The sequence below is a fragment of the Streptomyces sp. Root1310 genome (assembly GCF_001426425.1).
In the GTDB taxonomy this organism is placed as follows: Bacteria; Actinomycetota; Actinomycetes; order Streptomycetales; family Streptomycetaceae; genus Streptomyces.
The window spans coordinates 171,411-228,147 of the sequence record NZ_LMEQ01000003.1 but is presented as its reverse complement, the minus strand read 5'-3'; the positions used below and the strand labels follow the sequence as shown (position 1 = coordinate 228,147).

At 71.0% G+C, this 56,737-nt stretch carries 51 protein-coding genes, 5 tRNA genes and 3 pseudogenes (2 of these 59 only partly in view); 35 read left to right on the top strand and 24 right to left on the bottom strand.

From position 1 onward, the window contains the following. The 3 genes from ASD48_RS12105 to ASD48_RS12095 all read right to left on the bottom strand — a co-directional run. A protein-coding gene (locus ASD48_RS12105) for a serine protease (protein WP_057601550.1) crosses the window boundary here: on the bottom strand, positions 1–207 show its 5' end (the start). 579 nt of this gene lie to the left of the window's left edge; 207 of the gene's 786 nt are visible here — the first part of the coding sequence; the start codon lies at positions 205–207; its stop codon lies off the left edge, out of view. A 314-nt stretch (positions 208–521) separates the two neighbouring features. Then, entirely contained in the window at positions 522–1,160 is a 639-nt protein-coding gene (locus ASD48_RS12100) for a hypothetical protein (protein WP_057601549.1), read from the bottom strand. Positions 1,161–1,253: 93 nt separating this feature from the next. Next, positions 1,254–1,865 carry a YceI family protein gene (locus ASD48_RS12095; RefSeq protein ID WP_057601548.1) on the bottom strand — a complete coding sequence of 204 codons (612 nt, stop codon included), beginning with the start codon at positions 1,863–1,865 and terminating at the stop codon, positions 1,254–1,256. Between the two features lie 446 nt (positions 1,866–2,311). On the opposite strand from ASD48_RS12095, the gene ASD48_RS12090 reads away from it, so the two are divergent. Further along, entirely contained in the window at positions 2,312–3,916 is a 1,605-nt protein-coding gene (locus tag ASD48_RS12090; RefSeq protein WP_057601547.1) for an acyl-CoA carboxylase subunit beta, read from the top strand. Positions 3,917–3,983: 67 nt separating this feature from the next. After that, positions 3,984–4,175 carry an acyl-CoA carboxylase subunit epsilon gene (locus ASD48_RS12085; RefSeq protein ID WP_057601546.1) on the top strand — a complete coding sequence of 64 codons (192 nt, stop codon included), beginning with the start codon at positions 3,984–3,986 and terminating at the stop codon, positions 4,173–4,175. Positions 4,176–4,378: 203 nt separating this feature from the next. Here ASD48_RS12085 and ASD48_RS12080 read toward each other — a convergent pair whose 3' ends face one another. The 8 genes and pseudogenes from ASD48_RS12080 to ASD48_RS12045 form a co-directional block, all read right to left on the bottom strand. After that, a complete protein-coding gene (locus ASD48_RS12080; protein ID WP_057601545.1) occupies positions 4,379–4,909 on the bottom strand; it encodes an ATP/GTP-binding protein in 531 nt (176 codons plus the stop codon). Further along, on the bottom strand, positions 4,890–5,477 hold the full coding sequence (locus ASD48_RS12075) for a DUF742 domain-containing protein (protein ID WP_028807404.1): 588 nt from the start codon (positions 5,475–5,477) through the stop codon (positions 4,890–4,892). The genes ASD48_RS12080 and ASD48_RS12075 overlap by 20 nt, the downstream gene beginning before the upstream one ends. 95 nt (positions 5,478–5,572) lie before the next feature. Beyond that, a complete protein-coding gene (locus ASD48_RS12070; RefSeq protein WP_037737006.1) occupies positions 5,573–5,986 on the bottom strand; it encodes a roadblock/LC7 domain-containing protein in 414 nt (137 codons plus the stop codon). A gap of 10 nt (positions 5,987–5,996) precedes the next feature. Beyond that, on the bottom strand, positions 5,997–9,296 hold the full coding sequence (locus tag ASD48_RS12065) for a nitrate- and nitrite sensing domain-containing protein (RefSeq protein WP_199875761.1): 3,300 nt from the start codon (positions 9,294–9,296) through the stop codon (positions 5,997–5,999). Positions 9,297–9,672: 376 nt separating this feature from the next. Continuing rightward, a pseudogene (locus ASD48_RS12060) lies at positions 9,673–10,186 on the bottom strand (ATP/GTP-binding protein). Then, positions 10,167–10,565 carry a DUF742 domain-containing protein gene (locus ASD48_RS12055; protein WP_009190816.1) on the bottom strand — a complete coding sequence of 133 codons (399 nt, stop codon included), beginning with the start codon at positions 10,563–10,565 and terminating at the stop codon, positions 10,167–10,169. Before ASD48_RS12055 ends, ASD48_RS12060 begins: the two are co-directional and overlap by 20 nt. 112 nt (positions 10,566–10,677) lie before the next feature. Continuing rightward, positions 10,678–11,091, bottom strand: a complete 414-nt coding sequence (locus tag ASD48_RS12050) for a roadblock/LC7 domain-containing protein (RefSeq protein ID WP_020128762.1) — start codon at positions 11,089–11,091, stop codon at positions 10,678–10,680. Between the two features lie 9 nt (positions 11,092–11,100). Beyond that, positions 11,101–14,868, bottom strand: coding sequence for a nitrate- and nitrite sensing domain-containing protein (locus tag ASD48_RS12045; RefSeq protein ID WP_057601544.1), 3,768 nt, complete (start codon positions 14,866–14,868; stop codon positions 11,101–11,103). 602 nt (positions 14,869–15,470) lie between these two features. Here ASD48_RS12045 and ASD48_RS12040 point away from each other — a divergent pair. The 9 genes from ASD48_RS12040 to ASD48_RS12000 all read left to right on the top strand — a co-directional run bounded on the left by ASD48_RS12040 (position 15,471) and on the right by ASD48_RS12000 (position 19,502). After that, on the top strand, positions 15,471–15,659 hold the full coding sequence (locus tag ASD48_RS12040; RefSeq protein WP_057601543.1) for a hypothetical protein: 189 nt from the start codon (positions 15,471–15,473) through the stop codon (positions 15,657–15,659). 147 nt (positions 15,660–15,806) lie between these two features. Beyond that, a complete protein-coding gene (locus ASD48_RS12035; protein ID WP_057601542.1) occupies positions 15,807–16,592 on the top strand; it encodes a fumarylacetoacetate hydrolase family protein in 786 nt (261 codons plus the stop codon). Beyond that, complete coding sequence (gltX, locus tag ASD48_RS12030) at positions 16,585–18,069, top strand: glutamate--tRNA ligase (protein WP_079073732.1); 1,485 nt, start codon at positions 16,585–16,587, stop codon at positions 18,067–18,069. Before ASD48_RS12035 ends, gltX begins: the two co-directional genes overlap by 8 nt. A gap of 98 nt (positions 18,070–18,167) precedes the next feature. Continuing rightward, positions 18,168–18,896, top strand: coding sequence for an HAD family hydrolase (locus ASD48_RS12025; RefSeq protein WP_057601540.1), 729 nt, complete (start codon positions 18,168–18,170; stop codon positions 18,894–18,896). 91 nt (positions 18,897–18,987) lie between these two features. After that, positions 18,988–19,059, top strand: a tRNA-Gln gene (locus ASD48_RS12020). Positions 19,060–19,101: 42 nt separating this feature from the next. Further along, a tRNA-Glu gene (locus ASD48_RS12015) sits at positions 19,102–19,174 on the top strand. A 62-nt stretch (positions 19,175–19,236) separates the two neighbouring features. Then, positions 19,237–19,309 (top strand) — tRNA-Glu (locus ASD48_RS12010). Between the two features lie 20 nt (positions 19,310–19,329). Continuing rightward, positions 19,330–19,401: transfer RNA gene (locus ASD48_RS12005), tRNA-Gln, on the top strand. A 28-nt stretch (positions 19,402–19,429) separates the two neighbouring features. Next, positions 19,430–19,502: transfer RNA gene (locus tag ASD48_RS12000), tRNA-Glu, on the top strand. Positions 19,503–19,572: 70 nt separating this feature from the next. Here ASD48_RS12000 and ASD48_RS11995 read toward each other — a convergent pair. Continuing rightward, a complete protein-coding gene (locus ASD48_RS11995; protein WP_057601539.1) occupies positions 19,573–20,217 on the bottom strand; it encodes a MerR family transcriptional regulator in 645 nt (214 codons plus the stop codon). A 38-nt stretch (positions 20,218–20,255) separates the two neighbouring features. On the opposite strand from ASD48_RS11995, the gene ASD48_RS11990 reads away from it, so the two are divergent. Further along, positions 20,256–20,750 (top strand): DUF4188 domain-containing protein, encoded by a 495-nt coding sequence (locus ASD48_RS11990; protein ID WP_057601538.1) that lies wholly within the window; start codon positions 20,256–20,258, stop codon positions 20,748–20,750. Positions 20,751–20,834: 84 nt separating this feature from the next. On the opposite strand, the gene ndgR is transcribed toward ASD48_RS11990, so the two are convergent. Further along, the gene (gene ndgR / locus ASD48_RS11985; RefSeq protein WP_007384919.1) at positions 20,835–21,551 is read right to left on the bottom strand and encodes an IclR family transcriptional regulator NdgR; all 717 of its coding nucleotides are present in this window, start codon (positions 21,549–21,551) and stop codon (positions 20,835–20,837) included. 189 nt (positions 21,552–21,740) lie between these two features. On the opposite strand from ndgR, the gene leuC reads away from it, so the two are divergent. The 4 genes from leuC (at position 21,741) to ASD48_RS11965 (ending at position 25,086) form a co-directional block, all read left to right on the top strand. Continuing rightward, a complete protein-coding gene (gene leuC / locus ASD48_RS11980) occupies positions 21,741–23,171 on the top strand; it encodes a 3-isopropylmalate dehydratase large subunit (RefSeq protein ID WP_057601537.1) in 1,431 nt (476 codons plus the stop codon). Between the two features lie 6 nt (positions 23,172–23,177). Next, the gene (gene leuD, locus ASD48_RS11975; protein ID WP_057601536.1) at positions 23,178–23,771 is read left to right on the top strand and encodes a 3-isopropylmalate dehydratase small subunit; all 594 of its coding nucleotides are present in this window, start codon (positions 23,178–23,180) and stop codon (positions 23,769–23,771) included. Between the two features lie 274 nt (positions 23,772–24,045). Continuing rightward, positions 24,046–24,276, top strand: a complete 231-nt coding sequence (locus ASD48_RS11970; RefSeq protein ID WP_028806672.1) for a hypothetical protein — start codon at positions 24,046–24,048, stop codon at positions 24,274–24,276. Between the two features lie 138 nt (positions 24,277–24,414). Then, positions 24,415–25,086, top strand: coding sequence for an HU family DNA-binding protein (locus tag ASD48_RS11965; protein ID WP_057601535.1), 672 nt, complete (start codon positions 24,415–24,417; stop codon positions 25,084–25,086). Between the two features lie 105 nt (positions 25,087–25,191). Here the strand turns inward: ASD48_RS11965 and ASD48_RS11960 are convergent, their stop codons facing one another. After that, a complete protein-coding gene (locus ASD48_RS11960) occupies positions 25,192–25,395 on the bottom strand; it encodes a hypothetical protein (RefSeq protein WP_057601534.1) in 204 nt (67 codons plus the stop codon). Between the two features lie 9 nt (positions 25,396–25,404). Beyond that, positions 25,405–26,043 carry a 2-phospho-L-lactate guanylyltransferase gene (gene cofC / locus ASD48_RS11955; RefSeq protein ID WP_057601533.1) on the bottom strand — a complete coding sequence of 213 codons (639 nt, stop codon included), beginning with the start codon at positions 26,041–26,043 and terminating at the stop codon, positions 25,405–25,407. A 164-nt stretch (positions 26,044–26,207) separates the two neighbouring features. Here cofC and ASD48_RS11950 point away from each other — a divergent pair, with 164 nt between their 5' ends. The 3 genes from ASD48_RS11950 to ASD48_RS11940 are packed head-to-tail and all read left to right on the top strand — an operon-like array spanning position 26,208 to position 29,331. Further along, positions 26,208–27,107: a lysophospholipid acyltransferase family protein gene (locus ASD48_RS11950; RefSeq protein ID WP_057601532.1), complete on the top strand. Its 900-nt coding sequence runs from the start codon at positions 26,208–26,210 to the stop codon at positions 27,105–27,107. Further along, the gene (locus ASD48_RS11945; protein WP_057601531.1) at positions 27,104–28,114 is read left to right on the top strand and encodes an NAD(P)H-dependent glycerol-3-phosphate dehydrogenase; all 1,011 of its coding nucleotides are present in this window, start codon (positions 27,104–27,106) and stop codon (positions 28,112–28,114) included. Before ASD48_RS11950 ends, ASD48_RS11945 begins: the two co-directional genes overlap by 4 nt. Before the next feature lie 59 nt (positions 28,115–28,173). Next, complete coding sequence (locus ASD48_RS11940) at positions 28,174–29,331, top strand: D-alanine--D-alanine ligase family protein (RefSeq protein WP_057601530.1); 1,158 nt, start codon at positions 28,174–28,176, stop codon at positions 29,329–29,331. A gap of 24 nt (positions 29,332–29,355) precedes the next feature. On the opposite strand, the gene ASD48_RS11935 is transcribed toward ASD48_RS11940, so the two are convergent. Both ASD48_RS11935 and ASD48_RS11930 read right to left on the bottom strand, forming a co-directional pair. Further along, positions 29,356–29,838 (bottom strand): DUF3515 domain-containing protein, encoded by a 483-nt coding sequence (locus ASD48_RS11935; RefSeq protein WP_057601529.1) that lies wholly within the window; start codon positions 29,836–29,838, stop codon positions 29,356–29,358. Between the two features lie 20 nt (positions 29,839–29,858). Then, positions 29,859–30,092 (bottom strand): Lrp/AsnC ligand binding domain-containing protein, encoded by a 234-nt coding sequence (locus ASD48_RS11930; protein ID WP_020128743.1) that lies wholly within the window; start codon positions 30,090–30,092, stop codon positions 29,859–29,861. Positions 30,093–30,298: 206 nt separating this feature from the next. Here ASD48_RS11930 and ASD48_RS11925 point away from each other — a divergent pair, with 206 nt between their 5' ends. Continuing rightward, on the top strand, positions 30,299–31,264 hold the full coding sequence (locus ASD48_RS11925; RefSeq protein WP_057601528.1) for a thiamine-phosphate kinase: 966 nt from the start codon (positions 30,299–30,301) through the stop codon (positions 31,262–31,264). Beyond that, complete coding sequence (thiD, locus tag ASD48_RS11920; RefSeq protein WP_057601527.1) at positions 31,261–32,076, top strand: bifunctional hydroxymethylpyrimidine kinase/phosphomethylpyrimidine kinase; 816 nt, start codon at positions 31,261–31,263, stop codon at positions 32,074–32,076. Before ASD48_RS11925 ends, thiD begins: the two co-directional genes overlap by 4 nt. Here the strand turns inward: thiD and ASD48_RS11915 are convergent. The 3 genes and pseudogenes from ASD48_RS11915 to rpmB form a co-directional block, all read right to left on the bottom strand. After that, a pseudogene (locus tag ASD48_RS11915) lies at positions 32,051–32,643 on the bottom strand (FAD-dependent oxidoreductase); the annotation flags it as partial. The gene thiD and the pseudogene ASD48_RS11915 sit on opposite strands and share 26 nt — an antisense overlap. Positions 32,644–32,849: 206 nt before the next feature. Then, a pseudogene (locus tag ASD48_RS41755) lies at positions 32,850–33,344 on the bottom strand (BTAD domain-containing putative transcriptional regulator); the annotation flags it as partial. A gap of 148 nt (positions 33,345–33,492) precedes the next feature. Beyond that, complete coding sequence (gene rpmB, locus ASD48_RS41750) at positions 33,493–33,678, bottom strand: 50S ribosomal protein L28 (protein WP_013000438.1); 186 nt, start codon at positions 33,676–33,678, stop codon at positions 33,493–33,495. Positions 33,679–33,957: 279 nt separating this feature from the next. Here rpmB and ASD48_RS11900 point away from each other — a divergent pair, with 279 nt between their 5' ends. Then, positions 33,958–35,721, top strand: coding sequence for a DAK2 domain-containing protein (locus ASD48_RS11900; protein ID WP_057601525.1), 1,764 nt, complete (start codon positions 33,958–33,960; stop codon positions 35,719–35,721). Between the two features lie 134 nt (positions 35,722–35,855). Here the strand turns inward: ASD48_RS11900 and ASD48_RS11895 are convergent, their stop codons facing one another. Beyond that, complete coding sequence (locus ASD48_RS11895) at positions 35,856–38,858, bottom strand: hypothetical protein (RefSeq protein ID WP_057601524.1); 3,003 nt, start codon at positions 38,856–38,858, stop codon at positions 35,856–35,858. After that, a complete protein-coding gene (locus tag ASD48_RS11890) occupies positions 38,858–40,714 on the bottom strand; it encodes an HSP90 family protein (RefSeq protein ID WP_079073731.1) in 1,857 nt (618 codons plus the stop codon). The genes ASD48_RS11895 and ASD48_RS11890 overlap by 1 nt, the downstream gene beginning before the upstream one ends. A gap of 167 nt (positions 40,715–40,881) precedes the next feature. Here ASD48_RS11890 and recG point away from each other — a divergent pair, with 167 nt between their 5' ends. From recG to mutM, 8 genes are all read left to right on the top strand, one after another. Further along, complete coding sequence (gene recG / locus ASD48_RS11885) at positions 40,882–43,113, top strand: ATP-dependent DNA helicase RecG (RefSeq protein WP_057601522.1); 2,232 nt, start codon at positions 40,882–40,884, stop codon at positions 43,111–43,113. A gap of 156 nt (positions 43,114–43,269) precedes the next feature. Next, positions 43,270–43,854 carry a 16S rRNA (guanine(966)-N(2))-methyltransferase RsmD gene (rsmD, locus tag ASD48_RS11880; protein WP_057601521.1) on the top strand — a complete coding sequence of 195 codons (585 nt, stop codon included), beginning with the start codon at positions 43,270–43,272 and terminating at the stop codon, positions 43,852–43,854. 26 nt (positions 43,855–43,880) lie between these two features. Continuing rightward, a complete protein-coding gene (coaD, locus tag ASD48_RS11875; RefSeq protein ID WP_057601520.1) occupies positions 43,881–44,360 on the top strand; it encodes a pantetheine-phosphate adenylyltransferase in 480 nt (159 codons plus the stop codon). 110 nt (positions 44,361–44,470) lie between these two features. Then, complete coding sequence (locus ASD48_RS11870) at positions 44,471–45,562, top strand: hypothetical protein (protein WP_057601519.1); 1,092 nt, start codon at positions 44,471–44,473, stop codon at positions 45,560–45,562. Between the two features lie 152 nt (positions 45,563–45,714). Further along, complete coding sequence (locus ASD48_RS11865; protein WP_054239748.1) at positions 45,715–46,368, top strand: YceD family protein; 654 nt, start codon at positions 45,715–45,717, stop codon at positions 46,366–46,368. A 2-nt stretch (positions 46,369–46,370) separates the two neighbouring features. Then, positions 46,371–46,544, top strand: coding sequence for a 50S ribosomal protein L32 (rpmF, locus tag ASD48_RS11860; RefSeq protein WP_007493396.1), 174 nt, complete (start codon positions 46,371–46,373; stop codon positions 46,542–46,544). 7 nt (positions 46,545–46,551) lie between these two features. After that, positions 46,552–47,379, top strand: a complete 828-nt coding sequence (gene rnc / locus ASD48_RS11855) for a ribonuclease III (protein WP_242432576.1) — start codon at positions 46,552–46,554, stop codon at positions 47,377–47,379. A gap of 88 nt (positions 47,380–47,467) precedes the next feature. Further along, positions 47,468–48,328 (top strand): bifunctional DNA-formamidopyrimidine glycosylase/DNA-(apurinic or apyrimidinic site) lyase, encoded by an 861-nt coding sequence (gene mutM, locus ASD48_RS11850; protein WP_057601517.1) that lies wholly within the window; start codon positions 47,468–47,470, stop codon positions 48,326–48,328. Here the strand turns inward: mutM and ASD48_RS11845 are convergent. Then, positions 48,301–48,702, bottom strand: coding sequence for a helix-turn-helix domain-containing protein (locus tag ASD48_RS11845; protein ID WP_057601516.1), 402 nt, complete (start codon positions 48,700–48,702; stop codon positions 48,301–48,303). The two genes, mutM and ASD48_RS11845, sit on opposite strands and share 28 nt — an antisense overlap. Positions 48,703–48,809: 107 nt before the next feature. Here ASD48_RS11845 and ASD48_RS11840 point away from each other — a divergent pair, with 107 nt between their 5' ends. Then, a complete protein-coding gene (locus ASD48_RS11840; protein WP_057601515.1) occupies positions 48,810–49,397 on the top strand; it encodes a flavodoxin family protein in 588 nt (195 codons plus the stop codon). A gap of 46 nt (positions 49,398–49,443) precedes the next feature. Here the strand turns inward: ASD48_RS11840 and ASD48_RS11835 are convergent, their stop codons facing one another. Further along, entirely contained in the window at positions 49,444–50,577 is a 1,134-nt protein-coding gene (locus ASD48_RS11835; RefSeq protein WP_057601514.1) for a CAP domain-containing protein, read from the bottom strand. A 196-nt stretch (positions 50,578–50,773) separates the two neighbouring features. Between ASD48_RS11835 and ASD48_RS11830 the strand changes: the two genes are divergently transcribed. The 4 genes from ASD48_RS11830 to ASD48_RS11815 form a co-directional block, all read left to right on the top strand. Further along, entirely contained in the window at positions 50,774–51,055 is a 282-nt protein-coding gene (locus ASD48_RS11830; RefSeq protein WP_057601513.1) for an acylphosphatase, read from the top strand. Positions 51,056–51,434: 379 nt separating this feature from the next. Further along, entirely contained in the window at positions 51,435–51,638 is a 204-nt protein-coding gene (locus ASD48_RS11825) for a hypothetical protein (RefSeq protein WP_020128723.1), read from the top strand. 267 nt (positions 51,639–51,905) lie between these two features. Then, a complete protein-coding gene (gene smc, locus ASD48_RS11820) occupies positions 51,906–55,481 on the top strand; it encodes a chromosome segregation protein SMC (RefSeq protein WP_057601512.1) in 3,576 nt (1,191 codons plus the stop codon). 216 nt (positions 55,482–55,697) lie between these two features. Next, positions 55,698–56,737: the 5' portion of a sugar porter family MFS transporter gene (locus tag ASD48_RS11815; protein ID WP_057601511.1), read on the top strand. The gene runs 379 nt beyond the window's last position; only the first 1,040 of its 1,419 coding nucleotides appear in the window; its start codon is at positions 55,698–55,700; the stop codon falls past the right edge of the window.

Here is a 56,737-nt window from a genome sequence, read left to right as displayed (position 1 = left end):
GAGCACGATCTGCTGGGTGTAGAGCGCCCCGCCGCAGCCCATGGAGAGCCGGACCATGAACGGGAACTCGCCCTGTGCGGCCCGGGTTCCGCCGACGACGGGGGCGGGGGCGGCCTGTGCGGACGAGAGGGGCTGAAGGCTGGCGATCGCGAGGGCTGCCGCGCCGACGGCCGCGAATCTCTTGAGCGCTGTGAGGAGCTTCTTCAAGGTGCTGCCTTCCGTGGGGGGTTGGCTTTGACGAGAGCATGTCAACGCAAAAAGGGCACCGCGGGGTTGTGCACAGCGAGGTCGCGCACCGCAAAGAAACGTCCATGCGCTGGCATGGTCAGGTCAAATCTGTTGCTGGATTATGGGAACCCCGCAAGCCCTCACACAAGGGGGCTGATTCAGCCACATCCACCCGCCGGCCACCTCGCGTCCCCACGAGCCGCCCCGCCGCCCCACCGGCGGCCCCGTCTGTGCGGGACTGGCGGCCGCGCTCGCCGGTGCGCAGCCGGCCGCCAGTGCGCCGTCGGCCGGTCTCAGTCCTGGACGGCCGCCTTGGCGAAGTCGAGCAGCGCCTCGAAGTCGAGCGCCCCCGGATCGCCGTGCGCGTTCTCGGGCACGTGCATGTGCCCGCACACCCCCTTGAACGCGTTCCACCGCTCCCCGCTCATCCGCTGACCGCCCCCGTTCCCGGCGGACTTCGGGTACGCGGGCCAGAGCGCCGGACCGCGCAGGGGTACGTGGTGGTGGATGTGCATCCACGCCAGGTACTCGGCGACGGCGCGCAAGGCCCACTCCGGCGCCTTCGGCCAGTAGACGTGGGCCTGGCCGCGTGCCTTCCACTTGGCGTGCAGGTCGGGGTCGCAGGTGCCGACGAGTTCCGCCTGGCAGACGTTCAGGGTGTTCGTCTCGACGCCGCCGCGCTTGTTGACCAGCGCGCGCGAGGAGACGTCGATCTCGAAGTGCTGGTACCACTTCAGCTTCCTGGCGGCGAAGTCCGGCACGGCCGTCAGGTTGGGCGCGGCGGAGCCGCCCTGGTAGTCGGGCAGTGAACGCCCTTCGGTGGTGTGCAGGACGACGACGTTGACCTCCATGCGGTCACCGCCGAAGTCGTCCTGGTACCAGTGGTCGCGGTTCGCGCCGGGGTAGTGCTGGGGTCCGGTCCTGGTGCTCATGTCTCGCGACTGTGACACGGAACACGGAAAGGGGCCGGGAGCTCTTCGCTTCCGACCCCTATTCGCCGTTTTCCACCGTATTCAGCCGAGCGCTTACGCGTTCTTGATCGCCGAGATGTCGAAGTTCAGCTTGATCTTGTCCGAGACCAGAACGCCGCCCGTCTCCAGCGCCGCGTTCCAGGTCAGGCCCCACGCCGAGCGAAGGATCTCCGCCTTGCCCTCGAAGCCGACGCGCTCGTTGCCGAACGGGTCCTTGGCGGCGCCGTTGAACTCCAGGTCGATGCTGAGCGGCTTGGTGACACCGAGGATGGTCAGGTCACCGGTGATCCGGTAGTCGTCGCCGCCCAGCGCCTCCGCCGAGGTGGAGCGGAAGGTCATCGTCGGGAACTCGTCGGTCTTGAAGAAGTCGGCGCTCTTCAGGTGGCCGTCGCGGTCGGCGGACCCGGTGTCGATGCTTTCCATCGTGATGTCGATGGTGGCGCTGGACTTCGACGGCTCGGTGCCGTCCAGGTGTAGCGAGCCGGTGAAGTCGTTGAACTTGCCCTTGACGTTCGTGACCATCGCGTGGCGCGCCACGAAGCCGAACGTCGAGTGGGCGGGGTCGATCGTGTAGTCGCCGGTCAGGGCGGCCGGCTCGGGGGTCACCGCGGTGTCGGCGGCGGCGGTGGCGGTCTCGTCGGTGTTCTTGCGGCCGAGGATGCCCATGACGTGCTCCTTGGGGACGGGAAGATCGATGATGTTTAATCTTCAACGAGGTCAACAGGAACGACCGTAGACCTATTCCGTTCAATGTTCAACATCTTCGGCTCGGTAGTGTCGTCGTGTCGGTCGGTGGCCGCCGGTGCCGGTCGGTGGCTGTCGGCGTACGTCGCGTCGGCCGGAGCCCGTCGGCGTCGGCCCCGCAGGAGTCCGGTTGCCGGGACCCGCCGTCCGGACGCTCCGTTTCACTCCGGCGGGGGCAGGTGCGCGCGGGAAATGTGAGGCGGGTCTCAACCCCCGGCTTTGTGTGACCCCTACAAGCCCCAGCCCCTCTGAGCAGTCGGAACGGCTGCATGTCCGCCCGGTTCTGTTCAGGGCTACCAGGAAAACGCGCCGGAGACTGTACGGAGTCGACGTCCCTCTTTCCTTGGTGGGCTTCGTAAGGTCACTACATGACCGTTTTGGAAGAGACGACGGGCGAGCCGATCGCAGAGCCTTCGGAACCCACGGATGCGCGTGGCCGCGTGGCCGAGCTGCACGAGATCCGTGCCCAGGCGCTGGCCGGCCCGAGCGAGAAGGCGACCCAGGCGCAGCACGCCAAGGGCAAGCTGACCGCCCGGGAGCGGATCGAGCTGCTCCTCGACCCGGGGTCCTTCCAGGAGGTCGAGCAGCTGCGCCGGCACCGGGCGACCGGCTTCGGCCTGGAGGCCAAGAAGCCGTTCACCGACGGTGTGATCACCGGCTGGGGCACGGTGGAGGGCCGTACGGTCTTCGTCTACGCCCATGACTTCCGCATCTTCGGCGGCGCGCTGGGCGAGGCCCACGCCACGAAGATCCACAAGATCATGGACATGGCCATCGCGGCCGGCGCCCCGCTGGTCTCTCTCAACGACGGCGCCGGGGCCCGTATCCAGGAGGGCGTCTCCGCGCTCGCCGGCTACGGCGGCATCTTCCAGCGCAACACCCGGGCGAGCGGGGTGATCCCGCAGATCTCGGTCATGCTGGGCCCCTGCGCGGGCGGCGCGGCCTACAGCCCCGCCCTCACCGACTTCGTCTTCATGGTCCGCGAGACCTCGCAGATGTTCATCACCGGTCCGGACGTGGTCAAGGCCGTCACCGGTGAGGAGATCACCCAGAACGGCCTGGGCGGCGCCGACGTGCACGCCGAGACCTCCGGCGTGTGCCACTTCGCGTACGACGACGAGGAGACCTGCATCGCGGAGGTCCGCTACCTCCTGTCGCTGCTGCCGCAGAACAACCGCGAGAACCCCCCGCGCCACGAGTCCACCGACCCGGCCGACCGCCGCGGCGACGTCCTGCTCGACCTGGTCCCGGCGGACGGCAACCGTCCGTACGACATGACCAAGGTCATCGAGGAGATCGTCGACGACGGCGAGTACGTGGAGATCCACGAGCGCTGGGCCCGCAACATCATCTGTGCCCTGGCCCGGCTCGACGGCCAGGTCGTCGGCATCGTCGCCAACCAGCCGCAGGCCCTCGCCGGCGTACTGGACATCGAGGCGTCGGAAAAAGCTGCACGCTTTGTCCAGATGTGTGACGCTTTCAATATCCCGATCGTCACCTTCCTGGACGTCCCTGGATTCCTCCCGGGTGTCGACCAGGAGCACGGCGGCATCATCCGGCACGGAGCGAAGCTGCTCTACGCCTACTGCAACGCCACCGTGCCGCGGATCTCCCTCATCCTCCGCAAGGCCTACGGAGGTGCCTACATCGTCATGGACAGCCAGTCCATCGGCGCCGACCTCACCTACGCCTGGCCGACGAACGAGATCGCCGTGATGGGCGCCGAAGGTGCCGCCAACGTCATCTTCCGGCGTCAGATCGCCGAGGCCGAGGACCCCGAGGCCATGCGGGCCCGCATGGTCAAGGAGTACAAGTCCGAGCTGATGCACCCGTACTACGCGGCGGAACGCGGACTGGTCGACGACGTCATCGACCCCGCCGAGACCCGTGAGGTCCTCATCAGGTCGCTGGCCATGCTCCAGTCGAAGCACGCGGACCTGCCCTCGCGCAAGCACGGCAACCCCCCGCAGTAACCCGGCAGATCCCACGGGTAACCCACTGGATCCCCTGCGGAAACCTCACCCACGGAGACTTGCACCCATGAACGCTCCCGACATCCGCGTCGAGAAGGGCCACGCCGAGCCCGAGGAAGTCGCCGCCATCACGGCGATCCTCCTGGCCCGCGCGGCCGCCCAGCCGACCCCCTCCGAGACCCACCGGGGCCGCCCCAAGGCCGGCTGGCGCCGCCTGGAGCGCGAGGGCGGCTTCCGCGCCCCGCACAGCTGGCACTAGGCGCCGCGCCGCTCCAGCCGCTTTCCCCGCACGAAGAAGGGCCCCTCCGCCGAGAGGGGCCCTTCTTCGTGCGTGTGCCGGGGGTTCGGCCGGTCCGGCACCGGAAGCGAACCCCGTCCCGGTGTCCCGCCGTCGCGGCGCAAACAGGTGGGCGGCCCCTCCCGGACCGGGAGGGGCCGCCCACTTTCACTCCGTCGGCCTACCTACCGCAGGCGGGCCATCAACGCGTGCTCCACGAGCGTGATCAGCGCCGACTTGGCGTCCGCGCGGTGTCGGGCGTCCGTCGTGATGATCGGGGTGTCGGGACCGATCTGCAGGGCCTCGCGGACCTCGTCCGGCTGGTACGGCTGCGAGCCGTCGAAGCCGTTGAGGGCGACGACGAACGGCCGGGTGTCCACGAGCACGATCGCGCCGATGGCGCCGCGCACCAGGTCGTCCCACATGAACCAGAACCGGTCCTGACCGGGCGTACCGAACAGGTACAGGATCAGGTCCTGGTCCAGGGTGATACGGCCGAAGTCCATGGCCACCGTCGTGGTGGTCTTGTCCCCGGTGTGGGTGAGGTCGTCGATCCCCGCCGACGCGGACGTCATGACGGCCTCGGTGCGCAGCGGGTTGATCTCCGAGACAGCCCCGACGAACGTGGTCTTGCCCACGCCGAAGCCGCCCGCCACCACGATCTTCGCGGAAGTGGTGGAGCGGGACGGACCCCCGCTAGAGCTTGCGAAGTCCACTGAGCACCCTTTCGAGCAGTGTCACGTCTGGCTGGCCGCCGGCGCTCTCGTCGCCGCCGGGCTGATGGATGGCGACCAGTCCCGCCTCCGCCAAGTCGGCGACGAGGATCCTGGCCACGCCGAGAGGGATGGTCAGCAGTGCCGAGATCTCGGCGACCGACTTGATCTCTCGGCAGAGGTTGCAGATCCGCTGATGCTCGGGCAGTTGGCCCTGCATCTGGTGCGGCTGCGCAGTGGTGTGCACCAGCGCCTCGATGGCGAGCTGGTAACGCGGGCGGGTCCGCCCACCGGTCATGGCGTACGGACGCACCAGCGGGTTGTTCGACGCCCCTGCGGGCGCCGGCTCCGGGGTGCGGCGGTGCGGCTGTACGGGCTGGATGCGCGGGGCCGACGGCTGGTCGTACGGTGACGGCCCGGGACCCTGCGGACCCTGGGGCGTGTACGGCCGCTGCTGGCTGGGCGCGGAGGGGAAGTTGTAACGGTTCGGGTTCTGGGAACCGTCGCCCTGGCCCTGGGCAGGGCCGTACGACCAGTTGCCCGAATTCGATCCGCCTGGGGGTGTTGCCACTCTCTCTCCTCCTCCGATGTGCCTGGCACCCATCACGTGGAAGCCGCGTCCCGAAACCCTACGGCCTCGGGACGCCAAAACGCACCGTCCGTTTGTTAGTTGAGAAGGCTCCCTTGGAGCTCCGCACGAAGGTCAGGGGTCAGGACCGAACCCGCTCGGTCCACCAGAAGGGCCATCTCGTACCCAATGAGGCCGATGTCCGCCTCGGGATGAGCGAGAACCGCGAGCGACGAACCGTCGGAAATGGACATGAGGAAGAGGAATCCCCGCTCCATCTCCACAACCGTCTGGTTCACGCTGCCCCCCTCGAAGATCCGGGAGGCGCCTGCCGTCAGGGACGTCAGACCGGAGGCGACGGCCGCGAGCTGGTCGGCCCGGTCGCGGGGGAAGCCTTCGGACATCGCCAGAAGGAGTCCGTCGGCGGAGACCACCACGGTGTGGGACACCCCCGGGGTGTTGTCCACGAAGTTGGTGATCACCCAGTTCAGGTTCTGTGCCGCCTGGCTCATCGGGCTCACACTAACGCTCCTGGTTGTAGGTGCTGTCAGGACCGAGGCCCTGGCCGTTCGTTTCACTGCTGCCTGCGTTGCGTCCGCGCTGGACGCCCCGACGCAGGTTGCTCAACCTGCCACGGACGTCCTCCGGGGCGCGGGAGACCTGAGGGCCTCCCTGGGGGGTGGTCTCGGCGGCGCCCTCGATCAGATTGGCCTTGGGCACCCGCCGCGGCAGGCCGGAGGAGGTGACCCCACCCGCCTTGGGCTTCTTCAGAGCGGAGGCCTGCTGCCAGCGCTCGTCGTTCGCCGAACGCCAGGAGTCGCCGCCGCCGTTGCTCTCCGCGGGGGAGGCCGCCGGCTCCTGCTTCGCGGGCCGGGCGCCGTTCGCACCGCTTGCGGCGGAGCCGCGGCGGGGGAGACCGGCGTCGGTCAGCGCGTGGGAGGCGGAGGAGGAGGGTCCCGGACGGTCGAAGCCTACGCGGTTCTGCTCACCCGCGTCAGCGGCCTGCGTGGATTCCGGTTCCGGAGCGTACTGGTCCTGGTAGCCGTTCTGGTAACCGTTCGTGTGGCCGTTCTGCTGGGGCCAGTCGTCCTGGTAGGACTGCTGCTCCTGGTACGGCTGGAAGCCCTCGGACGCGGCGGCGGGGGCCGCCGGACGCTCCTCGCGGCCGGGCTCCGCATACGCGGGGTCCGGGTAGCCGCCGTTCGACGCGAAGCCGTCGTTCTGCGGGAGGCCGCCGTTGCCGGAGAACGACTCGCCCTGCGGCATGCCACCGTTCGGCGCGAAGTACTGGTCGTCGTACGCCGGACGCTGCTGCTCCTCGTACGACGTCTGCTGGTCGAACGCCGCCGGCTGCTCGGCGTACCCGGTCGCACCGTTGTCGTAGCCGGCTCCGGCACCCTGCTGGGCGGGGTCGAAGCCGTTCTGGCCGGCGTCGTACGACTGCTGCTGACGGGACGCGTCGAAGCCCTCGGCGGACTGCTGCTGGCCCGTCGGCTGGCCCGGCTGGGTCTCCAGGGCCGCACGGCGCTCCTCGCGCATCAGCGAGCGGCCCACCGGGTCCAGGTCGCGGATGTCGTCGGGGACCTCGTACTGGCTGTCGTCGAAGCCGAGCTCCGCCGCGGTGCGCATCGGCAGACCGTTGTTGAAGTCCTCGCCGCCACCGCCGTAGTTCTGCTCCGGGATGATCTGCGAGACGGTGAACTCGTCGCGCGGCTGCTGCTCGCCACCGCCACCGTGGGTGATGGCGTCCGGCAGCATGACCAGCGAGGTGGTGCCGGCCTGCTCGCCCGAGGGGCGCAGCTGGACGCGGATACCGTGCCGGTCGGACAGCCGGCCGACCACGAACAGGCCCATGCGCTGCGAGATCGCGGCGTCCACCGTCGGCGGATTGGCCAGCTTGTGGTTGATGTCCGCGAAGTCCTCGGCGGTGAGGCCGATGCCCTTGTCGTGGATCTCGATCATGACCCGGCCGTCGGGGAGACGGGTGGCCGTGACGCGGACCTTGGTCTGCGGGGAGGAGAACGTGGTCGCGTTCTCCAGAAGCTCGGCGAGCAGGTGCACGAGGTCGGTCACGGCACGGCCGTGGATCTCGGCCTCGGGTACGCCGGACAGCTCGATGCGCTCGTACTGCTCCACCTCGGAGGAGGCGGCGCGCAGCACGTCGACCAGCGGGACCGGCTGGTCCCAGCGGCGGCCCGGCTCCTCGCCGGCGAGGACCAGGAGGTTCTCGCCGTTGCGGCGCATACGGGTGGCGAGGTGGTCCAGGCGGAAGAGGTTCTCCAGCTGGTCCGGGTCGGCCTCGTTGTTCTCCAGGTCGGTGATCAGGGTCAGCTGGCCCTCGATCAGGGACTGGTTGCGGCGCGAGAGGTTGGTGAAGATCGCGTTGATGTTGCCCCGGAGCAGAGCCTGCTCGGCGGCCAGCCGGACGGCCTCGCGGTGGACCTGGTCGAAGGCGCGGGCGACTTCGCCGATCTCGTCCCTGGTGTTGATGGGGATCGGCTGGACACGGGTGTCCACCCGGCCCGGGTCGGTACGCGAGAGCTGGTCGACCAGCATCGGCAGCCGCTGCTCGGCGATGCCGAAGGCGGCGTTGCGCAGCTGGCGCATGGCCTGGCTCATCTGGCGGGCCATGAGACTGGCGACGATGAACGCGGCGAGCAGGGCGATGATGACGATCGCGCCGTTGATGATGGCGTCGCGCTGCGCGTCGGAGGCGATCTCACCGGCGTCGGTGACCGCACGGTCGATGAGCTCGCTCTCGACCTGGCTGTAGCCCTCGAACTTCAGCGTCGCGGCGTTCATCCAGGCCTTGGCGGTGACCCCCTGCTCGGCGAGCTTCGACGGGTCCTGCCCGCTGGCGATCGCCTGGATCATCTTGTCCATGCTCGGCGGAGCGGTGAACTCCTCGCCCGCCGCTTCGGCCTTGGCCTTCGCGTCGGCGGCCTGCTGCGCGCCCTCCTCGGTCTTCTCCTTCATGACCTCGGTGAGCCGCGCGGCGTCCTCGGTGGTACCGCCGGAGACGTACTCCTGCTGGGCGATGCCCTCGAGGTAGGCGTACGACGTGAAGGCGGTGAGCTGCTGCCGGAAGACCGTCTCGTCGGGGCTCGGCCGGACCAGCAGGTGCATGCCGATGGCGCGCTGGAGGGACTCGGCGCCCTTGGCCAGGGCGACCGCGTAGACGGTGCGGCCGTAGGCGGTGATGTTGCCGGTGCCGAGGCCGAGTTCGTTGGAGAACTCCATCAGCAGGTGCTCGACCGCGACGTAGCCCTCTTCGGTCTTCACCGGGTCCAGGGCCTTGGTGTAGGCGGCGGCGCGAATCTTCGTCAGAGTCGGCTCGGCCTCCTCCACCAGCTTCAGACGGCGCTTGAGGCCTTCCTTGTCCGGCATCCCGACGACCTCGTCGTGGAAGGCGGTGGCCTTGGCGTCGGTGGTGGCGCGGGCCGCCTTGACGTTCGAGTCGTCCTTCTTGGACTGGAGCAGCGGCTGGGCGCTGATGTCCCGCTCGTTGAGCAGGGCCTCGGCGTACTCGCCGGCGGCGGCCACGATCTTCGCCGTCTTCTCGGCGTCGCGGGCCTCCTGCCAGGTGTCGATCGAGTTCTTCACCTGGAAGCCGCCCATGACCAGGCCGACCACCACGGGTATGAGCAGGATCGCGTTCAGCCGGGTGGGCACCCGCCAGTTCCGCGGGGAGAGGCGGCCGCCGCTCTTCGCGGGTGCGGACGCCGGCTCCGAACCGGGCACAGGGGCGGGCGCCGCTCCGCGCGGCGGCGGGGTGAAGTTGCCCCGGGCCGCCGGCTCGGGACTTTGCTTGCTTCGCCTCACTCGACCAACAACCTCTCGGCGGTCGGCACCTTCGTCGTGCCGCAGTGTCTCAGAGCCCGGTCAGCCATCGACCATGAGTACGTCATTGACTATTGGGCAGTTCAGGCATTCCAGCACGACGACCAGCGCTCTTCCAAACATGGGAAAGCCCTGGTTCGACGTGATGTAAGCCCCAGATAAAACGGTCAAAAAGAACGAGCCCCGCCAAAAGGCGGGGCTTTCGTGCGCGCAGTGAGACCAAGCGACCGCGACGCGTGTCGGTACCTGTGGATTCCACTGCCGAAACGTTATGAACGCCGGAGCCGACCGTGTCAAAGGCCACAGTCGGCTCCAGAGCGTCTACGACAACCGCCGTACGGCACCGGGTGCTTGAAAATTACCGCAGTCGCGCCATGAGCGCGTGCTCGACCAGCGTGATCAGCGCGCTCTTGGCATCGGAACGGTGTCGGGCGTCGGTCGTGATGATCGGGGTGTCCGGTCCGATCTGGAGCGCCTCGCGCACCTCTTCGGGCTGGTACGGCTGCGAGCCGTCGAAGCCGTTGAGGGCGCCGGGTGTCCACGAGCACGATCGCGCCGATGGCGCCGCGCACCAGGTCGTCCCACATGAACCAGAACCGGTCCTGACCGGGCGTACCGAACAGGTAGAGGATCAGGTCCTGGTCGAGCGTGATACGGCCGAAGTCCATGGCCACCGTGGTGGTGGTCTTGTCCCCGGTGTGGGTGAGGTCGTCGATGCCCGCGCTCGCGGACGTCATCACGGCCTCCGTGCGCAGCGGGTTGATCTCGGAGACGGCGCCCACGAACGTGGTCTTGCCCACGCCGAAGCCGCCCGCCACCACGATCTTCGCGGAGGTGGTGGCCCGCCCTCCGTCAGAGCTTGCGAAGTCCACTGAGCACCCTTTCGAGCAGCGTCACGTCCGGAGCGCCACCGTTGTTCTCGTCGCCGCCCGGCTGGTGGATGGCCACCAGTCCGGCCTCGGCGAGGTCCGCGACCAGGATCCGCGCCACCCCGAGCGGCATGGCCAGGAGAGCCGAGACCTCCGCGACCGACTTCACCTCACGGCACAGATGGCAGATGCGCTGGTGCTCCGGGAGCAGCCCCATGAGCGCTGCCGGATCGGCCGTGGTGCTGATCAGCGCCTCGATGGCGAGCTGATAGCGCGGCCGCGTCCGACCGCCGGTCATCGCGTACGGACGCACCAGCGGCTGGTCGCCCTCATCCCCGTACGGCTCCGCGTACGGATCATGATGGGCGGTGGGCGGGGTCATGGATCCTCCGGGCGGGACAGCATTCGCGGTCAGTCGTGCCGTCCGTCGAGGCCGGTGGGGGGATTGTGTCGGCCGGACGGTGATTTCGTGAGGTGGGTAGTGCCGGGGCGGGTCAGTGGAGCAGACTGCCCTGGAGCTCGGCGCGCAGGTCGGGCGTGAGGACCGCGCCCGCGCGGTCGACAAGGAGCGTCATCTCGTAGCCGACGAGGCCGATGTCGCACTCGGGGTGCGCCAGAACGGCGAGCGACGAGCCGTCCGAGACGGACATGAGGAAGAGGAACCCTCGTTCCATCTCGACGACGGTCTGCGCGACGCTGCCGCCTTCGAAGATCCGGGAGGCGCCGGCCGTCAGCGAGGTCAGCCCCGACGCGACCGCCGCCAGCTGGTCGGCCCTGTCGCGCGGGAAGCCCTCGGACATCGCGAGCAGGAGCCCGTCGGCGGACACGACAACGGTGTGGGACACCCCAGGGGTGTTGTCCACGAAGTTGGTGATCAACCAGTTCAGGTTCTGTGCCGCCTGGCTCATCTGACTCAACTAACGCTCCTGCTGGTGAGTGGGGCTCGGGAAACTGCCGGTCTGACCGTTGCCGGCCTGACGACCCTGCGCGATGCCCCGACGGAGATTGGTCAGCCGTCCGCGTACGTCGTCAGGCGCACGCGAGACCTGCGGACCGGGTTGGTGCTGTTGCTGCTGAGCCGTGCCCGGGACGAGGTTCGCCCTGGGCACCCGGCGCGGCAGGCCGGACGTGGTGACGCCGCCCGCGGCCGGTTGCCTGACCCGCTCTGCCTGCCGGACGAGTTCGTCGTTCGGCGAGGTGCGCCAGGAGGCGTTGGCGGCGGGACGCTGGGGTGCAGCCGGAGCCTGCGGCTCCTGGTGCTGCTGTTGCTGCGGAGCCTGGGCCGCACCGCCCGCCTGCTGACCGTGGAACCAGTTGGTCTCCAGCGTGTCGTAGAGCGGGGTGCGCCCGTCACCGGGACCCGAGGCCGGCGGCAGTGCCTCCGGCTCCGGACGCCCGACGGCGCGCTGCGGGCCGGTCGGCTGCACCGGGGTGCCGTAGCCACCCGACTGCGGAGCGCCGAACTGGCCCGTGGACGAGGGGTCCTGGCGGCCGGGCAGCGAGTGCTGACCGGTCGAGGAGGCGTCGTAGCCCGGGGTGGCGAACTGGCCGGTGGAGCCGTTGTCGTACGCCTGCGGAGCGTACTGGTTCGGTGCCGCCGAGCCGTTCTGGCCGCCGGGCGTACCGAAGACGTCGGACCGGGTGAAACCGTTCTCGTCCTGCTGGCCGCCGGTACCGGGGCGCTGGAACTGCGCCGGGTCCGGTCGGCCGTTCGTGCCCGGACGCTGGAACTGGCCGGTGTCCTGCCGTCCGCCCGGACCCGTCTGGGGGTTGCCCACGACCGGGAACTGGCCGGTGCTCTGGAGACCGTTCGCGAGGGGGCGGCCGAAGTCCGCGGGGCCCGCCGGGCCCTGGCGGTCGTCGGTGCGCGGGATCGCCGGTATCTCGGCGGTGGCGCCGGGACCCTGCCGGTCGTCGATGCGCGGCATCCGCGACGTCTGGGCGACGTCCGGCTCCTCGTGACCGCGCGGGGCGTCCAGCGGGCTGCGCGGGACCGGCGGCTGGGCGTTCTCGTCGCCCCAGCTGGTCACCCGCGGCTGCGGGTTGCCGCCCGGCAGCTCGGCGCGCGGACCACCGCGCGGCGGCAGCTGCGGCTGACGGCCGCGGCCGCCCTGATCGGCCTTGTTGTTCCGCGGCTGGGCCGGACGTCCGCCGAACATGTCCACACCCTGGGAGGCCGTACCGGCCGCCTGGAGACCCTGCGGCGTGCCCGGCGCCTGGCCGCCGAAGCCGGAACCCGCACCGGCCGGAGCCGGTCGGCCCTGCTGGGGGGAGGCCGGAGGCTGCTGCGGTCCGCGCGGCGGCTGACCACCGGGGCGGCCACCGCCGTCACGGCCGGGCAGCGCGGCCCGGGGACCCTGTCCGGCGGCGAGCCGGCCGCCGGTGCCGGGACCGGAGCCGAGGGCACCGCCCTGCGAACCGTTCTGGGAGCCGTTCTGGCGACGCGCGGCGGCGACGCCCGCGGCGGCCTGCGCGGCGGCGGGACCACCCGCGACGCTGCCCTGGCCGGGCTTGGGCTGAGGCTTCTTGCCGCCCTGGGCGACGTCCACGGGCAGCATGACCAGCGCGGTCGTGCCACCGGAGTCGGAGGGACGCAGCTGGATGCGGATGCCGTGTCGCTGGGACAGCCGGCCGACCACGAACAGACCCATGCGTCGGGAGACCGACACGTCCACGGTGGGCGGCGAGGCGAGCCGCTCGTTGATCGCGGCGAGGTCCTCGGGGGAGAGGCCGATACCGGTGTCGTGGATCTCGATCAGGACGCGGCCGTCGGGCAGCGCGTGACCGGTGACCTTGACCTTGGTCTGCGGGGAGGAGAACGAGGTGGCGTTCTCGAGCAGCTCGGCGAGGAGGTGCACGAGGTCGTTGACGACCCGGCCGGCCACTTCGGTGGTCGGCACGGAGGCCAGTTCGATGCGCTCGTACTGCTCCACCTCGGACGCGGCGGCGCGGAGCACGTCGACCAGCGGGACCGGACGGGTCCAGCGACGGCCGGGCTCCTCACCCGCGAGGACGAGGAGGTTCTCACCGTTACGGCGCATGCGGGTCGCGAGGTGGTCGAGCTTGAAGAGCGAGGACAGCTGGTCCGGGTCGGCCTCGCGGGACTCCAGTTCGGAGATGAGCGAGAGCTGACGCTGGATGAGGCCCTGGGAGCGGCGCGAGAGGTTGGTGAACATCGCGTTGACGTTGCCCCGCAGCAGGGCCTGCTCGGCGGCGAGGCGGACGGCCTCGCGGTGCACGTCGTCGAAGGCCGCGGCCACCTGGCCGATCTCGTCCCGGGAGTGCACACCGACCGACTCCACGGACGTGTCGACGTCCTGCGGGTCGGACTCGGACAGCTGCTTGACCAGCTCGGGCAGACGGTCCTGGGCGACCTTGGTGGCGGTCTCCTGGAGGCGGCGCAGCGAACGGATCATGGACCGGGCGACGACGAACGCGCCGACCAGCGAGACACCGAGCACGAGCAGGATCAGCGCACCGGAGATGATCGCTTCGCGCTCCGACTCGGCGCGCAGCTCACGCGCCTTCTGCTCCATGTTCTCGAGCAGCGTGAGCTCGATGTTGTTCATCTGCTTGATCTTGGTGGAGCTGGAGTCGAGCCAGTCCTGGTACGACTGCTTGTCCAGCGACTCGAGGCCGTTGGGGGAACCGAGGGCCCGCTTCGCGTAGGTGTCGGCGTCCTCGATGACCGGGTTGCCCAGCTCGATCGGCTTCAGCAGCTCCTCGGCGCCGCCGTCGCCGTAGATGCTGCGGAAACTCGAGAGCTCGGACTCCTCGTTCTCGAGGCCGGCCTCGGCGTACTGCCGGTCGTTCTCGGTGAGGTTGCCGTAGACGGTGTTGCCGACCGGCAGCGCCGCCGCGAGCACGGCGCGCTGGACGGAGGCGTACTCCTTGGCGGCGGAGAAGGCGGCCAGCGCACGCGTGCGCTGGATCATCTCCGGGTTGCTGGTGGCCTGCGCCATGTCCTGCGAGAGGTCGAGCAGGCTGGTGATGAGGCGGTGGTAGGCCTCCACCGTCTGGGTGGAGTTGCCCTTCTCCGCGTAGGCCGTCGAACGGACCTTGGCGAGGCTGCCCAGGTCGCTCAGCAGACCGACGAGGCTGTCCCGGACGCCCTGGAGGTTGCCGTCCGAGGTGGCGCCGTCGATCTCCTCCGAGGAGTCCTGGAAGGCGCTCAGCGCGCGGTCCGTCTTCTCGCGGAGACCCTTGATGCCGGGGTCGGTCGCCTTGCCGGTGTGCGCCAGCGGGCCGGCCGAGCGGTCGCGCTCGTCCTGGAGCGCGTCGGCCAGGTCGGTGGCCTGCTTGGTCATGTCCGTCAGCAGCTTCATGTTGTCGAGCTGCTGGATGTCGTCCATCGACTGGTTGATGCGCAGCGCGCCCAGCGAGGTGGCCGCGACCACGGGCAGGGTCAGCAGCGCCACCAGACGCGTGGAGATGCGCCAGTTGCGCAGCGCCACCCGCGGGCCGGGGCCGGTGGGGCCGGTCGGCGGCTTCGTCGGAGCCGGGGGAGGAGAACTCGGCGACGCGGACGCACCGGGACGCCCGGCGCGCTCACCGCCGTCGCCGGACGGATTGGGGCCCGGGTTCTGGGCGTGCTGGGGCGAGGAGCCGACTGCCATCGGGCCAGTCCCGCCGTGCGGCTCCGGCTCGGCCGAAGCGCTGCCATCCCTCTTGAAACGTCCCTGCACTAGCGTCGCAACCTCTGGACCAGGCGCCCCTCCGCGTGAACGGAAGGACGGTGTCGGCGTGTTGAGGGGCGTCCTGAATACGCCCCCCAATTGGTCGTGAGTAACCGGCGCTGGCTCCCCCTGTCTCGCCGCCACCGGGCGCGCTGGGCGCCCTCTGTGCGCCGGCTCGATCCCGCGGCGGTCCGAGGAATTCCAGCACAGTGCAGGATCTCCAACAAGGCCCGTTGGCCAGGCTGTGACATCCGTGACACGACGTGAGGGTCAAGTTACGGGATGTAGAAACCCATCCCACATAAGGCGGACATAAGGGTGTGAAGGGGTGGCGGTCGGAGGGTGTCCCAGTCGCCATGATCAGGAGCGGAATGAGCGCTTCAGGTGGTTAATGTCCGTTTAGTGACGGTCACCAGGCAGTCGGAAATGACCGTTTTGCCCCTTGATTCGTGAGCAAACTCACACGCTGATCATGCGACCTTCACGTCTTCACCGGGAATCGCGTGTTTAGCCTGACGCTTTACAGGGATGGCACATCCGACAAACCGCGCCTGTGCGGAGGCCCTTGAGGGCTCCCCGGACGCCCGGACACGACAGGGTCACGTACAACTGTGAAGACGACGACGATGTTCCACAAGATCGCCAACCCCCGGCGTACGACCCTGGCGCACCTCACGGACGCCGACGATCTCCAGCTCCCGGAGCAGCAGGAGCACTCCGTCGAACTTCCCGCCCAGACCGCGAACCCCAAGCGCACCATCCTCATGGAGGTGCCGGTGGCAGCCTCCGTCGTGGAGTAGATCTTCACGCGGAGATACGGGCACCGGCCGCCGAATGCTCAAAGCGGCCACCCACCGATGTCAAGGGCGTCCCCGGCCGGGGACGCCCTTCCGCGTTAGCCTGGGGCGTCACACTCCAGCCAGCTCAGTCAAGGGGCCAACCAACCCGTGCGCATCGCCAGGTTCTCCATCGACGGGAACGTCGCCTTCGGCGCGGTCGAGGGCGACAAGCCGGACGAGCTCGTCCTCGACATCATCAAGGGCATCCCGTTCACGGACTTCGAGCTCTCCGGCACCAAGGTGCCGCTGAGCAAGGTCCGCCTGCTCCCGCCCGTCCTGCCCAACAAGGTCGTGGCCTTCGGCCGCAACTACGCCGAGCACGCGCGCGAGCTGGGCAACGAGGTGCCGGACGCCCCGTTCGCCTTCTTCAAGCCGTCCACCTCGGTGATCGGCCCCGGCGACGCCATCCAGTACCCGGCCTTCTCCGAGGAGGTCCACCACGAGGCCGAGCTCGCCGTCGTCATCGGCCGGCTCTGCCGCGAGGTTCCCCGGGAGCGCGTCAAGGACGTGATCTTCGGCTACACCTGCGCGAACGACGTCACCGCCCGCGACGTCCAGAAGCGTGAGAAGCAGTGGGCCCGGGCCAAGGGCTTCGACACCTCGTGCCCGCTGGGCCCCTGGGTGGAGACCGGCCTGGACCTCGGGACCGCGGGCGACCTCACCGTCCAGCTGACGGTCAACGGGCAGCAGCGGCAGCTCGGCCGCACCAGCGAGATGATCCACTCGATCGAGGATCTGATCGTCAACATCACCGAGGCCATGACGCTGCTCCCCGGCGACGTGATCCTCACGGGCACCCCGGCAGGGGTAGGCCCCCTGGTCGTCGGCGACGAGGTCGCCGTCACCATCGAAGGCATCGGCACTCTCACCAACAAGGTTGTCAAGCGTGGCTAGCGCACCCGGCTCCCCCGTACGCGTCCGTTTCTGTCCCTCGCCCACCGGTAACCCCCACGTGGGCCTGGTCCGCACCGCCCTGTTCAACTGGGCGTTCGCCAAGCACCACCAGGGCACGCTGGTCTTCCGCATCGAGGACACCGACGCGGCCCGTGACTCCGAGGAGTCCTACAACCAGCTCCTGGACTCGCTGCGCTGGCTGGGCTTCGACTGGGACGAGGGCCCCGAGGTCGGCGGCCCGCACGCGCCGTACCGCCAGTCGCAGCGGATGGACCTCTACGCCGACGTCGCCCGCAAGCTCCTCGACGCCGGCCACGCCTACCACTGCTACTGCTCCCAGGAGGAGCTGGACACCCGCCGCGACGCCGCCCGCGCCGCCGGCAGGCCCTCCGGCTACGACGGCCACTGCCGCGACCTCACCGAGGCGCAGGTGGCGGAGTACGAGGCCCAGGGCCGCACCCCGATCGTCCGCTTCCGCATGCCCGACGAGACGATCACCTTCACGGACCTGGTCCGCGGCGAGCTGACGTTCACCCCGGAGAACGTGCCCGACTTCGGCATCGTCCGCGCGAACGGCGCCCCGCTGTACACGCTGGTCAACCCGGTGGACGACGCGCTGATGGAGATCACGCACGTCCTGCGGGGCGAGGACCTGCTCTCCTCGACCCCCCGCCAGATCGCCCTCTACAAGGCGCTGACCGAACTGGGCATCGCCCAGGGGACCCCGCACTTCGGTCACCTGCCGTACGTGATGGGCGAGGGCAACAAGAAGCTGTCGAAGCGGGACCCGGAGTCCTCGCTCAACCTCTACCGCGAGCGCGGCTTCCTCCCCGAGGGCCTGCTCAACTACCTCTCGCTGCTCGGCTGGTCGCTCTCGGCCGACCAGGACATCTTCACGATGGACGAGATGACCGCGGCCTTCGACATCGCGGACGTCAACCCCAACCCGGCGCGCTTCGACCTGAAGAAGTGCGAGGCGATCAACGCCGACCACATCCGCCTGCTGGACGTGAAGGACTTCACCGAGCGCTGCGCGCCCTGGCTGAAGGCCCCCTTCGCCCCCTGGTCCCCGCAGGACTTCGACGAGGCCAAGTGGGAGGCGATCGCCCCGCACGCCCAGACCCGTCTGAAGGTGCTGTCGGAGATCACCGACAACGTCGACTTCCTCTTCCTGCCGGAGCCGGTCTCCGACGAGGCGAGCTGGGCGAAGGCGATGAAGGAGGGCAGCGACGCGCTGCTCACGACGGCCCGCGAGAAGCTGGCCGCGGCCGACTGGACCTCGGCCGAGTCCCTGAAGGAGGCCGTCCTGGCCGCCGGCGAGGCGCACGGCCTCAAGCTCGGCAAGGCCCAGGCTCCGGTCCGCGTCGCCGTCACCGGCCGCACGGTCGGCCTGCCGCTCTTCGAGTCCCTGGAGATCCTGGGCAAGGACAAGACGCTGGCCCGCATCGACGCGGCCCTGGCGAAGCTCGCCGCGTAGCGGCACGTGTGCCCGAAGGGGCGGCGCCCGGTGACCCGGGGCGCCGCCCCTTCGGCATCTCCCGGACAGGGCGGCCGCCCCGGCGTTACCGTTGGATCATGAGCATCCTCGCCGTGGTCTGGGACGTGGACGACACCCTCTTCGACTACACGACCGCAGACCGCGAGGGCATGCGGTCCTATCTGACGGCCGAGGGGCTGCTCGACCGCTTCGGTACCGCGGAGGCGGGGCTCGCGCGGTGGCGGGAGGTCACCGAAGAGCACTGGGCCCGCTTCTCGGCGGGCGGGATCACCTTCGAGGACCAGCGCCGGGACCGGGTGCGCGCGTTCCTGGGCCGCGAGATGGCCGACGCGGAGGCCGACGACTGGCTCCTGCGGTACCACGCGCACTACGAGGCGGCCTGGTCGCTCTTCCCGGACGTCCTGCCCGTGCTCGACGACCTCTCCGCCAGCCACCGCCACGCCGTGCTCTCCAACTCCAGCATCCACGTCCAGGACCACAAGCTGCGCACCCTCGGCGTCCACGACCGTTTCGAGGTCATCCTGTGCGCGGCGGAACTGGGGGTCTCCAAGCCGGAGCCCGGCGCCTTCCTCGCGGCCTGCGAGGCCCTGTCGCTGCCCCCGCACCAGGTGGCCTACGTGGGTGATCATCCGGAGATCGACGGCCGGGGCGCAGCCGACGCCGGACTGCTCTCCGTGTGGATCGACCGCTACGGCGCGGCCACCGTCGAGCTCCCGTCCGGCCGCCACCGGATCGTCTCGCTCGCCGAACTGCCCGCGATCCTCGGCCCCGATACCCGTTTTGGAGCCCGGTCCACCTTCGGGTAATGTTCTTCCTGCGCCGCCGGGAAGCGGGCCGAAAGGCCGGAGCCGGAGGAGCAACGCTAGAACAAGAACCCCTGCGGGGCTTGCGTTCCAGTGGCCTATGGTGTAATTGGCAGCACGACTGATTCTGGTTCAGTTAGTCTTGGTTCGAGTCCAGGTAGGCCAGCTCGCAGAGCTTATCTGCGCCCGTGGAGATCTACTCCACAAAGCCCCCGTTGTGTAGCGGCCTAGCACGCTGCCCTCTCAAGGCAGTAGCGCCGGTTCGAATCCGGTCGGGGGTACAGATCCTTCCCGCGAGGAGAGCTCGGGTAGCTCCCTCTCACCTCGATGCAGGATCGCTAGGGCCCCCGTTGTGTAGCGGCCTAGCACGCCGCCCTCTCAAGGCGGTAGCGCCGGTTCGAATCCGGTCGGGGGTACGATTTTCCTTGAATCACCTTGGTCTATGGTGTAATTGGCAACACTACGGTTTCTGGTACCGTCATTCTAGGTTCGAGTCCTGGTAGACCAGCTCTGATCTGCGGAAACGCATGATCTAGGCCCCCGTTGTGTAGCGGCCTAGCACGCCGCCCTCTCAAGGCGGTAGCGCCGGTTCGAATCCGGTCGGGGGTACGTGATCGGAAAGCCCCTCGCTTCGGCGAGGGGCTTTCCGTGTATCCGGCCGCTTTCCGCGTGTCCGGCCTCATGCGAAGCCGTATCGCCGCGCCGACTCCTCCTCCTGCGCCAGCCGGTGCAGCGCCTGCATCATCGGCTCGACGAGGATCGCGCCCAGCACCGCCGCCTCGACCCGCTCCGGCTCCGACTCCCGCGTCTCCATGAAGTCCAGGTCCAGCACGGCCGCCCGGTGCATCAACCGGGCGTAGGACACGAGGAGTTCGGCGTTCCAGTCGTAGCCGAGCCGGCGCATCGCGGCCACCGCCACCACCAGGGAGCGGTAGGCGGGCGAGATGGTCGTCAGCTGCCGGGCGTTCGACCAGCCCAGGGTGCCCAGCAGTTCGTCCGCCTCCAGGTGGGCGGCGCGCACGTACTCGTCCTCCGCGTCCGGCTCGGGGACCTGCGGCAGCGCCCACAGGGCCGCGCCGAGCCGGATCGTGCGGCCCAGGGAGTCGTCGTCGACATGGCCGAGCACCTCGCGCACCGTGGCCACCGGCAGCCCGCCCACCTGGATCATCGCCCGCACCAGACGCAGCCGGCGCAGATGCTCGTCGTCGTACTCGGCGGTCGTGGCGTTCACCTGGCGGCCGGGTGGCACGAGCCCCTCGCGCAGGTAGTACTTGATCGTCGCGGTGGACACACCGCTGCGTTCGCTCAGTTCGGCCAGCCGCATGCCTTGTGCCCTTCGTTGGTTAGCGGCACTATCCAAGCATGTCCTTCACAGCCAGCCGTACCACCGCGGACGCCCGGGGAGACGTGGTCGTCCTGTTGATCGGAATGCGCGTCAACCACTTCTGGGCCGTGCACCAGTGGGTGCCGGTCATGCTGGCGATGTTCCGCATGCTGGCGGAGCTGAAGAAGGATCCCGGCCGCGGTCTGCTCTCCCGGGTGCTCCTGACGGCCTCGCCGCGGACGTACTACGTCGTCCAGTACTGGGAGTCGAAGGAGAAGCTGTACGCCTACGCGACCGCGCCCGACGCCTTCCATCACGAGGCCTGGGCGAAGATCAACCGCATGGAACGGGGCGGGAAGGTGCGCGGGCACGTCGGGATCTGGCACGAGACGTACGTCGTCCCGGAGGGGTCGTACGAGGCGATCTACGGGGACATGCCGGCGTTCGGCCTCGCTGCGGCACACGGGCAGGTTCCGCTGGAGCAGCGGGGGCGGTACGCGAAGGACCGGTTCTCGTATCGGTCCGCGCCGTAAGGGCGCGGCGCGCCCCGGGGCGGGCGACCTTGCCGTACGGGAAAGAGCTGCCGCGGCGTTGAGGCCGCCCTTTCCCTTCCGGTGTCAGCCGGTGCGGCGCAGGGCCTCCGAGAGGCGGGCGGCCGCGTCGATGACCGCCTGGGCGTGCATGCGGCCGGGGTGGCGGGTCAGGCGCTCGATGGGGCCCGAGACGGAGACGGCGGCCACCACGCGGTTGGAGGGGCCGCGGACGGGAGCCGACACGGACGCGACGCCCGGCTCGCGCTCACCGATGGACTGGGCCCAGCCGCGGCGCCGTACGCCCGACAGGGCCGTCGCCGTGAAGCGGGCGCCCTGGAGGCCGCGGTGCAGGCGCTCGGGTTCCTCCCAGGCCATCAGGATCTGGGCCGAGGAACCGGCCTTCATCGTCAGCGTGGAACCGACCGGGACCGTGTCCCGAAGGCCGGACAGGCGTTCCGCCGCGGCCACGCAGATGCGCATGTCGCCCTGGCGGCGGTAGAGCTGTGCGCTCTCGCCCGTGATGTCACGCAGATGCGTCAGCACCGGGCCGGCGGTGGCCAGGAGGCGGTCCTCGCCGGCGGCCGCGGCCAGTTCGGCCAGGCGGGGGCCGAGGATGAAACGGCCCTGCATGTCGCGCGCCACCATACGGTGGTGTTCCAAAGCCACGGCCAGCCGGTGGGCCGTGGGTCGTGCGAGTCCGGTGGCAGCGACCAAGCCTGCGAGGGTGGCCGGACCGGACTCCAGGGCGCTCAGGACAAGGGCTGCCTTGTCCAGAACGCCGACGCCGCTACTGTTGTCCATGCAACGATACTCCCGTCTCACTCTGTGAAACGCAAGTTCATTTTTCCGTGAGACGCGCAACCCTTGGACGCATGGTGGCCCGCGGACCAACGGGCCTGGCGGCGGGTGCCCGGGAACAGGGGCAACGGGCGTCGCCTCCACAAGATCTCTAGTTGGGCCGGTGCGTCATTGCCGGCCGGAGGGAAAGCGATGGGTAGGACACTCGCGGAGAAGGTCTGGGACGACCACGTCGTCCGGCGCGCCGAGGGCGAGCCCGACCTCCTCTTCATCGATCTGCATCTCCTGCACGAGGTGACCAGCCCGCAGGCCTTCGACGGGCTGCGGCAGAACGGCCGCCCGGTGCGCCGTCTCGACCTCACCATCGCGACCGAGGACCACAACACCCCGACCCTCGACATCGACAAGCCGATCGCCGACCCGGTCTCGCGCGCCCAGCTGGAGACGCTGCGCAAGAACTGCGCCGACTTCGGTGTGCGGCTGCATCCGCTCGGCGACGTCGAGCAGGGTGTCGTGCACGTCGTCGGCCCCCAGCTGGGTCTGACCCAGCCCGGCACCACCGTCGTCTGCGGCGACTCCCACACCTCCACGCACGGCGCGTTCGGCGCGCTGGCGTTCGGCATCGGCACCTCGCAGGTCGAGCACGTGCTGGCCACCCAGACGCTGCCGCTGGCCCGCCCCAAGACCATGGCGATCACGGTCGAGGGCGAACTGGCCGACGGGGTGACCGCCAAGGACCTGATCCTGGCGATCATCGCCAAGATCGGTACCGGCGGCGGCCAGGGCTACATCCTGGAGTACCGGGGTTCCGCCATCGAGAAGCTCTCGATGGAGGCCCGGATGACCATCTGCAACATGTCGATCGAGGCCGGCGCCCGCGCGGGCATGATCGCCCCCGACGAGACCACCTTCGCGTACATCAAGGGCCGCGCCCACGCCCCCGAGGGCGCGGACTGGGACGCGGCGGTCGAGTACTGGAAGACGCTGAGGACGGACGCGGACGCCGAGTTCGACGCCGAGGTCGTCATCGACGGCACGACGCTGGCGCCGTTCGTCACCTGGGGCACCAACCCCGGTCAGGGCGCGCCGCTTTCGGCGTCCGTCCCCGACCCGGCTTCGTACGAAGACGCATCGGAGCGCCTCGCCGCCGAAAAGGCCCTGGAGTACATGGGGTTGGAGGCCGGGCAGCCGCTGCGGTCCATCAACGTGGACACCGTCTTCGTAGGTTCGTGCACCAACGGCCGGATCGAGGACCTGCGGGCCGCCGCCGCCATCGTCGAGGGCCGCAAAGTCGCCGACGGCGTACGGATGCTGGTCGTCCCCGGTTCGGTGCGGGTCGGTCTCCAGGCCGTCTCCGAGGGTCTGGACGTCGTCTTCAAGGAGGCCGGCGCCGAATGGCGGCACGCGGGCTGCTCGATGTGCCTCGGCATGAACCCCGACCAGCTGGCCCCGGGTGAGCGCTCGGCGTCCACCTCCAACCGCAACTTCGAGGGCCGGCAGGGCAAGGGCGGTCGCACGCACCTGGTGTCGCCGCAGGTCGCGGCCGCCACGGCCGTCCTGGGCCACCTGGCCTCCCCGGCCGACCTGTCCGACGCCGAGACCCGTACGCCCGCTGGAGTCTGATCAGTCATGGAAGCATTCATCTCGCACACCGGCCGGGCCGTCCCGCTGCGTCGCTCCAACGTCGACACCGACCAGATCATCCCTGCTCACTGGCTCAAGAAGGTCACGCGGGACGGTTTCGAGGACGGGCTGTTCGAGGCCTGGCGCAAGGACGAGACCTTCATCCTCAACCGCCCCGAGCGGCAGGGCGCGAGCGTTCTGGTCGCCGGCCCCGACTTCGGCACCGGTTCCTCCCGTGAGCACGCCGTCTGGGCACTGCAGAACTACGGCTTCAAGACCGTGATCTCGTCCCGCTTCGCCGACATCTTCCGGGGCAACTCGCTGAAGAACGGCCTGCTCACGGTAGTGATCGAGCAGAAGATCGTGGATGCGCTGTGGGAGCTCACCGAGCGGGACCCGCAGGCCGAGATCACGGTGGACCTCGAGGCGCGCGAGGTGCGGGCCGAGGGCATCACCGCCTCCTTCGAGCTGGACGAGAACTCCCGCTGGAGGCTGCTGAACGGGCTGGACGACATCTCCATCACCCTCCAGAACGAGGGCGACATCGCCGCCTACGAGGCCAAGCGCCCGACGCACAAGCCGCGGACGCTCCAGCTCTGATCCCGGGGCCCGAGAGGCCCTGAGCAGGTCGAGTTTCGGCCACCGCGACACCCCCGCCGTACCCCCGATCGGTCCGATCGGGGGTACGGCTGTGTCTGCACCCGTTCGGCCCCGTCGATCTTCGCCCCGCCTCCCAACTTCCCACGTTAGAGGGGTTGTTGCCGGGGTACGCGCCTTGTGTGGAAGCGACCGCCGGAAGTGCCGGGGCGGCCGTTTGAGGCGGCAGTTGCCCCCTGGGCGGGCGACAACTCGCCCCAGATGGCACAATCTGTGCATGGAACACGACGGCCAACTCGAGCTCTATACGGCGGTCGCGAACCAGCTCAAGGAAGCGCACACAAGAGTGCGCGCACTGCAAGTCCCGGAGGGCGTACGGATGGCGCTGACCCGGAAGCTGCTGGTCATTACGGCCGCGGCCAAGCACGATCTCGCCGATGCGACAAGGCGTCTGGAGCGGTTCATGGCGGACCTCGACGAGGGGCGAATGCCCGAAGGGGAGCGTTGATCGCCTCCGGAGCAGCCGATTTCGTTGCGGCACAAGGGTGATTAGCCCGTTTCGTGTTTGATTTGCGGTATATATCTGCCTAACGTGCGAAAAAGCTTGAACAGTTTCGTTCCGGCTAATGTCTCCGAAGGGGAAGACGTGAACAAGGCGCAGCTCGTAGAAGCGATTGCCGACAAGGTGGGCGGCCGCCAGCAGGCCGCCGAGGCGGTCGACGCGGTCCTGGACGCCATCGTCCGCGCGACGGTCGCGGGAGACCGGGTCTCGGTCACCGGCTTCGGTTCGTTCGAGAAGGTCGACCGGCCGGCCCGCTACGCTCGCAACCCCCAGACGGGCGAGCGGGTTCGGGTCAAGAAGACGTCCGTGCCGCGATTCCGCGCAGGACAGGGCTTCAAGGACCTGGTGAGCGGCTCGAAGAAGCTCCCGCGTGGTGGCGAGGTCGCCGTGAAGAAGGCCCCCAAGGGCAGCCTGACCGGCGGCGCTTCCGCCACGGTCAAGAAGGCCGCCGCGAAGAAGGCCGCCCCGGCGAAGAGGGCGTCGGCCGCCGCGAAGAAGACCACGGCCGCCGCCAAGAAGACGACGGCAGCGGCGAAGAAGACCACGGCCACCGCCAAGAAGACCACCGCGAAGAAGGCCGCCACCAAGAAGACGACCGCGGCCGCGAAGACCACCACCGCGAAGTCCGCCACCGCCAAGAAGACGACGGCCAAGAAGGCTCCGGCCGCGAAGAAGGCGACGGCGACCAAGGCCCCCGCCAAGAAGTCGACCGCGCGCAAGACCACCGCCAAGAAGACCACCGCCCGCAAGGCGTAGGACAGCAGAGGCACTCACGCGCCGGGCCGGACTCCCTCTCGGAAGTCCGGCCCGCGGCGTGTCGGGCGGGCGCCGGGAGGGCACCCGGTGGAGAGCCCGAGCCCGTCAGAACGTCTGCAGCGTCACGAGGGTGATCCGGGGGCTGTCCCGCGGCCCCTCCACCTCGATCCGCACCCGCTGTCCGGGCCGCAGCAGCCGCAGCCCGCCCGCGTCGAACGCCGGCGCGTCGAAGGGCACCGGTGTGCCGTCGTCCAGCAGCACCTGGCCGCTGCGGGTGTCGGGGTCGTACGTGTATGCGGTCGCCTGCATGGCGGCAGCCTACTGCCCCGGAATCAACAGCTGCGCCGCCGCCGCGGCCGTCCGGGGACCCACCCCGAGGCACAGCGCGGCGCGCAGATCCTCGCCGGTGTCCACGTCCTGGCGAACGGAGTCCACCCCCTCCGGGCGGAGTTCCACGGCCCCGGAGGAGCGGTGCCGCGCCCGGGAATCCGTGCCGAATGCGGGCAGCAATTCACGCCCCGCGGCGACGGCGAGAAGCGTGGTGCCGATCCCGGCCGCGTCCGGGAGAAAAGCACGGGGGAATTCCCCGGCGGCGTCCAGTACCCGGGCCAATTCCTGCGGGCGCAGGGCCGGCAGATCGGCGTTGAGAGCCGCCAGCGGGGAATCGGGACGGAAGGCGCGTACGGCGGCGGCCCCGTGGGCCAGGGCGGCGTTGAGGCCCCCGCGCGGCTCGTCGGGGACGATCCGGGCGCCCAGGGCCGCCAGGACCCGCCCGGCCAGGGCGTCGTCCGTGACTACTGCCACATCCCGCACCGCAGGTGAGGCCAGTGCGGCCGCCACGGTGTCCTCGGCGAAGGCGAGGGCGAGACCCGGGCGCAGCCCGTCGGTGGCGGTGTCCGCGAGCCTGCTCTTGGCCAGCGCCAAGGGCTTCAGGGGTATGACCAAGGTCCACTGCACCGGCGTACCGTCCCTCTCGTGTCGCGGACATTGTCACCCGGCCCATCCGCCGGCCGGACGCGCGGGCGTACCGTGTTCTCGACAGACCGGCGGCCCGGGGCGACACTTGTGCGGCCCCCAGGCCCCGGAGCAGGCCATGGGAAGTCCTAGAGGAAGGTGTCCGCGTGCCCCGCCGCAGAATCGGCTTCTGGTACCGCTTCGCTGCGGTCCTCTGCAAACCCTGGCTGGTGGTTCTGATCAAGCGGGACTGGCGCGGAATGGAGCATATTCCGGCCGACGGCGGTTTTATCACCGCGGTGAACCACAATTCGCATGTCGATCCCTTCGCCTACGCGCACTTCCAGTACAACAGCGGACGCGTGCCGCGATTCCTGGCGAAGAGCGGTCTTTTCAAGGAGGGATTCGTCGGCGCCGCGATGCGCGGCACCGGGCAGATCCCCGTCTACCGCGAGAGCACGGACGCGCTGAGCGCCTTCCGGGCCGCGATCGAGGCCGTGGAGCGCGGCGAGTGCGTCGCGTTCTACCCCGAGGGCACCCTGACCCGCGACCCCGACGGCTGGCCCATGACCGCCAAGACCGGTGCCGCGCGCGTCGCCCTCCAGACCAGGTGCCCGGTGATCCCCGTCGCCCAGTGGGGCGCGAACGAACTGCTGCCGCCGTACGCCAGGAAGCCCAACCTCCTGCCGCGCAAGACCCACCACGTGCTGGCCGGCCCGCCCGTGGACCTCACGCGGTTCTACGGCCACGAGATGACCCCGGAACTCCTCAAGGAGGCCACGGAGGTCATCATGGCGGCCGTCACCGCCCAGCTGGAGGAGATCCGCGGCGAGAAGGCGCCCGAGACGCCCTACGACCCGCGCCGCGAGCGGATCGAGCAGCGCCGCCGCACCCGGGCGGAGACCGCGGCGGCGGCCCGTGCGGAGGCCCGGGCGGAGTCCGGTGCCGAGACCGCCGCGGAGATCGACGGCACGGTGCCCGGACCCGCGCAGACCAGCCACGCGCAGAGCGGTCACGCGAACACCACGCACGCGCAGACCAGTCACGAGGGGGAGAACAGCAAGTGAGCAAGTCCGTGAGGGCGGCCGTCTTCGGTACCGGATCATGGGGGACCGCCTTCGGTACGGTCCTCGCCGACGCGGGCTGCGAGGTGACGCTGTGGGCACGCCGCCCCGAGCTCGTCGACGCGGTCAACTCCACGCACACCAACCCCGACTACCTCCCCGGCGTCGAACTCCCGCGCAACCTGCGCGCCACCGCCGACGCGGCCGAGGCCGCCCGGGACGCCGACTTCACCGTCCTCGCGGTTCCCTCGCAGACCCTGCGCGCCAACCTCGCCGACTGGACGCCGCTGCTCGCCCCGAACACGGTCCTGGTGTCGCTGATGAAGGGCGTCGAGCTCGGTACGACCATGCGGATGAGCGAGGTCATCGACGACGTCGCCAAGGTCGGGCCGGACCGGATCGCCGTCGTCACCGGGCCCAACCTCGCGCGGGAGATCGCCTCCCGGATGCCCGCCGCGGCCGTGGTCGCCTGCACCGACGAGGCGGTCGCCCAGAAGCTCCAGGCTGCCTCCCACACGCCGTACTTCCGCCCCTACACCAACACCGACGTGGTGGGCTGCGAGCTGGGCGGCGCGGTGAAGAACGTGATCGGCCTCGCGGTCGGCATCGCGGACGGGATGGGCCTCGGCGACAACGCCAAGGGCTCGCTGATCACGCGCGGCCTCGCCGAGACCACCCGGCTGGGCCTGGCGATGGGCGCGGACCCGCTGACCTTCGCCGGACTCGCCGGGCTCGGCGACCTGGTGGCGACCTGCTCCTCGCCGCTCTCCCGCAACCACACCTTCGGCACCAACCTCGGCAAGGGCATGACCCTCCAGGAGACCATCGCGGTCACCCGGCAGACCGCCGAGGGCGTCAAGTCCTGTGAGTCGGTGCTGGATCTGGCCCGCCGGCACGGCGTCGACATGCCCATCACCGAGACGGTCGTCGGCATCGTCCACGAGGGCAAGCCTCCGGTGGTCGCCCTCAAGGAGCTGATGTCGCGCAGCGCGAAGCCCGAGCGACGCTGAGCGAACCCGGTGGGCGGACGCTGACTCCCGGCCCTACCACCGGGTACTCTCAACCCGATATGAGCACCGAGAACCTCCCCCAGAGCCCTCAGCAGCCCGTCCGCAAGCCGCGGGTGGCCGTTGTCTTCGGCGGTCGCAGCTCCGAGCACGGGATCTCCGTGGTCACGGCCGGCGCGGTCCTCAAGGCCATCGACCGGACCAAGTACGAGGTCCTGCCGATCGGCATCACGCGTGAGGGCCGCTGGTACCTCACCGCCGACGCCCCCGAGCGCATGGCGATCACCGACCGCCGTACGCCCGACGTGGACGAACTCGCCGAGTCGCGGGACGGCGGCGTGGTGCTCCCCGTCGACCCCGCCAACCGCGAAGTCGTCTACTACGAGCCGGGATCGGTGCCGAAGGCGCTCGGCGAGGTCGACGTCGTCTTCCCGGTCCTGCACGGCCCGTACGGCGAGGACGGCACCCTGCAGGGTCTGCTGGAGCTCTCCGGCGTCCCGTACGTGGGCGCGGGTGTGCTCGCCTCGGCCGTCGGCCAGGACAAGGAGTACATGAAGCGGGTGTTCACCTCCTTCGGGCTCAAGGTCGGCCCGTACGTGGTGATCCGGCCGCGCGAGTGGGCGCAGGACGAGTCGGCCGCCCGGAAGAAGATCGTCGACTTCGCCGGCGACCACGGCTGGCCGCTCTTCGTGAAGCCCGCGCGCGCGGGCTCGTCCATCGGCATCACCAAGGTCGACGACCTGTCCGGGCTCGACGAGGCGATCGCCGAGGCCCGGCGTCACGACCCGAAGATCCTGGTCGAGGCGGCGCTGCGGGGCCGCGAGATCGAGTGCGGTGTCCTGGAGTTCGAGGACGGCCCGCGCGCCTCCGTCCCGGCCGAGATCCCGCCGCCGGACGCGCACGCGTACTACGACTTCGAGGCCAAGTACATCGACTCCACCCCGGGCATCGTCCCGGCGCCGCTGACGGACGAGGAGACGGCCGAGGTCCGCAGGCTGGCGGTGGACGCCTTCGAGGCGGCGTCCTGCGAGGGCCTGGTCCGGGCCGACTTCTTCCTCACGGACGAGGGCGAGTTCGTCATCAACGAGATCAACACGATGCCCGGCTTCACCCCGATCTCGATGTACCCGCAGATGTGGCAGGCGACCGGCATCGGCTATCCCGAGCTGGTGGACCGCCTCGTGCAGGCGGCCCTGCGCAGGTCCACCGGACTGCGCTGACCCGGCCTGGAACCAGGACCCGTCCTAGTCGGCGATCCCTTCGGGGATCGCCTTCTTGACGGAGGGCGCCAGGTCGACGAGCGGCGCCATGCCGTCTTCCGCGCGGTCCTTCGGGATCGTCACCTCGACGTACGCCCTGCGCAGGGTGGTGGTGAACCGGAACGCCCCGCCGTCCCGCTCCTCCAGCAGCCACCCCACGCCGTCCACCTCGACCCCGTCCGCGTTCTCGTCGCTCATCTTCTCGGGTCGTTCGACACCGCAGCGCAGTATGATCGCCGGGTTCCCCCAGCCCGCGGTCAGCGCGGACGCGGGTGAGGGATCCCCGCGGCCGAGGTCGTCCACGGTGGACGGCAGCGCCTCGTCCAGGTTTCGGCACAGCTTCGTGACCGATGCCGAGGGGCTGGGAACCGCCGCCGACGTGTCACCGTCTGCTGAGGAGCAGCCCACCGCGAGCAGCAGGAGGGCGAGCGAGGGCAGGCCGGCGGGCCGGTGACGGAAAAGGTTCACCGGCCAAGGTTAGACGGGGGCTACAGATGCACGACCGGGCAGGTCAGTGTGCGGGTGATCCCGTCCACCTGCTGGACCTTGGCGACCACCATGCGGCCGAGGTCGTCCACCGTGTCGGCCTGGGCCCGCACGATCACGTCATAAGGTCCCGTCACGTCCTCGGCCTGGACGACGCCAGGGATTTTGCCGATCTCCTCGGCGACGGTCGACGCTTTGCCGACCTCGGTCTGGATCAGGATGTACGCCTGTACCACGGAACCTCCAGGGCGGCCACGAGGATCATGTGGGGAAAAGGAACGCCACGGTATCGCGTCGCCGCTCGCCGCGGGGAGACCTGCGCGAACCACGGCTCGCGCGCCGGGGTGCGGGCAGGACAGAAGTTGACGGCTGACTCGACCGTATCGAGGACACTGGTTACGCGCGACCGGGCACGGACAGGTACAGAAGGGGCGAAAGGGCAATGAAGGGCACTGTTGGTGAGCTCGGGGAGTTCGGGCTCATCAGGGAGCTCACCTCCCGTCTCACCACCACCCCCGCGGTACGGGTCGGCCCCGGCGACGACGCCGCGGTGGTCGCCGCGCCCGACCGCCGGGTCGTGGCCAGCACCGACATCCTGCTGGAGGGCCGGCACTTCCGTCGCGACTGGTCCACGGCCTACGACGTGGGCCGCAAGGCCGCCGCGCAGAACCTCGCCGACATCGCCGCCATGGGCGCGGTGCCGACGGCCCTGCTGCTCGGCCTCGTCGTGCCCGCCGAACTGCCGGTCACCTGGCCGTCCGAGATGATGGACGGCCTGCGCGACGAGTGCCAGGTCGCCGGTGCCTCGGTGGTCGGCGGCGACGTCGTACGGGGCGACACGATCATGGTGTCGATCACCGCGCTCGGCGACCTGCGCAACCAGGAGCCGGTCACCCGGGGCGGCGCCCAGCCCGGCGACCTCGTCGCGGTGACCGGCTGGCTCGGCTGGTCCGCCGCCGGGTACGCGGTCCTCTCCCGCGGCTTCCGCTCGCCCCGCGCCTTCGTCGAGGCCCACCGGCGTCCCGAGCCGCCGTACCACGCGGGTCCGGCCGCGGCCTCGCTCGGCGCGACGGCGATGTGCGACGTCAGCGACGGGCTCATCGCCGACCTCGGGCACATCGCCGAGGCCAGCAAGGTCCGGATCGACATCCGTTCCGGCGCCATCGACATCCCCACCCAGATGAACGACATCGGGCAGGCCGTCGGCGTCGACCCGATCCAGTGGGTGCTGACCGGGGGAGAGGACCACGCGATCGTGGCGACCTTCCCGCCGGACGTGAAGCTGCCCGCCCGCTGGAAGGTGATCGGCGAGGTGCTCAACCCGTCCGCCCTGCCCCAGGTGACGGTGGACGGGGCGCCCTGGACCAGCAAGGGCGGCTGGGACCACTTCGGGGACGTGGAGTCGTGAGCGCGCCCGGGACCCCGCCCCGGGTGCTGACCGTCGCCGGCTCCGACTCGGGCGGCGGGGCCGGGATCCAGGCCGACCTGAAGACGATGCTCGCGCTCGGTGTGCACGGCATGAGCGTGATCACGGCGGTCACCGCGCAGAACTCCCTGGGTGTGCGGGGGGCTTGGGAGCTGCCGGTGGAGGCGGTCCGCGCCCAGTACCGCAGCGTCGTCGACGACATCGGCGTCCAGGCGGTGAAGACGGGCATGCTCGCCTCCGCCGAACTCGTCGAGGCGGTCGCCGAGTTGCTCGCGGGCACCGGCGCTCCCGTCGTCGTCGACCCGGTCGGGGTCTCCAAGCACGGGGACCCGCTGCTGGCCGCCTCCGCACTGGAATCCGTACGGACGAAACTGCTGCCCCTCGCCACCGTCGCCACCCCGAACCTCGACGAGGTGGCCCAACTGACGGGCGTGCGGGTCGAGTCGGAGGAGCAGCTGCGGGAGGCGGCGGCCGCCGTGCTGGCGTACGGGCCGCGCTGGGCGCTCGTCAAGGGCGGCCATCTCCCCGGTGCCGCCGTCGACCTGCTGACGGACGGGCGTGAGGAGCACTGGCTGCGGGCGCCGCGGTACGACAACCGGCACACGCACGGCACGGGCTGCACCCTCGCGTCCGCGATCGCGGCACAGCTGGCGAAGGGCAGCCCCGTACCGGAGGCGGTGGCGGCGGCCAAGCGCTATGTCACCGGGGCGATCGCGGCCGGGTTCGCGCTCGGAGCCGGCATCGGTCCCGTGGACCACGGGTGGGACCTCACGCGGGATACGACCGGAGCCTGATGCCGGGTCGCCGCCTTCTCGGTGAGCCGCTTGTAGACACCGGCCGGCGGGCGCGAGCCGAGCAGCCGGTACATCCGGTCCCGGCTGCGGATGCGCCGCTCGGTCGGCGGGGCGAAGAACGGGCCCGCGTTGCCGGAGATCTTCTGGCAGCCCTTGGCGAAGGAGCGGATCCTGCTCTCGTACTCGGCGAACGCCCTGCGGTGGTCCCCGCCCGCGAGGGCCAGCTCACCGGCCAGTACATGGGCGCCGACGACGGCCACGCCCGTTCCCATGCCGCCCATGGTCGCGCCGCATCCGGCGTCCCCCAGCAGCGCCACCCGGCCCTCGGTGAGGCGGTCGACGTGGATCTGCGCGATCGCGTCGAAGTACAGCCGGTCGGCGTCCGCGAGCCGCCCCGAGCACCCTCGGCGCCTCCCAGCCCATCCCCGCGAAACGCTCGGCCAGGATCCGCTTCTGCGCTGCCGTGTCCCGCCGGTCGTAGGTGAGTTGCTCCGACCGGGAGACCGCCAACGCGCCCGCGCGGCCCGGGTCGCCGTCGTAGTTGCCCAGGGCGATCGCACGGCCCGGCTACGGCCACCCTCCCCGTACGGTTCGCCGACCGCCGCCGACCGCCGCCGACCGCCGCCGACCGCCGCCGACCGGCGGTCGCGGCCCAGCGCGAAGGCCTTCTCGTACGCCTGCGGGGCCGGCCTCCCGCGGACGTCGTCGACCGTGCGGACGACATCGGGGTCGCCGAGGAGAACCGTGCCCCGCAGACCCGCGGCCGCGCCCAGGAGCTCGGCCGCGCGCTCATCCTGTACGGCGCTCAGCCGCAGTGCGTCGAGCCGGATCCGCTCGGCGTGCGCGTCGGGGAGGTCGGGCAGGGCCGGGCCGCGCCAGAGGGCGAGGGCCTCGCGCAGCAGGGCGGCCGACCGGGCGTGATCCCCGGCGGCGAGGGCGGCCCGCCCCTGCCCGGTCAGCCGCTCGAAGCGGTGGAGGTCGACGGCGTCGGGCGGGACGGCCAGCCGGTAGCCGGCGGGGCTGGCCTCGATCTCCGCGTGCGGGGCCAGCCGGCGGCGCAGCCGGGACACCTGGGACTGGAGCGCGTCGGCCGCTCCGGCGGGCGGCTCGGTGCCGCACAGGCCGTCGGTCAGGCGCTCCACGGAGACGCCGCGGCCGGCGTCGAGCAGCAGCAGGCTGAGCAGGGCGCGGGGACGGGGACCGCCGGGGTCGACAGGAGTGCCGTCGTCGGTGCGGAGGTCGAGGGCGCCCAGGATGCCGAAGCGCATTCCCCGGATTCTGTCAGGCGGCGGGAGCACGGGCGCAGCAGAAAGCCGGCCCACCTGGGTGGACCGGCTCTATGCAGCGAACCAGCAGTGGCCGCGCGCGTTGGGGTTCCCCCCTGCTCGAGCGGAGTCGAGAGCGGGGGGATATGCGTCAGCGCGAGACCTTGCCGGCCTTGATGCACGAGGTGCAAGCGTTCACGCGCTTCGGCGTCCCGCCCACCACGGTACGGACGCGCTGGATGTTGGGGTTCCAGCGACGGGACGTACGGCGGTGCGAGTGCGAGATGTTGTTGCCGAAGCTCGGCCCCTTGCCACAGACGTCGCAGTTGGCAGCCACGGGTCACTCCAAAGACTTCAGATGCACTTACGGATGATCCCGGCATGCCGGGATCAGGATCTAGGATCTGAGTGGCGCTGCCAGGGGATGGCCCGATGCGGATCGGGCAACCGGAGCAGCATACAACGACTGCGCCGGTGCAACGAAACTACCATGGCTGCTCAGGGGCCTGCCCCCCTGCCCCGGTCGGTCCCCGGCCGCTCCTGTCCGGCCCGCTTTCCGGCCGACACCGCCCCGGGGTCTACGCTGCGTCCAGTCCAGCAGCTCAAGGAGGCGCAGGTGGCGCAGGTGCCGCAGACATTCTTCGATGCTCTCGCGGTGCGCACCTGGTGCGGCCTCGCGCTCGCGGCGCTGGGCCGCGCGCGCGAGGAGATCGACGCGATCAACGTCTATCCCGTCGCGGACGGGGACACCGGCACCAACCTCTACCTGACCGTCGAGTCCGCGGCGACCGCCGTCGAGGCGGTGTTCGCCGGCTACGAGGCCGGTTCCGGCGCCGGCTCCGTGCCCGCCGGGAACCCCTCTCTCGCCGACGCCGTGCGTGCGATGGCGCACGGCGCGCTCATCGGGGCGCGCGGGAACTCGGGGACGATCCTCGCGCAGCTGCTGCGTGGCATGGCCCAGGTGCTGACCGCCGAGGGTGAGGCCCCTCACGCCGACGGGAACGGTCTCGGCCTGGCCCTGCGGCACGCGGCCGACTCCGCCCGCCAGGCCGTCGCCCATCCCGTGGAGGGCACGGTGCTGTCGGTCGCCTCGGCCGCCGCCGACGCGGCGGAGGGAGCCGAGGGGGACTGCGGGACGGTCGCCAGGGCGGCCCACCGGGGGGCGTGCGTGGCGCTCGCCGCCACCCCGGGCCAGCTCGCCGTCCTGGAGCACGCCGGAGTGGTGGACGCGGGCGGCCGGGGGCTGGTCGCGGTCCTCGCGGCGCTGGTGGAGACGTTCACGGGGGAGCTGCCGGAGCTCTCGGGCGCCGCGTCGGCGGCCGCCGCAGCAGCCGCGGCCCACGGGCGCGTGGAAGCCGCGCGGGCGGCGGACCGCGCCGACGGCGGACCGGACGGCGAAGGCGCCGGAGACGGTGAGGAAGGCACGGAAGGCGACGGGGGCGAGGGCGGCGCAGGCGGTCCCGCCTTCGAGGTGATCTATCTGCTGGAGGCCGAGGACCCGGCCGTGGCGCGGCTGCGGCAGCGGCTGGACGCCCTGGGCGACTCGCTGGTCGTGGTCGGCGGCGACGGCCTGTGGAACGTGCACGTGCACGTGGACGACGCGGGCGCCGCCGTCGAGGCGGGCGTCGAGGCGGGCCGGCCGTACCGGATCCGCATCACCCACTTCGGCGCCGACGACGCGCACACGCGCGGTGGTGAGCGGCCGCCGCGCGAGCGCGTCCAGCGGGCGGTCGTCGCCGTGGTGCCCGGCGAGGGCCTGGCCGGGCTGTACGCCGAGGCGGGCGCGACCACCGTGCTCGCGCGCCCCGGGGAGCCGCCCGCCAGTGGAGAACTCGTCGAGGCCGTACGACGGGCACACGCGCGTGAGGTCGTGCTGCTGCCCAACGACGCCGATCTGCGGCACACCGCCGCGGCGGCCGCCGAGCAGGCCCGCACGGAGGGCATCCGGGTGGCGCTCATCCCCACCCGGTCCGCGGTCCAGGGGATCGCCGCGCTGGCGGTGCACGAGCCCGACCGGCGCTTCGACGAGGACGTCGTCTCCATGACCTCGGCGGCGGGCGCCACCCGCTACGCCGAGGTCGCCGTCGCCGAGCGCCAGTCGTGGACCATGGCCGGCATCTGCCAGGCCGGTGACGTCCTCGGGCTGATCGACGGCGACGTGGCCGTCATCGCCTCCGATGTCACCGCCGCCGCCGAGACCGTCCTGAACCGCATGCTGGCGGCGGGCGGCGAACTCGTCACCCTCGTGCTCGGCGACGAGGCGCCCGACGGCGTCGCCGAGCACCTGGAGGCACGGGTGCGGGAGGCCTACCTCGCCGTGGACACGGTGGTGTACCGGGGAGGACGGCAGGGTGCGTTGGTGTTGATCGGGGTGGAGTAGAGGTGACGTAGGGGTGCCCTCGCACGGCCGTGAAGCACGAGGGCGGGAGGCGGTGAGGCAGCCGGGGCAGCCGGGGCAGCCGGGGCAGCCGGGGTGAGCCGGGGCGGCGGGGGTGAGGCGGGCGACGGGATCGTTCAACGATCCTTCTGTTCCTCCGCCGCCTGCAGCAACTGCTCCGCCTCGGCCCGCCGCGCCCGCACCGTCTCGTCCTCCCCGTCCTCGTCGCTGCCGCCGTAGGCGTCCGGGTCGGCATCGCCCTCGGCGTCGGCGTAGGCCCGCAGCACGGCACGCGCGCGTGCCGCCGCCGCCGCGGGGCGTCCCAGGTCGGTCTCCAGCCAGCCCGCGGCCAGCTCCGCGCCGGTCCGGGCGTGCACAGCGCCCTCGCCCAGGGCGACGAACACCGCGACGGCCTCGGCCATCTGGGAGAGCGCCTCGTCCAGGGTCGCCCGGATCGAGTCGTCGTCGGCGTCCTCGGCGGCGGAACGGGCGAGCAGATCACCGAACTGGCGGTGGGTGTGGCCGAGTTCGGAGACGAGCCGCAGCCGCGCCTCGTCGTCGTCCGCCGCGTCGAACGCGTCCGCGCACTCCTCCACGGCACTCGTCATCAGATCGCGTGCCGCGTCCGTCCCGTCCTCGGCGCGCAGGGCCAGCCACGCGCGGGCGCGCAGCGAGCGCACGAGCCCGTGGACGTTGCCGAGACCGCGCCACAGCTCGCCCGCCCGCGCGTAGGCCTGGTCCGCCTCGCTGCGCAGACCGGCCTGGCCGAGCGACTCGGCGGCCAGGTGGGCGAGGGTCGCGTGATCGTGCTGCTCGGGCCAGGTCCGGGCGATCTCGGCGGCCTGGAGCCGGCGTTCGGCGGCGTCCCGGTGCTCCCCGAGCTCGCTCAGACAGTCACCCAGCCACCACTGCGTCTGGACGACCGCGCCGTCGCCGTGCGTCTCGGCGGTCAGCTCCGCCAGCGCGGACTCCAGCACCTCCGCGGCCTCGGCCCAGCGGCCCTGCCGCACCAGGAACCCGCCGAGCTGGTGCCGCGCCCACGCGCCGAGCGTGGGGCCCGCACCCGCCTCGTCCGCCCAGTGCGCCGCCTCCAGGGCGTTCTCCGCGGCCTCCTCGGCCTCCCCCCGGCCCCCGACGACCTCGGCGAGCTGGAGGTGCAGCTGGGCCCGCCCGACCGCCTCCAGATACGGTCCGCCGTGCTCCAGGGCCGCCCGCAGGGCCCGCTCGGCCTCCCGCATGTCACCCAGCTCATGCGCGAGACCGGCCAGCCGCGCCTCGTACTCCACGGCGAACCACGGCAGACCCGTCGCGATGAACTCCGCCGCGGCCCGCGCGAACAGCTCCGCGCCCGCCTCCGGGTTCCCCGAGTGCGTCGCCAGCTCCGCCAGCATCGCGTGCCCCTCGGCGACCCGGGCGGCGAGCCGTACGTCGGTCCCGGCGCGCCCGTCGACGAGCGCCAGAAGCTCCCGCACCGCGGCCTCCGCCTGCGCGAGAACCGCCTCGTCGACGACCTCCCCCTCGGCCTCGTGGACCCGCCGCATCAGGATCCGCGCCCGGCCCATCAGCACACCCGCCGCCTGCGGCACCTCCGTGTCGCCCTCGGCGTACAGCGCGAGCACCCGGTCGTACGGCTCGGCGACCGCCGCCAGCGCCTCGTCGATCTCGCCGGACAGCGCGCGGACGTACGCCGCACGCGCGCGTGCCGCCAGTGCCTCGCCGGGGTCGCCCGCCCGCGCGTACAGCTCGGCGGCGTGCTCGAACGCGTCGGCGCCGTCCGGGCCGAGACCTATCGCCTCGTGGTCGGCGATCTCCGCGCGGTCACGCGCCCCCAGCTCGACGCCGTCCACCTCCTCGGCCAGCCGGGCCACCCGCGCCCACGCCTCGACGGCCTGCGGCTGCAGCGTGTCGGACAGCCGCTGGGCCTCCGCGAGCAGGTCCGCCAGGTCCGGTTCGCCCGCCTCCTGAACCGACGCCGGGGCCGGAGCGGCCGCCCCGGGCGCCGCCGCGGCCACCGCGGAGGCGGGACGAGCCGCCCGTACGCCCAGCGGCAGCCGCTCCACCAGGGGCTGCTGGGCCATACGCGCGCGTGCCCGCTCGCTGACGTGCGACGTGCCGTTGCGCTCGTCGAAGCGTGCGGCCAGTGCCAGGGCCTGCGCGCGCGCGTGCTCGGCGAGTTCCCGCGCCGTCCACTCCCGCCCGGCCGGCCCGGGCACCCGCTGACCGGCGAGACCCAGCTCGGCCAGCCGCTCCATGAGCAGCACCACCACGCTCAGGAACTCCAGCCTGCTGTGCGGATGGCCCTCGTCCGTGAAGTACGCCGGCCGCTCCGCGAGCAGCTCCAGACCCCGCGCCTCGTTGCCGGTCAGCGCGCAGAACTCGACGTGGTCGGCGTAGGCCCCCCGCATGCTCTCCATGGACCGCACCAGCCGGAAGCCGCGCAGATGGTGCGCGCGGGCCTCCTCCGGGCGACCGAGCCGCAGCAACGGCACCAGGGACGACGCGAGCACCGTGTGCGGCTCGTGCGCGCACGTGTACTCGCCCTCCAGGACCGGCGCCCACAGCGCGAGCGCCTCCGCGTCCCGGCCCCGCTCCGCCTGCCACCAGCCCTGTCCGTGCAGCTCGCAGGCGTGACAGTCGGCCATGGTGTCCCGGTCCGCGGCCAGCCACGCGGCGAACGCCCGCTCCGCCCGCTCCACGTCGCCCACGTGCGCGGCCACGCTGAACTCGGCGCTGCGCACCGCCCGCGCGGAGTGCCCGGCGATCCGGTAGCGGTGCTCCATCTCGCCGAGCCACTTCTCGACCGCCGCCAGCGGCACGTGCGGCTGGTCGAGCATGCCGGCCGACATCCACTTGAAGACCCAGTGCAGCGAGTGCGTCTCGTACTCGTCGAAGTCCTCGGGCCGCTCGTCCCACATGCGCAGCAGGCGCGCGAACGGGACGAACATCTTCGCCTTCTCGGAGCTGTAGTTGTAGACCTTCAGCTGGTGCCCGAGCGCCTCGATCACGGCGAGCGGGATGCCGAGCCTCTCGGCCTCCACCAGCAACTGCTCCGCGCGGGCGTTGCGGGCCGGGCCCTCCGGCTGCTCGCCGTTCTCCGCCATCGCCCGGCGGAGGGAGTCGAAGTCCGTGATCTCGCTCATCAGTGACCGCCCTGTTCCTCTGTCGGCTCCCCGTGTGCCGACTCCCCGTGCGTGGCCCATTCCAGGAGGCCCATGAACGCCCGGTTCAGCAGCGCCGAGTCCGCGGGCCGCAGCGGGCGCTGCGCCATCAGCAGCGCCTGCCCGTACAGCGACTCCGTGGCGGTGCCGATCAGCTCGGGATCGTTCAGCGAACTGATCCGCCGTATCAGCGGGTTGAGATGGTTGAGCACCAGACGCGCGCGCGGGGCGCTCCCGCGCAGCGAGCCCAGAATGCCCGCCCACAGGTCGTCGGCCTGCGCCTCGGCCTGCGCGCGTGCCTGCTCGTGCCGCGCACCCCGGTCGTCGAGATGCAGCGCGGGCACCGACAACGGGTGAAAGGCCCGCAGGACGACATCGCAGCCCAGCGGGTCGAGCCTCGCCCGCGCGGCCGCCAGGAAGCCCGCCAGCGCCAGCTCGTCGGCCGGGGCGACGGTGTCCAGATGGGCGGTCACGGTGTCCGCGTCCAGCTCGGCGACCACCGTCCCCGGCCGCACCGAAGGCAGCGCCTCGACCAGCTCGCTGTCGTACGTGTAACCGCCGTTGACCACCCCGACGCCCTGCGCGGACGCGATCGGCGCGACCTGCCGGAACTCCTCCACGGTCCGGGTGAAGTGCACCACCGGGTGCCGCTGCGCGAACTCCTCCAGCGACAGCCGGCCGTCGGTCGTCTCGAAGGGCAGCCACGGCAGCATGGTGCGCAGCATCTCCGCGTCGTGCCGCGCCAGGGACTTCACGCCCAGGTGGTGCACCTCCAGAAAGGCCGCCAGCCGTTTCGGATCACCGGCGGCCAGACCCGTCAGCCACGACCGGATCCTTTCCCCCAGCGCCTCCCGGACCGCGGCCAGCGTCTCGTCCTCGTACAGGGACTCCCGCGAGGCCGTCGGCCGCAGACTGTCGGTGTCCAGGACGCAGCGCACGAAGAACGCCCAGTCGGGCAGCAGCTGTTCGCCCCGCTCGGTCAGCAGCATCCCCTTGAGGTGCACCCGGTGACCGGCACGCTGCGCCGGGCTGACCGCCGACGGCAGCACGTACGCCACCCCGCGGACCCCCGCCACCGGCAGGTCCAGCTCCACCGAGTCCAACGGCGTGAACCCGAACAGCTCGTGGCAGTGCCGGGCCAGCGCCACCCGCCGGTTGGCGGGGGAGGGGTAGGACCGGTTCCAGGGCGCCGGCAGATCGGTGACCGCCTCCTCGCCGACCCGGACGTCGTACGGCAGCAGTGATCCGAAGTCCCGGGCCAGTGCCAGCACCCGCGGCTCCGCGAGCCACTCGCCGGCACCGGCGCGCGCCACCAGATGCACCGTGGTGCCCGGCTCGGGGCGCTCCTCGTGGGCCAGCGTCCGCACGGTGTAGGAGCCGTCGTCGCGCGCCGTCCACTCCACCGGCGGCGCGTCCGGCGTGCGGGCGCTGCGGCTGACCACGCGGATCCGTTCGGCCACCACGAAACAGGCCAGCAGCCCGATGCCGAACTGCCCGAGGAAGTCCGAACGGACGTCCTGGAGCCCCTCGGCGCGCTTGGAACTGCGCCCGATCGTCGCCAGCAGGCTGTGCACGTCGGCCTCGGTGAGCCCGACGCCCGAGTCCTCCACCCGCAGCCGGCCCTCGGTCGCGAACAGCCGCACCCGCGCCGGGGCATCGGGCTCCTCGGCCCGCCGGGCGGTGATCGCGTCCACGGCGTTCTGGAGCAGTTCCCGCAGGTAGACCTTGGGGCTGGAGTAGAGGTGATGGGACAGCAGGTCCACCAGACCACGCAGGTCGACCTGGAACGTGTGAGGCGGCTGGGATGCCTGGGATGACTGTGAGGTCTGGGAGTCCATCGCTGCAGCGCCGCGGGCTGGGGGAGGAGCACGGCGCGGGGTCGGGCGGTCCCGGTGGGGCGGTGACCGCGGATGATGGCCGGAGCGCGCCATCCTAGAGCCCGAACGAGCCGTCTGACCAGGGGTTTCGGGACACGTATACGGCAATGTCAGTGGCGTGGTGTGCAATGGATCTCGTGCCCGCGCTGAATGAACCACTGCGACAACCACTGAAGTCAGTGCTCGGCCCCGCCACCGCGAAGGTGATGGCCGAGCACCTCGGCCTGCATACCGTCGGCGACCTCCTGCACCACTACCCCCGCAGATACGAGGAGCGCGGCCAGCTCACCCACCTCGCCGACCTCCCCATGGACGAGCACGTCACCGTGGTCGCCCAGGTCGCCGACGCCCGCCTGCACAGCTTCGCCTCGGCCAAGGCCCCGCGGGGCAAGGGCCAGCGCCTGGAGGTGACCATCACCGACGGCAGCGGCCGGCTCCAGCTGGTCTTCTTCGGCAGCGGCGTCCACAAACCCCACAAGGATCTCCTGCCGGGCACGCGCGCGATGTTCTCGGGCAAGGTCTCGGTCTTCAACCGCCGCCTCCAGCTGGCCCATCCGGCCTACGAACTGCTGCGGGCCGACACCGACGAATCGGTGGAGACCTGGGCCGGCGCCCTCATCCCGCTGTACCCCGCCACCGCGAAACTGGAGTCCTGGAAGATCGGCAAGGCGATCCAGACCGTCCTGCCCAGCGCGCAGGAGGTGCTCGACCCCCTCCCGGACCCGCTGCGCGACGGCCGCGGCCTGGTCTCCCTCCCCGAGGCCCTGCTGAAGATCCACCGGCCCCAGACCAAGGCGGACATCGCCGACGCCCGCGCCCGGCTGAAGTGGGACGAGGCGTTCGTCCTCCAGGTCGCGCTCGCCCGCCGCCGCCACGCCGACGCCCAACTCCCGGCCGTTCCCCGCGAGCCCGCCCCCGACGGCCTGCTGACCTCCTTCGACGCCCGTCTCCCCTTCACCCTCACCGAAGGCCAGCAGAAGGTCTCGAAGGAGATCTTCGACGACCTGGCGACGGACCACCCGATGCACCGGCTGCTGCAGGGCGAGGTCGGTTCGGGCAAGACCCTGGTCGCCCTGCGGGCCATGCTCGCCGTGGTCGACGCCGGCGGGCAGGCCGCCCTGCTCGCCCCCACCGAGGTCCTCGCCCAGCAGCACCACCGCTCCGTCGTCGAGATGATGGGCGAGCTGGCCGAGGGCGGGATGCTGGGCGGGTCCGAGCGGGCCACCAAGGTCGTGGTGCTGACCGGGTCCATGGGCACGGCCGCCCGCAGGCAGGCACTGCTCGACCTCGTCACCGGAGAGGCCGGCATCGTGATCGGCACGCACGCGCTGATCGAGGACAAGGTCCGCTTCCACGACCTCGGGCTGGTCGTCGTCGACGAACAGCACCGCTTCGGTGTCGAACAGCGCGACGCCCTGCGTGGCAAGGGCAAGCAGCCCCCGCACCTGCTCGTCATGACGGCCACGCCCATCCCGCGCACCGTCGCCATGACCGTCTTCGGCGACCTGGAGACATCCGTCCTGGACCAGCTCCCGGCCGGCCGCTCGCCCATCGCCAGCCATGTCGTCCCGGCCGCCGACAAGCCGCACTTCCTTGCCCGCGCCTGGGAGCGGGTCCGCGAGGAGGTCGGCAACGGCCATCAGGCGTACGTGGTCTGCCCGCGCATCGGCGACGACGTCGACGAACCGGGGAGCCCGAAGAAGGCCGGGGCCAAGAAGAAGTCCCCGGAGGACGAGGCCGAGAAGCGGCCGCCGCTGGCGGTCCTGGACATCGCCGACCAGCTCGCCAAGGGGCCCCTGCACGGCCTCGGCGTCGAGGTCCTGCACGGCCGCATGCCTCCCGACGACAAGGACGCCGTCATGCGCCGCTTCGCCGCGGGTGACACCGACGTCCTGGTCGCCACCACCGTCATCGAGGTCGGCGTCAACGTCCCGAACGCCACCGCGATGGTGATCATGGACGCCGATCGCTTCGGCGTCTCCCAGCTGCACCAGCTCCGCGGTCGCGTCGGCCGGGGCTCGGCGCCCGGGCTGTGCCTCCTGGTCTCCGAGATGCCCGAGGCGAGCGCGGCCCGTCAGCGTCTCGACGCCGTCGCCGCCACCCTCGACGGCTTCGAGCTCTCCCGGATCGACCTCGAACAGCGCCGCGAGGGCGACGTCCTGGGCCAGGCCCAGTCCGGTGCCCGCTCCAGCCTGCGCGTACTCGCGGTCATCGAGGACGAGGAGGTGATCGCGGAGGCACGCGAGGAGGCGGTCCGCCTGGTCGCCGCGGATCCGGAACTGGAGACCCTGCCCGGCCTGCGCACGGCCCTGGACGCCCTCCTGGACGAAGAGCGGGAGCAGTACCTGGACAAGGGCTGAGGCCGGCCGCCGCCCCGTACGCGGGGCGGCCCCCGTACGCGGCTCGGCCGCCGGGGTGCGCGCGTCCACGGCCCGCGGCCGCTCCCGCCGGAGCGCACCCGCACACCCGGGCCTGCCAGACTGGACGGGTACCCGCCCCCGAACAAGGACCCCGAGATGACCCGCGTGATCGCCGGCGCAGCCGGTGGACGACGCCTGGCGGTCCCGCCAGGCACCGGCACCCGCCCCACCTCCGACCGCGCACGCGAGGCTCTCTTCTCCACCTGGCAGTCCCTGCTGGGCGGCCCCCTCCGCGGCGAACGCGTCCTCGACCTGTACGCGGGCTCCGGCGCCGTGGGCCTGGAGGCCCTCTCCCGGGGCGCGGGCCACACCCTGCTCGTCGAGGCCGACGCGCGGGCGGCGCGCACGGTCCGGGAGAACGTGAAGGCCCTCGGCCTGCCCGGCGCGGAGGTCAGGGCGGGCAAGGCCCAGCAGATCATCCGGACACCGCCGACAGACCCGTACGACCTGGTCTTTCTCGATCCCCCGTACGCCGTCCCGAACGACGATCTTCGGGAGATTCTGCTCACACTCCGCTCGGAGGGCTGGCTCGCGGCCGATGCCCTCGTCACCGTGGAGCGCAGCACCAGAGGCGGGGAGTTCCCCTGGCCGGACGGCTTCGAGGCACTTCGGGCCCGTCGCTACGGCGAGGGAACGTTTTGGTACGGTCGCGCCGCCTCTACGTGCGAAGACGCACGATGACCGGACTGGAGAGCGAGGGCCCACAAGTGCGCCGTGCCGTCTGTCCCGGGTCGTTCGACCCGATCACCAACGGACACCTCGACATCATTTCCCGCGCTTCTCGTCTGTACGACGAGGTCTATGTCGCGGTCATGATCAACAAGGCCAAGAAGGGCCTGTTCGAGATCGACGAGCGGATCGACCTGATCCGCCAGGTCACCGCCGAGTACGGCAACGTCCGGGTCGAGGCCTTCCACGGCCTCCTCGTCGACTTCTGCAAGCAGCGCGAGATCCCGGCCATCGTCAAGGGTCTGCGGGCGGTCAGCGACTTCGACTACGAGCTGCAGATGGCCCAGATGAACAACGGCCTGTCGGGCGTCGAGACGCTGTTCGTGCCGACCAACCCCACGTACAGCTTCCTCTCCTCCTCCCTGGTCAAGGAGGTCGCCACCTGGGGCGGCGACGTCTCCCACCTGGTGCCGCCGCTGGTGCTGGAAGCACTGGCCCAGAGGCTCAGGAAGGACTGACCCCGGGACCGGTCCGCTGACGGCCCGTCACCCGGTGTCCGGCGGGCACCTCATGGCCGTACAGTCGTCCCGTCCGTCTCCAACACAGCGCAGAGAGTGGCGAGCAACCGGTGGACGTGCAGAAGAAGCTCGACGAGATCGTCACGGCGGTCTCCAGTGCCCGGTCGATGCCGATGTCGGCCTCGTGCGTGGTCAACCGCGCGGACCTGCTCGCCCTGCTGGAAGAGGTGCGCGCGGCCCTTCCCGACTCCCTCGCCCAGGCCGAGGAGCTGATCGGCGGCCGTGAGCAGATGGTCGAGCAGGCCCGCCAGGAGGCCGAGCGGATCATCTCCACCGCGCACGCCGAACGCGGCTCCCTGATCTCCGACACCGAGATCGCCCGCCGCTCGCAGTCCGAGGCGGACCGCATCCTCGCCGAGGCCCGCAAGGAGGCCGAGGACGTCCGCGCGGAGGCCGACGACTACGTCGACTCCAAGCTCGCCAACTTCGAGGTCGTCCTCACCAAGACGCTCGGCTCGGTCGGCCGCGGCCGCGAGAAGCTCCTCGGTACCGGCCCCGGCACCGACGAGAACGGCTACGAGGACGAGGACGCCCCCGAGCGCAGCCACGACCCCGAGACCCTGCGCCGCGACGCCGACGCCTACGTCGACACCAAACTGGGTGCCTTCGAGGCGGTCCTCGCCAAGACCCTGGACGCGGTCGGCCGCGGCCGCCAGAAGCTGCACGGACGTATCGCCACGGACGACCTCGGCGCCCTCGCCGACGACGCCACGATGTTCCAGCACTCCTCCGACGCCGACTACCTCGCCGACCTGACCGCCCTCGCGGAGCAGGACGCCGCGGCGGCGCAGCCCGTCCAGCAGCCGTACGACCAGCCGGAACCGCAGCCGGCCTACGGCTACCAGCAGCAGCCGGACCTTTACGGCGGCTATCAGCAGCAGCAACAGCAGCAGGACTACGGCCGGCAGGACGCCTACGGCTACCAGCAGCAGGCCGACCCGTACGCGTACCAGGGCTACGACACCCAGCAGGCCCCGTACGACCCGAACCAGGCCGTGCAGCAGCCCCAGCAGCAGGTCCAGCAGGGCCAGCAGGGCCAGCAGGGCCAGCAGGGATACGCCCTGGACGAGACCAGCCTCTTCGACACCGGCATGATCAGTGCCGAACAGCTGCGCGCCTACGAGCAGGAACGCGGCCTGTAGCACCGGGGCGGCCCGGGCGAGGGCCCCGGATTGGGCTGTGGGCGAATGCTCCAGTATCCTGGCTCTTCGGTCGCGTGTACGTCCGCGATTACAGCTGCCCGCAGCACCGTAGTAGGGCAGCGCCCCCCGAGCTCAGAAGATCGAAAGCAGGAATGGCCCTGAACGCCCGCCTCGACCACCGCAAGCCTCTCGTGTTCGACACGCACGAGCTGGGGCGGCGTCCTGGTGCGCTACAGCGCCTGACCCGCGAGTTCGACGCTCCCAGGGATCTCGGGATCCAGGGAGTGATCGGAGTGCCGGAAGGCGCCCCGGTGGAGCTCGACCTCCGACTCGAGTCGGTCATGGAAGGTGTGCTCGTCACAGGCACCGCCCGTGCACAGGCCGAGGGGGAGTGCGTAAGGTGTCTGGAGCCGCTGGAGCTGGAGCTCGAAGCGGACTTCCAGGAGATGTTCTCGTACCCTGACGCCGACGACCGGGGCCGCCCCAAAGCGGAGCCGGTCGACGACGCCGAGGAAGACGAGGACAGGCTCTTCATCGAGGACGGCTTGTTCGACCTCGAACCCGTGCTGCGTGACGCGGTGGTGCTCGCACTGCCGTTGCAGCCGGTGTGCCAGGACGACTGTCTGGGCCTGTGCTCCGAGTGCGGAGCGCGGCTCACGGACGACCCGGACCACCACCACGACGCCACCGACATCCGTTGGGCGGCATTGCAGGGACTCGCCGGTTCACTCGAAGACGGCGAGAAGGACGAGATGAGTGGCGAAGCGCCTCGACCGGCGCGCGCCAACGAGAAGCAGGAGAAGTAGCCGTGGCTGTTCCGAAGCGGAAGATGTCGCGCAGCAACACGCGCCACCGCCGGTCGCAGTGGAAGGCTGCGGTCCCCACCCTGGTTGCGTGCGAGCGCTGCCACGAGCCCAAGCTGCAGCACATTGCGTGCCCGTCTTGCGGCACCTACAACAAGCGCCAGGTTCTCGAGGTCTGAGCGGCTGGTGAGAGGCTCCATGTCTGACGCCAAGGCGGACACGACCGCCAAGAAAAAGGCGGAGAACACGGCCTCGTCCCACACGCTTCTGGAAGGGCGGCTCGGCTATCAGCTCGAGTCCGCCCTTCTGGTGCGTGCGCTGACCCACCGTTCCTTCGCATACGAGAACGGCGGTCTGCCGACGAACGAGCGGCTGGAGTTCCTCGGGGACTCCGTACTCGGCCTCGTCGTCACGGACACGCTGTACCGCACCCACCCCGACCTGCCCGAAGGCCAGCTGGCCAAGTTGCGGGCCGCGGTGGTCAACTCGCGTGCGCTGGCGGAGGTCGGCCGTGGCCTCGACCTGGGCTCCTTCATCCGGCTCGGCCGGGGTGAAGAGGGCACGGGCGGCCGGGACAAGGCATCCATCCTCGCCGACACCCTCGAAGCGGTGATCGGCGCGGTCTATCTCGATCAGGGCCTCGACGCGGCCTCCGAACTGGTGCACCGCCTGTTCGACCCGCTGATCGAGAAGTCCTCGAACCTCGGTGCCGGCCTGGACTGGAAGACCAGTCTCCAGGAGCTCACCGCGACCGAGGGCCTCGGTGTCCCCGAGTACCTGGTCACGGAGACCGGCCCCGACCACGAGAAGACCTTCACTGCTGCTGCCCGCGTCGGAGGCGTCTCGTACGGCACCGGCACCGGCCGCAGCAAGAAGGAGGCGGAGCAGCAGGCCGCAGAGTCCGCATGGCGGTCCATCCGGGCCGCGGCGGACGAGCGCGCCAAGGCGGCGAAGGCCGTCGAGGCCGTCCAGGCGGCCGACGGCAGCCCGGACCCGGAGTCCGCCTCCGCCTGACGAACAGCGGCACAGCAGAAAAGTAGAACAGCAGTACGAGACGAGCGCCCGCCCCCGTAGGAGGCGGGCGCTCCGTACAGGGGATCCCATGCCCGAGTTGCCCGAGGTCGAGGTCGTCCGGCGCGGTCTGGAGCGGTGGGTCGCCCATCGCACGGTCGCCGAGGCCGAGGTGCTGCACCCGCGTGCCGTACGCCGTCATGTCGCCGGTTCCGACGACTTCGCGCACCGGCTCAAGGGCCATCGCATCGGCACCCCCAGCCGCCGGGGCAAGTATCTGTGGCTGCCGCTGACGGACACGCACCAGGCGGTCCTCGCCCACCTCGGGATGAGCGGGCAGCTCCTGGTCCAGCCGCACGGGGCCCCCGACGAGAAGCATCTGCGCGTCCGGGTGCGCTTCGCGGACACGGTCGACACCGAGCTGCGCTTCGTCGATCAGCGCACCTTCGGCGGGCTGTCGCTGCACGACACCACCCCCGACGGCCTTCCGGACGTCATCGCGCACATCGCCCGTGACCCCCTTGACCCCCTGTTCGACGACGAGGCGTTCCACCAGGCCCTGCGGCGCAGGCGCACCACCATCAAGCGTGCCCTGCTCGACCAGTCGCTGATCAGCGGGGTCGGCAACATCTACGCGGACGAGGCGCTGTGGCGTGCCCGTCTGCACTACGACCGCCCCACCGCGAACTTCACCCGTCCCCGCACGCTCGAACTCCTGGGTCACGTCCGGGACGTGATGAACGCGGCCCTCGCCGTGGGCGGCACCAGTTTCGACAGCCTGTACGTCAACGTCAACGGCGAGTCGGGCTACTTCGACCGGTCGCTGGACGCGTACGGCCGTGAGGGCCTGCCCTGCAGGCGGTGTGCCACGCCGATGGCCCGGCGCCCGTGGATGAACCGGTCCAGCTACTTCTGCCCGAGGTGTCAGAGGGTGCCGCGCGTCCCGTCGTAGCGCTCGCGGGCGGCCAGGACGTCGCCCATGCGCCCCTCCACGCAGTGGATGAGGGACAGCAGCCGTTCGGCCACCTCGCGTCCCACCGGCGTCAGTTCGTAGTCCACGCGGGGCGGGTTCGTCGGCTGAGCCTCGCGGTGCACCAGGCCGTCACGCTCCAGCGCGTGCAGCGTCTGGGACAGCATCTTCTCGCTCACGCCGTCCACCCGGCGGCGCAGCTCGTTGAAGCGCAGCGAACCCTCGTACAGCGCTCCTAGCGTGAGTCCGCCCCAGCGGCCCGTGACGTGCTCCAGCGTGCCGCGCGAGGGGCAGGCCTTGGCGAACACGTTGAACGGGAGGTCCTGGTCCTCCGCGCGCTGCTGGGTGGCGTCCATGCCTCCAGCGTACTCGAAGGCAGCGCTAGCTGGCAGGTTGCACTAACCAAAAGTTAGTGCTTTCCTGTGGTCGCCGCTTTCGACCTGCACTGTTCAAGGAGTTCCGCATGTCCACGCCCGTTATCGCTGTCGCTTATCACTCCGGCTACGGTCACACCGCCGTGCTCGCCGAGGCCGTCCGTGCCGGGGCCGCCGACGCCGGGGCGGAGGTGCGTCTGATCAAGGTCGACGAGATCACCGAGGAGCAGTGGACGCTGCTCGACGCCTCCGACGCGATCGTGTTCGGCTCGCCGACCTACATGGGGACCGCGTCCGGTGCCTTCCACGCCTTCGCCGAGGCGACCTCCGCGCGCTGGGCCACCCAGGCGTGGAAGGACAAGCTCGCCGCCGGGTTCACCAACTCCGGCTCCAAGAGCGGCGACAAGCTGCACACGCTGCAGTTCTTCCAGATCCTCGCCGCGCAGCTCGGCATGCACTGGGTCAACCTCGGTCTGCTGCCCGGCTGGAACAGCAGCACCGCGTCCGAGCACGACCTCAACCGCCTGGGCGTCTTCCTGGGCGCGGCCGCGCAGACCAACGTCGACGAGGGCCCGGAGGGCGTCCACAAGGCCGACGTGGCGACGGCGGAACACCTGGGGCGGCGCGTCGCCGAGACCGCGAAGGTCTTCCTGGCCGGCCGCACCCAGGCTGCTTGATCGTTTCTGCGGGGTCCGGCACCCGCCGCTCGACCCCTCTTCGGCCCTAGTAGCCGAAGTCCTGCGTCCACCAGGGGCCGCCGGAGCCCAGGTGGACACCTACGCCCAGCGTCTTGAAGTCGCAGTTCAGGATGTTGGCCTTGTGGCCGGGGCTGTTCATCCAGGCCTCCATGACCGCGGCCGCGTCGGCCTGGCCCCGGGCTATGTTCTCGCCGCCGAGGTCGGATATCCCGGCCTTCGCGGCCCGGTCCCACGGGGTCGCCCCGTCCGGATCGGTGTGGTCGAAGAAGCCGCGCGCGGCCATGTCGTCGCTGAACTTCCCGGCGAGCTCCGACAGCGCGCTGTTGGCGGAGACGGCGCTGCACCCGACCTTGGCCCGCTCCTCGTTGACCAGCTTCAGCACCTCGGCCGCGGCCTGCGCCTCGGCCGAGACCGTCACCGGGGACTCGGGCTTCCCCGGTGCCTTGGTGGCCGCGTTCGACTTGGACGGAGTGGTCTTCGGCTTCTTCGAGGGCGTGGCCTGCGGCTTCTCGGTGGCCGTCTCGGTCGGTGACGCCGACGCGGTGGAGGTGGAGGGGGAAGGCGTCGGCGAGACCGAGGGAGAGGTGGACCGGCCGGCATCGCGGCTGGTCGAGGTACCACCGCGCTCGGTGTCGGCGGAGCCGGACGTGCCGCCCTGCTCGGAGGCCGAGTTGGTCGGGGAGTCGGCGGCCTGCACCTTGTCGGCCGAGCCGCCGCCACCACCGAGCTGGTAGTTGTCGAGACCCGGCACCACGCCCGTGGCCACCGCGACGGTGCCGATGGCGACGGCGGCGGAGACACCCAGCAGGCCCGTCTTGACCGGCGTGGCGACCTTGCGCTTGCGGCGGCGGCCGGCCGCCGCCCGGTTCGAGCCCGGCCGCAGGTCACCGTCGTCGGGCCGGAAGCCGTCCACCGAGAAGACCGTGGTGTCGTCGTGGGCGTACTCGTCGCCGGTGGCGTACAGGTACTCCCGGCTCCTGGCGACGGTGTCGGCGTACGCCTCCGGGTTCAGGTACGGCGCGATGCCCATCGTGGGGCGCTCGTCGGCGTACGGGTCCTGCGGGGTGTGACGGTCCGCGTGCGAGCCCTGCGTCTGTGTGACCCCCGTGGCGCGGCTCGTGGCGGCGCGGCCGGCGGCGGAGCGTCGGTGGCGTCCCATGTCCTTGCCTCTCGTCCAAGCGGTGTTCCCAGCGGTCGGCCGAAGTGCTGGGGCGACGCGCGCCTCCTGCGCCCTCTGGTCAACCTGGCTCACCCGATCGAGTGAGTTTCATATGAGAATCATTGGGTGGGGACGGTACCGCATGGCTCTGGGGGAGGAAGTGCCCGGAGCGACTTTGCCCGGTTAGGTTGCACCCATGAACGAGGATGTACGGCTGGTCGCCTGGGTGCGCGGGCGCGTCCAGGGTGTGGGTTTCCGCTGGTTCACCCGGGCCAAGGCGCTGGAGATCGGCGGCCTGAGTGGCTTTGCTCTCAATCTGGCCGACGGACGGGTCCAGGTCGTCGCGGAGGGGGCCCGAGAGGGCTGCGAGGGACTGCTCGGGTGGCTTCTGGGTGACGACACGCCCGGCCGGGTGGACGGCGTCACCGAGATATGGGACACACCGCGCGGCGGCTACGACGGCTTCGCGATCCGCTGAGGAATGCACGCGACGCGGCCCGGAACGAGCTCCGGTACATGCCAACGGCACCTGCCCCGATGAAAAGGGGCAGGTGGTTGCCAAGAATTGCTTGCGGTGGAAGGCTCGGCACGTCAGGATGATCGCCACGCCCCGAGGGCCCCGCAGGAGTCGCAGCGCCGCCGTTCAGGCCGCGCGCCACCGGGATGCCCGCCAATACGGGGCGTGATCGTGTTGACCGTCAAACTTTTTGGTGAGACGCTGAAAGCACCCCCCGCACCTCAGCTGTTTGGCATGGATGAACGGCAGCACAACCAAGATCCTGGCAAGCACCGCGGGTGCGAATCCCTCACGACCCACACCGCTTCGGTCGGTCACTCATTGTGGAGGACCATCCATCATGGCAAAGGCGCTTCTCGGTTACGTCGGCGGCTCCGACCCGCGACTCCTCGCCGAGATGCGACGGCTGCAGCAGCGTGTACAGGACCTGGAATCCGAGCTCGGACGGATCCAGGCCGAGAACGACGCGCTGACGGCTGCCGCTTCTCACGAATCGCTTCTGGAGAGCATCGACGCACGCCAGGCGGAGCCTGCGCTCACCTGATCGCTGCACCGCTGCACAACGGCACACGCAGTGGTCGGGCGGCTCATCTCACCGCGTCGGACCGCTAAGTTGTCAGAGTTTGCAAGGGACGCTTCGGCGTCCCTTCTTTCTTTCCCCCGCCTCGTCTTTCCCGCCGTCGTCCTGCTCGCTCTATTGCTTCCCCCGCGCACCCTTTCAGTCTCTTAACGTTTGGTGTGCCCTGCGCGTTCATGGGTGAAACCGCGGGTTCATGGAGTGAGACACCCCCGGAAGGTAGAGTCCAGCGCCGTGCACCTCAAGGCCCTGACCCTCCGGGGGTTCAAGTCGTTCGCCTCGGCGACCACGCTCAGGTTCGAACCGGGGATCACGTGCGTGGTCGGACCGAACGGCTCGGGCAAGTCCAACGTCGTCGACGCGCTCAGCTGGGTCATGGGCGAGCAGGGCGCGAAGTCGCTGCGCGGCGGCAAGATGGAGGACGTCATCTTCGCCGGCACCACCGGCCGCCCCCCGCTGGGCCGCGCCGAGGTGTCCCTGACCATCGACAACTCCGACGGGGCGCTGCCCATCGAGTACGCCGAGGTCACCATCACGCGGATCATGTTCCGCAACGGCGGCAGCGAGTACCAGATCAACGGGGACACCTGCCGCCTCCTCGACATCCAGGACCTGCTGTCCGACTCCGGCATCGGCCGCGAGATGCACGTCATCGTCGGCCAGGGCCAGCTCGACTCCGTCCTGCACGCCGATCCCATGGGCCGCCGCGCCTTCATCGAGGAGGCGGCGGGCGTCCTCAAGCACCGCAAGCGCAAGGAGAAGGCCCTCAGGAAACTGGACGCGATGCAGGCCAACCTCGCGCGCGTGCAGGACCTGACCGACGAACTGCGCCGTCAGCTCAAGCCCCTCGGCCGCCAGGCCGCCGTCGCCCGCCGCGCCGCCGTCATCCAGGCCGACCTGCGCGACGCCCGCCTGCGCCTGCTCGCCGACGATCTCGTACGGCTGCGGGAGGCCCTGCGGACCGAGGTCGCCGACGAGGCCGCCCTCAAGGAGCGCAAGGAAGCCGCCGAGCAGGAACTGCGCAAGGCGCTCCAGCGGGAGGCCCTCCTGGAGGACGAGGTCCGCCGGCTGGCGCCGCGCCTCCAGCGTGCCCAGCAGACCTGGTACGAGCTGTCCCAGCTCGCCGAACGCGTCCGCGGCACGATCTCGCTCGCCGACGCCCGCGTGAAGAGCGCCACCTCCGCGCCGCCCGAGGAACGCCGCGGCCGCGATCCCGAGGACATGGAGCGCGAGGCCGCCCGGGTCCGCGAGCAGGAGGCCGAGCTGGAGGCCGCCCTCGAAGCTGCCCAGCACGCACTCGACGACACCGTCTCCCACCGCGCCGACCTGGAGCGGGAGCTCGCCGTCGAGGAACGGCGGCTGAAGGACGTCGCCCGGGCCATCGCCGACCGGCGTGAGGGCCTTGCCCGGCTGAACGGCCAGGTCAACGCGGCCCGTTCGCGTGCCGCCTCCGCCCAGGCGGAGATCGACCGGCTCGCCGCCGCCCGCGACGAGGCCCAGGAGCGGGCCGTCACCGCGCAGGAGGAGTACGAGGAGCTCAAGGCGGAGGTCGACGGCCTCGACGCGGACGACCAGGAACTCGGGGAACAGCACGAGGCCGCCAGGCAGGGCCTCGTCGAGGCGGAGGCCGCTCTCACCGCCGCCCGCGAGGCGCTCACGGGAGCCGAACGCCGGCGCGCCGCGACCCAGGCCCGCCACGAGACCCTGGCGATGGGCCTGCGCCGCAGGGACGGCACGGGCGCGCTGCTGGGCGCACGGGACCGGCTGAGCGGACTGCTGGGCCCGGCGGCCGGACTGCTGACGGTGACACAGGGCTACGAGGTCCCGCTCGCGGCGGCCTTCGGGGCGGCGGCGGACGCCCTCGCCGTGACCGGTCCGGCCGCGGCCGCCGAGGCGATCCGCCTGCTGCGCAAGCAGGACGGGGGCCGGGCCGCGCTGTTGCTCAGCGGCGCTCCGGACGACGTACCCCAGGAGCCGGGGGAGGCGGAGGGACCGAGGGAGACCGGGGGACCGCGGTACGCCGCCGACCTCGTCCGCGGCCCGGCCGATCTGCTGCCCGCCGTACGGCGTCTCCTGCGGGGGATCGTCGTCGTCGGCACGCTGGAGGACGCCGAGGAGGTCGTCTACGCCAGGCCCGATCTCACCGCCGTGACCGCCGAGGGTGACCTGCTGGGGGCGCACTTCGCGCACGGCGGGTCCGCCGGGGCGCCCAGTCTGCTGGAGGTGCAGGCGTCCGTCGACGAGGCCGCCGCCGAGCTCGAGGAGCTGGCGGTGCGGTGCGAGGAGCTGACCCGGGCGCAGCTCGAGGCGGGGGAGCGGCGCAAGGAGTGTGCCGCGCTCGTCGAGGAGACGGGGGAGCGGCGGCGGGCCGCCGACCGGGAGAAGTCGGCCGTGGCCCAGCAGCTCGGGCGGCTCGCGGGACAGGCGCGGGGCGCCGCCGGTGAGGCCGAGCGGTCCACGGCGGCCGCGGCGCGGGCCCAGGAGGCGCTGGACCGGGCCGTCGAAGAGGCCGAGGAACTGGCCGAACGGCTGGCCGTCGCCGAGGAGATGCCGGTCGAGGAGGAGCCCGACACCTCCGCGCGCGACCGGCTCGCCGCGGACGGGGCCAACGCCCGGCAGACCGAGATGGAGGCGCGGCTCCAGGTCCGTACGCACGAGGAGCGGGTGAAGGGGCTGGCCGGGCGGGCCGACTCGCTGGACCGGGCCGCGCGGGCGGAACGCGAGGCACGCGCGCGTGCGGAGCAGCGGCGGGCACGGCTGCGGCACGAGGCCGCCGTCGCGGAGGCCGTCGCCTCCGGTGCGCGCCAGCTGCTCGCCCATGTCGAGGTGTCCCTCGGGCGGGCCGAGGCGGAGCGGGTCGCCGCCGACGCCGCCAAGGCGCGGCGCGAGCAGGAGCTGGCCGCCGCCCGCACCGCCGGGCGCGACCTCAAGGCCGAGCTGGACAAGCTGACGGACTCGGTCCACCGGGGCGAGGTGCTCGGGGCCGAGAAGCGGATGCGGATCGAGCAGCTGGAGACCAAGGCGCTGGAGGAGCTGGGGGTGGAGCCCGCGGGGCTCGTCTCGGAGTACGGGCCCCACCAGCCGGTGCCGCCCTCGCCGCCCGCCGAGGGCGAGGTGCTGCCGGAGGACCCGGAGGACCCGCGCAACCTGCCGAGGCGTTTCCTGCGGGCCGAGCAGGAGAAGCGGCTGCGGGCGGCCGAACGCGCCTATCAGCAACTCGGCAAGGTGAACCCGCTTGCCCTGGAGGAGTTCTCCGCGCTGGAGGAGCGGCACAAGTTCCTCAGCGAGCAGCTGGAGGACCTCAAGAAGACCCGTGCCGACCTCCTTCAGGTCGTGAAGGAGGTCGACGAGCGGGTCGAGCAGGTCTTCACCGAGGCGTTCCGGGACACCGCTCTGCAGTTCGAGGGTGTGTTCAGCCGGCTCTTCCCCGGCGGTGAGGGGCGGCTGATCCTGACCGACCCCGACAACATGCTCACCACGGGCGTCGACGTCGAGGCCCGGCCGCCCGGCAAGAAGGTCAAGCGGCTCAGCCTGCTCTCCGGTGGCGAGCGGTCGCTGACGGCCGTCGCCATGCTGGTGTCGATCTTCAAGGCCCGGCCCAGCCCGTTCTACGTCATGGACGAGGTCGAGGCCGCGCTCGACGACACCAACCTGCAGCGGCTGATCCGGATCATGCAGGAGCTCCAGGAGTCCTCGCAGCTGATCGTGATCACGCACCAGAAGCGCACGATGGAGGTCGCCGACGCGCTGTACGGCGTGTCCATGCAGGGCGACGGTGTGTCGAAGGTCATCAGCCAGCGCCTGCGCTGAACGGCCCGGAGCGGGGTATCCGAAGGCAAGCCCCGAGTGGTTCTTCAAGAGTTGAACACATGCTCCTCACGTGTGCGCTGAAAAGTCACAGTCACCCCCTCTTGACTTCGACACTTGAAGGCATAGTCTCGGCACCGTTGCTTTTACCTTCAGGTACCACCTATCTGGAGGTGTTGATCCCGTCGGCGGCGTTGCCGGCGGCCCGAGGAGTTGAACGTGACCAGCACAGAGCAGGCACAAAAGTCAGGAGCCGGGACGGCTCACCCCGATCATCTCGGGCACGTCATCTTCATCGCGGCGGCGGCCGCGATGGGCGGCTTCCTCTTCGGCTACGACAGCTCCGTCATCAACGGCGCGGTCGAGGCCATCCGGGACCGCTACGACGTCGGCTCCGCGGCCCTGGCGCAGGTCATCGCCATCGCCCTGATCGGCTGCGCCATCGGCGCCGCGACCGCCGGCCGCATCGCCGACCGCATCGGCCGCATCCGGGTCATGCAGATCGCCGCCGTGCTGTTCATCGTCAGCGCCGTCGGCTCGGCCCTGCCCTTCGCGCTGTGGGACTTCGCCCTGTGGCGGGTCGTCGGCGGCTTCGCCATCGGCATGGCCTCCGTCATCGGCCCCGCCTACATCGCGGAGGTCGCCCCGCCCGCCTACCGCGGCCGCCTCGGTTCCTTCCAGCAGGCCGCGATCGTCATCGGCATCGCGATCTCGCAGCTGGTCAACTGGGGTCTGCTGAACGCGGCCGGCGGCGACCAGCGCGGCGAGCTCATGGGCCTGGAGGCCTGGCAGGTCATGCTGGGCGTCATGGTGGTCCCGGCCGTCCTCTACGGTCTGCTCTCCTTCGCCATCCCCGAGTCCCCGCGCTTCCTGATCTCCGTCGGCAAGCGCGAGCGGGCCCGTGACATCCTCGAAGAGGTCGAGGGCGCGAAGATCGACCTGGACGCCCGCGTCGCCGAGATCGAGCACGCGATGAAGAGCGAGCACAAGTCCACCTTCAAGGACCTGCTCGGCGGCTCCTTCTTCTTCAAGCCGATCGTCTGGGTCGGTATCGGCCTGTCCGTCTTCCAGCAGTTCGTCGGCATCAACGTCGCGTTCTACTACTCCTCGACGCTGTGGCAGTCGGTCGGCGTCGACCCGACGGACTCGTTCTTCTACTCCTTCACGACGTCGATCATCAACATCGTCGGCACCGTGATCGCGATGATCTTCGTGGACCGCGTCGGCCGCAGGCCGCTGGCCCTCATCGGCTCCGTCGG

Coding starts and splice junctions, on each gene's coding strand:
- ASD48_RS12055 (WP_009190816.1), bottom strand. CDS start 10,565: ATGACCCCGCCCACCGCCCATCATGATCCGTACGCGGAGCCGTACGGG.
- ASD48_RS11845 (WP_057601516.1), bottom strand. CDS start 48,702: ATGGACGCCACCCAGCAGCGCGCGGAGGACCAGGACCTCCCGTTCAAC.
- leuD (WP_057601536.1), top strand. CDS start 23,178: ATGGAAGCATTCATCTCGCACACCGGCCGGGCCGTCCCGCTGCGTCGC.
- ASD48_RS12090 (WP_057601547.1), top strand. CDS start 2,312: ATGACCGTTTTGGAAGAGACGACGGGCGAGCCGATCGCAGAGCCTTCG.
- recG (WP_057601522.1), top strand. CDS start 40,882: ATGGATCTCGTGCCCGCGCTGAATGAACCACTGCGACAACCACTGAAG.
- ASD48_RS12050 (WP_020128762.1), bottom strand. CDS start 11,091: ATGAGCCAGGCGGCACAGAACCTGAACTGGTTGATCACCAACTTCGTG.
- ASD48_RS11895 (WP_057601524.1), bottom strand. CDS start 38,858: ATGAGCGAGATCACGGACTTCGACTCCCTCCGCCGGGCGATGGCGGAG.
- rsmD (WP_057601521.1), top strand. CDS start 43,270: ATGACCCGCGTGATCGCCGGCGCAGCCGGTGGACGACGCCTGGCGGTC.
- ndgR (WP_007384919.1), bottom strand. CDS start 21,551: ATGGACAACAGTAGCGGCGTCGGCGTTCTGGACAAGGCAGCCCTTGTC.
- ASD48_RS12095 (WP_057601548.1), bottom strand. CDS start 1,865: ATGGGCATCCTCGGCCGCAAGAACACCGACGAGACCGCCACCGCCGCC.
- ASD48_RS11840 (WP_057601515.1), top strand. CDS start 48,810: ATGTCCACGCCCGTTATCGCTGTCGCTTATCACTCCGGCTACGGTCAC.
- ASD48_RS12085 (WP_057601546.1), top strand. CDS start 3,984: ATGAACGCTCCCGACATCCGCGTCGAGAAGGGCCACGCCGAGCCCGAG.
- ASD48_RS11835 (WP_057601514.1), bottom strand. CDS start 50,577: ATGGGACGCCACCGACGCTCCGCCGCCGGCCGCGCCGCCACGAGCCGC.
- ASD48_RS11960 (WP_057601534.1), bottom strand. CDS start 25,395: ATGCAGGCGACCGCATACACGTACGACCCCGACACCCGCAGCGGCCAG.
- ASD48_RS11830 (WP_057601513.1), top strand. CDS start 50,774: ATGAACGAGGATGTACGGCTGGTCGCCTGGGTGCGCGGGCGCGTCCAG.
- ASD48_RS11970 (WP_028806672.1), top strand. CDS start 24,046: ATGGAACACGACGGCCAACTCGAGCTCTATACGGCGGTCGCGAACCAG.
- ASD48_RS12025 (WP_057601540.1), top strand. CDS start 18,168: ATGAGCATCCTCGCCGTGGTCTGGGACGTGGACGACACCCTCTTCGAC.
- ASD48_RS12100 (WP_057601549.1), bottom strand. CDS start 1,160: ATGAGCACCAGGACCGGACCCCAGCACTACCCCGGCGCGAACCGCGAC.
- ASD48_RS12070 (WP_037737006.1), bottom strand. CDS start 5,986: ATGAGCCAGGCGGCACAGAACCTGAACTGGGTGATCACCAACTTCGTG.
- ASD48_RS11995 (WP_057601539.1), bottom strand. CDS start 20,217: ATGCGGCTGGCCGAACTGAGCGAACGCAGCGGTGTGTCCACCGCGACG.
- ASD48_RS11825 (WP_020128723.1), top strand. CDS start 51,435: ATGGCAAAGGCGCTTCTCGGTTACGTCGGCGGCTCCGACCCGCGACTC.
- ASD48_RS11940 (WP_057601530.1), top strand. CDS start 28,174: ATGAGCACCGAGAACCTCCCCCAGAGCCCTCAGCAGCCCGTCCGCAAG.
- ASD48_RS11990 (WP_057601538.1), top strand. CDS start 20,256: ATGTCCTTCACAGCCAGCCGTACCACCGCGGACGCCCGGGGAGACGTG.
- mutM (WP_057601517.1), top strand. CDS start 47,468: ATGCCCGAGTTGCCCGAGGTCGAGGTCGTCCGGCGCGGTCTGGAGCGG.
- ASD48_RS11925 (WP_057601528.1), top strand. CDS start 30,299: ATGAAGGGCACTGTTGGTGAGCTCGGGGAGTTCGGGCTCATCAGGGAG.
- leuC (WP_057601537.1), top strand. CDS start 21,741: ATGGGTAGGACACTCGCGGAGAAGGTCTGGGACGACCACGTCGTCCGG.
- ASD48_RS11865 (WP_054239748.1), top strand. CDS start 45,715: ATGGCCCTGAACGCCCGCCTCGACCACCGCAAGCCTCTCGTGTTCGAC.
- ASD48_RS11890 (WP_079073731.1), bottom strand. CDS start 40,714: ATGGACTCCCAGACCTCACAGTCATCCCAGGCATCCCAGCCGCCTCAC.